The following is a 57671-nucleotide window of genomic DNA, read 5'->3' on the forward strand; positions in this document are numbered from 1 at the left end:
CTCGGCATCCAGCAGAGAATGAAGCCGCTCCTTCTGGTTATTCCAGATCAGAAGATGCAGAAGCAGATAGATGATAAGGAAGGACAATAGCAGAAATACGCTCATCACCGCACTGTACCGCCAGGTAAGGCGCTTTTGGGTGCGTGCGAACAAGTCATTGCCGGAGCGGCTGGCCCCGGAACGAAAAACATTAAATTTCAAAGCTATACCCCACTCCCCGGATGCTGTGAATGTGCTGCTGTTCTCCGTCCAAGAGTGCCAGCTTCTTACGGAGCAGCTTGACCGTGGCATCGATGGTCTTGAGCGTAACCTCAGATTCCATCCCCCAGATCCGGTCCAGGATCACCTCGCGGGCAAGCACCGTGCCCTGGTTCTTCAGGAGCAGATCCAGGAGCTGATACTCTCTGGGCGTAAGCTGAACTTCCTGCATCCCTGCCGCAATCCGGTGGCTGTTCCGGTCCAGCACCAGCTCTCCGATCCGGCATGTGTCATTCTCCAGCGGGAGGAAGGTCCGTCGGCCCAAGGCCCGGAGCCGGGCCAGCAATTCATCAATTTCGAACGGCTTCACCAGATAATCATCCGCACCCGCATCGAGTCCGCGAATCCGGTCTTCCAGCGAATCCCTGGCCGTCAGCATCAGGATAGCCCCGGGATATCCATCCTGACGCAGCTGACGGCACACCTCCCGGCCATCCCGCTCCGGCAGCATCCAGTCCAGCACCAGCACATCATAGCCGGAGACACTGGCGAGGTCATAGGCCTCATCCCCGGAAGTGACCCATTCAACGGTGTATGCCGCTTTCTTCTTAATCATATGTACGATCAGTTCACCCAGCCGGGTATCGTCTTCCGCGAGCAAGATCTTCATGGGGTCCTCCCCCTCCTCTCATCAGGTGCTTGTGTCCTGTACATTTCTCAATATATCAAGATACCACATTCCAGTGAAAATCTGGTGAAAACAATGCAGTTGCCCTTTCTCCGTATTTTCACACTGGGAGTATAGAGTAAGTCGCAAGCCATACATTACCCCTAGCGGGAAAGGATGATTCTACGATGACTTCACCACGTAATCTATTCACTCCAAAAGCAAGCAAGCTGCTTGCAAGCACCTTGACGGCAGCACTCATCCTAAGTACTGGCGGGCTGAGCGCCTTCGCCGCCTCTTCCCCATCGGCTACTAGCGTTTCGAGTCCAGCCCCGCTGCTTCCGGCTCCTGAAGCTGGCCTTCCGCCTGCCGGTACAGAGCCGCTAAGCCCGCCAGCCGGAGCACCCGGCGGCCCCGGCTTAGGCGGTCCGGGTCTCGGCGGCATCGAGACCAGCGACCTGCTGGCCACGCTTGGCCTGTCGGCCAGCGGGCTGCGCACAGCGCTTGAATCGGGAAGCTCGCTTAGCGCAATTGCCAAGCAGCAGAACGTGGACTCTCAGAAGCTGCTCCAGCTCACCGCAAATGCAATAGAGGCCAGACTCAGCCAGGAATATAAGGATGGACGTATCACCGAGAGCGTGTATAAGAGCCGCCTCAGTGAAGTCTCCAAGCGTGCGGCGTCCCTGCTGAACCAGACCCGGCCGAAGCCGCCGGTGCCCGGTTCAGCACCGGCAGATACGGCTGAATTGCTGCCGCTCGGGCCTGGGCTGGAAAGTCTTGACCGCTCGGAACTCGCCGGACTGCTGGGCATCAGCACCAGCCAGCTTGCCTCCGGTCTCGGTAGCGGACAATCCCTTGCCGAACTGGCAGGCACAAGCGGAACCAGTACGCAGAAGCTGATGGATCTGGTCGCCGCTGCCCTGACCCAGGATTTGAAGGAACGCCTGGCCAGAGGAGACCTGTGGGCGGATGAATATTCAGCTGAACTGGCGAATGTACAGACCCGGGCTGCTGATCTGGTACAGCATGTGCATCCCCAGCCCCCGCATCTCCGGCAGAATGACAAATAAGTCCGGAGATTAAGCGGAAAATACAATACCGGAGAGCCTGTGTCTAACGATGCAGGCTCTTCGTGTTGAAAGGATTTTCCAGCAGGTGCTAGAATAAAAAGTCGTTTCCACTCGAATTCTGTCAGGGAATTAGCTTATAATGATCACACTGCGGCTTGACCGAGGATGGAACAAGACCAAGCAATCCAGAATAACCCCAAGGAGGAAGTCCATTGTATAAGGTGCTGATTGTAGATGATGAAGTTTTTGTGCGGAAGGGCTTGATCCGGATTCTGAGTGAATGCTCGCCGCAATTCGAAATTTGCGGTGAAGCCGAGAACGGGGAGCAAGCGCTTACCCTGATTGAACAATTGAACCCGGAGCTGGTGATTGCCGATATCCGTATGCCCGTGCTGGACGGGCTGGGACTGATCAAGAAAGTGAAGACGGAGCTTGTGCAGGAGCCGATTTTTATTATTTTGAGCGGATATGCCGACTTCTCCTATGCCCAGCAAGCCTTCCGGTACAATGTGTCGGATTATATCCTCAAGCCGGTTGACGAACAGGAGCTTACGGTTGCGCTTGGCAAAATCGCCCATATGCTGAACAAAAAGCAGCTCCTCTCCATCACCCGGGAGAAGCCCTTGGTCGAGACGGTCATCGAAAGCCTGCTGCAGACGCAGCCCGATGATCAGGTCATGGGACGGATCGCCTATGCGCTGGAGCTGCCTCTCACCTCTTCCTATACGTACCTCATCGCAGAAATGCAGGATCAGCTTCCTGCCGGAGAAGTCGATTATCTGCCTGCCCTGAAGAACTCTCTGCTGCGTTATTTCCGCCAAGAGGCTCAGACTCTGCTTCTTCATGTACGCACGAACAATCAATACGGGATGATCTTGCCCGGCCAGTGGGTGGATGAACCCCATCCTTCCCCGTGGGGAGGCTACCGTACGATGCTGGATACACTGGAGCGGGAGATTGGAACAAGCATCGCTTTGTTCGTTGGCCGGAAGGTAAGCCATCTCAATCAGATTGTAGCCTCCGGGGCCAGTGCGGAGCAATGCCTCCAGTACCGTTTTGCCGCCGGCTTCGAGGGCATTTATATGGCGGACGAGCTGCTGGAGCTGCCCTTATACTATTTTGATATCGATGAAGGATTGCACAGCAAGCTGACTTACGAGGTCGAAGCCAATGACAACAAGGGTTACAGCTCAACTGTGGATGCTATTTTCACCATGTTCCAGGAGCGCCACTTCGCCCCCGGGGCGGTGACGAACACGATCCGGCGCAGCATGATTGCCATCATCAACATTATCCGCCAGCTAGAAGGTGACGAGAACACGCTGCAATGGATGACTGAGCTGCTCAACTGGCCGCTGAAATACCGCAATCTGAGCCAGCTGAAGCAGGTATTCCAGCAGTTTATCGCCGAAGCCGCAGAGTATATCGCAGAGAAGCGCGGCGGCAAGAGCGAAGGCAATATTGAAAAAATCAAAAAATACATCGACGGGCATTACCGTGAAAATATCTACCTCAAGGGTATTGCCGCCGATTTCGATATGAATCCGGTCTATCTTGGACAGTTATTCCGCAAAACCTACGGTGTGTATTTCAATGAATACCTGCTGACCCTGCGGATTGAGGAGGCCAAGCGCCTGCTGCGGCAGACCAAGAAACGGATGTACGAAATCGCGGAGCTGGTCGGCTTCCAGAATGCGGATTATTTTGCCACCCAGTTTGAAAAGCTTGAGAATATGACGCCGACTGATTATCGCAATATGATGATTGGGCAGTAAATAAGGAGGCTCCCTGCCGTGTTCAACTTCCGTCTGAATCATATGAAGCTTAGAAGCAAGCTGATTGTCATCTACATTGTATGCGTGTTCATTCCGATCATCCTGACCAATGTAATGTTCTATCAGGTGACCACCGCCAATATCAAGAATCAGAAGACCGCAGATGCCGAGCAGGCGATGAATCTGCTGCAGGCTGAGCTGAGGACCGTAATTGAAGATGCAGCAGGCATATCCTACCTCTACTCCATTGACCGGCAGCTGATCCAGCATCTGAATACCACCTATGCTTCAACGGACCGCTATGTGGAGTCGCTGAACGCCATATCGAATCTGTTCAACCGGACTGACAAAGAGAACAAGGTGCTGAGCTCCTCGGTGATTATGACCGACAATCCAACCGTTCTGGCCTCAGCCCATATCATTAAGCTGGAGGACAGTATGCGCCAGCAGGACTGGTATAAAGAGATCAGCCAATTCAGCAACACACACCCCCATCTCTATGTGACGCCCGACAGCATCAGCGTGATCCAGCGGCTCACTGACCGCAGGCTGGAGACGTATGAGCATGTCCTGAAAATTGACCTGAACATGAACTATATCCGGCAGATTCTGGATCTTTCCAGCTTCAGCGGTGATTTCTATATTCTCGACCCGTCGGGCCAGGCCCGCTTCGGCCGTCTCTCCAGCGGTCAGCCCAGCGGGCTGATTACTGCGGCGCACACCCTGACCCCAACTGAGATTCCGAAGCCAAAGCAGGCGATTGTGATCGACAAGACTTACCAGAATAACCGTTACCTAAGCGGCTGGTCGATTTACGGCGTCCTGGATGAGACCCTTATTTTGTCAGATGTCAGACAATCCGGGCAATTTATCCTGTGGTTTGCCGGCATTAACTTCCTGGTTCCCACCATTGTAATTATGATCATGTCCCGCTCTATCCACACGCGTATTAAGAACATTCTGAAGCATATGAAGTCTGTAAAAGACAAAAACTTCGGACTGATCCCCTACCACCTGGAGCGGGATGAGATCGGTGAGCTTACCGTCGAGTTCAACCGGATGAGTAAACGCATCGAGAACCTGATCAATGATGTATATGTTGCAGAAATACAGAAGAAGGAGCTTGAGCTGCGGCAGCGGCAGGCTCAGCTGCATGCGCTGCACAGCCAGATCAACCCTCACTTCCTGTTCAATGCGCTGGAGACGATCCGGATGCGCAGTATGATGAAGGGCGAGACCCAGACGGCCCGGACGATTCAGAACATGGCGAAGATTTTCCGCAAATCAATCATGTGGAAGAGCAGCTTCGTTACGATCCGCGAGGAGCTTGAATTAATCGAGAGCTTCCTGGAGATTCAGAAATACCGCTTCGACAGCAAGCTTGAATATCACATCGAGGTGGACCAGTCGCTGCTGAACATTGAAATTCCGAAGATGGCCTTCCTTCCGTATGTGGAGAACGCCAGTATTCACGGGATTGAGAATATAGCGGGCATCGGGTATATCAACATCCAGATCGCCCAGGAGAACGGGCAGATTGTCTTCGTCATTGCAGATAACGGCGTGGGCATGGACCAGGCGAAAATCAGTGAGCTTATGCATTACCTGGAGGATGAGTCTGCCATGGGTGATTCAATCGGGATGAAGAATGTAATCACCCGGCTGAGGATCACCTACGGGGAATCGTTCACCTTCTCCATCACGAGCGAGCCCGGAGCGGGAACCCGCATTTTGCTGCGTCTGCCTCTGGAGAACAAATAAATATAGGGTATACCTTAATTATTCAAAGACTGATCTAAGGTTTGCCCTGTAACAAAGTTAAACGCTTTCTTTTATAATGAGGTTGTTCAATAGCACAAAGTAAAGAAAGGGGATATGAAATGCGTACAAAGAAATGGTTGCAAACCGGACTGGCTGCTGTTATGGCTTCAGCCCTCCTCATTGCCGGCTGCTCGGGCGGTAACAACGGGAACAAGAACAGTGCCAGCGGCAACGACGGCGAGGTAAGCACTGAGCCGGTAACGTTCACTTACTTCGGCTTCGGGGCCAACAAGGATACCATGGCCAGTGATACTACCATCGGTAAGAAGCTTCAGGAACAGACAGGTGTAGACTGGAAAATGGAATACGTAGTTGGCGATGGAAGCACCAAGTCCGGGGTTATGATTGCCGGAGGGGACTATCCGGATGTCATCTCTCCAGTCGGCGAGCTGGCCAAGCTGCTCGATGCCGGTGCATACATTCCGCTCAATGATCTGATTGAGAAGTATGGCCCTAATATCAAGCGTGTCTACGGCGATTATATGAACAAGATCACCAATGAAGACGGCAACATCTATATCCTTCCCTTCACTGCAAATGTAAACGGATACTTGTCACCCCCGGACCCTAGCAGCACCTTCTGGATGCAGAGACGCGTCCTTAAGGAGTTCGGTTACCCGGAAGTGAAAACGCTTGACCAGTACTTTGACCTGATTGAGAAATACCAGGCCAAGTACCCTAAGGTGGATGGTAAAGACACCATCGGCTTCGCCACCTTCGCCGGTACAGCCGGTGAATTCTTCACCATCACCAACCAGCCAATGCATCTGGCCGGTTATCCGAATGAAGGCGGCGTCCTGGTGGACATGGAGTCTCATGAAGCCAAGCTGTATCAGGGAACCGAAGATGAGAAGCGCTGGCTGGCTAAATTGAACGAAATGAACGGCAAGGGTCTGGTTGACCCTGAGACGTTCACAGCGAACAAAGACCAGTATCTGGCGAAGCTGACCTCCGGCCGTGTACTCGGATATGTCAACTATTCCTGGCAGATTAACGACGCCACGAACAATCTGAGATCCGCCGGTAATGACGATCTGCGTTACGTTGCCCTTCCGATCGTATTTGACGAAGGCATTAAAGATGCTTATGTTGATCCTCCGTCCTTCGTGAACAACCGCGGGCTGGGTATCTCTGTCAGCGCGAAGGATCCGGTCCGCATCATCAAGTATTTTGACAACCTGCTGACCGATGAGAACCAGAAGCTTGTCGAGTGGGGCATTGAAGGCGAAACTTACACGAAGAACGCTGAAGGCCGTATGGTGATGAGCGAAGAACAGCTGACAAACCGCAACGACAATGATTTCAAACGTAAATTCGGCTTCGCATATTTCGATTATGAATGGCCGCGTTATGGCGACAATTCCGTGTATGATGACGGCAACGCCCACGTTCCGTTCAACCAGCCGGAAGTTGCAGCGATCAACTACACAGATGGCGACAAAACACTGCTGGAGAAATACAACCTGAAGACCTTCTCCGACTTCTATGCCGAGCCGGTAGAGCGTCCATGGTATCCTGCCTGGAGTATTGAGAAAGAACCTGGCTCCCCTGAGCAGCTCTTCAGCCAGAGAGCCGGCGATTTGCAGCAGAAGTACTATCCTCGTATGGTGCTTGCTGCCCCTGGCCAATTTGAAAAGGTCTGGAGTGAATACCTGGCCGAATACAACAAGCTCGATGCTAAGGGCTACGAAGAATTCATGACTAACAAGATCAAGGACCGCATCGACGGCAAATGGTAAGCGTCCGCTTCCCAGATGCAGCATGATGAACCGGGAAAAGTGAAGCTTGCCTTCACTTTTCCCTTCTACACTTACACTTGTTAGCAAATAGAGAATATGGAGCTTGGAAAGGGGACGGTACAGGTGGGAAAAACCGCTGTGCAGTTGGCAAAATCGAATAATACCGGCACTTCGCGCTTCAAAACCTTTTTTAAAGAGCTATCTAAACAGAAAATGCTGATGCTGATGTCATTGCCCTTTCTGTTATGGGTGATTATATTCAAATACCTCCCGCTATGGGGATGGACCATTGCCTTCCAGAAATTCAAACCGGCTAAGGATCTGTTCGACCAGAAGTGGGTCGGCTGGGATAATTTTAAGTTCCTGTTCCAAGAACAGCAGTTCTATCGCGTACTTCGTAATACTCTGGTTATGAGCTCTATTAACCTGGTACTGGGTTTTGTAACGGCTATTGTTCTGGCCCTGCTGCTGAATGAGCTGCGCAATGTATTCTTCAAACGCACCGTGCAGACGATCAGTTACCTGCCTTACTTCATTTCCTGGGTCGTAGCGGCCAATATTGTGCAAATGGCACTGGCACCGGAAGGGATCATCAATGTGCTGCTGGTCAAAGCGCAGCTTATTGATCATCCAATTCTGTGGCTGGGCGAAGGCAAGTACTTCTGGGGAATACTCGGGGTTACGGAAGTCTGGAAGAATGTCGGCTGGAATACCATCATCTATCTGGCAGCCATCACCTCCATCGACCCTTCTCAATATGAAGCGGCTGAGATTGACGGGGCATCCCGTCTGCAAAGAATGTTCTATATTACCCTGCCGGGTATCAAGCCGGTTATCGTTCTGATTCTGATCATGAACCTGGGCCATATTCTGGAGTCCGGCTTCGAGGCGCAGTACCTGTTAGGTAACGGGATGAACCTCGACTATTCGGAGAATTTGGATATCTTCGTACTGAAGTACGGGATGCAGATGAACAACTTCGGGCTTGCCACCGCAGCGGGTATGTTCAAGACGCTGGTCAGCTTCATCTTCTTGATCGCAGCCAATAATATCGCCAAGCGTATGGGCGAAAGCAGATTGTACTAGAAAGGAGGACACAAGTAATGGCTAAATCCAAAACCAATTCATACCGGAATTCTTCGTTGGGTGACCGAATCTTCGATATATGCAATACGATCTTCATGATTCTCTTGGTCATTGTTACCCTCTATCCGTTCCTGAATATGTTTGCTCTATCGTTCAATGAAGCGAATGACTCTGTCCGCGGGGATATTTATATCTGGCCTCGTGAATGGACGCTGCGCAACTTCGAGTATGTATTCAGTGAATCCAACATCTTCTTTTCAACGTTTGTCTCTGCAGCACGGACGGTCATCGGCACTGTGGTCTCCGTATTCTGTACAGCGATGCTGGCCTATACGGTAAGCCGTCCGGAATATAAGCTGAAGAAGTTTGTGTCCGTCACGTTTATTTTCACCATGTACTTCAGCGGCGGTCTGATTCCAGGCTACCTGCTGATCAAAGAGCTGAACATGCTGAACAGCTTCTGGGTCTATATCATTCCGGGCATCATCGGAGTATTTAATATGATCGTCATCCGCTCCTTCATTGAGGCCCTGCCTGAGGGACTGATGGAATCGGCCAAAATCGACGGCGCAGGCGACTTCATCACCTTCTCGCGCATTGTGCTTCCGCTGACCGTTCCGGCGCTGGCTACCGTCTCCCTGTTCGTAGCGGTCTATCAGTGGAATTCCTGGTTTGACGTCTTCCTGTACAACTCCTCAACGCCAAGCCTGAGTACGCTGCAATACGAGCTGATGAAGATGCTGTCAACATCCAACACTGCGATGTCCAGTTCCTCGGCAGCCGATGCCTTTGCGAACGCGCAGGGCAACAAAGCGACCGTTACACCGACCTCTATCCGTGCTACGATGACCATTGTGGCCAGTGTGCCAATTATCATCGTGTATCCGTTCCTGCAGAAGTATTTCGTCAAAGGGATGGTTGTCGGCGGGGTTAAAGGCTAATTGTAAAAAGCTGTGCACATAAACAAGCGATCTTCGGAAGGCCATGCGCCTTGTCTGAAGATCGCTTGTTTTTTAATTTCTTTTGCTTGCCATCGAATACGGACCAGCGGGCATTCGGGTCAATGCCATCGCCCCCGGCACAACTATGACAGATATGATTCAACAATGGGTCTCCATCAATCCTGAGATTATCGAGCAAATCAGTGCCAAGACGCCCCTCCGGCGTCCGGCTGAACCCATAGAAGTCGCACAGGCTGCGGCCTGGTTGCTTAGTGATCAAGCATCCTTCGTAACAGGGGTCATCCTGCCGGTAGACGGCGGGCTGAGTGCCTAAAGGCCGCTTACCCTCCCCTTTTCTATCCGGCTAATACTTGTCTCAGGAGCTTATAATCCATACATTGGTAAACCGAAACAGTAATGGACTATAATATACAGGTAAAGTAGCCCGATGACGTTCATATTAGTAGTTGGGAGAACGGGGAGTGAACTGTCTATGAATATAGCCGCTAAATTCGTGCAGCGTTTCAGAGAATACGATAACCGGAATATGCTTAAAGCCTATCGTGACAAAACGGAGCAAATCCGCACACGGAATTTGCAGGCATGGGATGACACCAAGCTTCAGGAGGAGTCCTTCCGGCTCCAGCAAGCTGCCCAATCCGGCATAGCTCTGGACGAGCTGCTTGTCGATGCCTATTCATTAGTCTGTGAGGCTGCCTCAAGAACACTCGGCTTACAGCCTTATGATGTCCAGATCATGGCCGGGATCACCCTGCATGAACGAATGCTGATCGAGCAGCACACCGGTGAGGGCAAAACCCTCTCAGCCGTAATGCCGGCCTATCTGAATGCACTGACCGGCAAAGGCGTTCATGTGCTGACCTTCAATGATTATCTGGCCCGGCGGGATGCGCAGTGGATGGGTCCCATTTACCGCTTCCTGGGACTATCGGTGGATTCGGTTCAAGCGGGCATGAGCCTGACTGAGAAACGGGCTGCCTACAGGAGCGATATCACCTATGTTACGGCAAAAGAAGCAGGGTTCGATTACTTGCGAGATACCATTGCGCTCACGGAAGCCGCTACGGTACACCGCCCTTTCCACTACGTCATCGTGGACGAAGCCGATTCCTTGCTGCTTGATGAAGCGCGGGTACCGCTTGTAATCAGCGGAGAATCTGAGGTCAGTCATAGCGACGGCATGCGATACGCGGATCTGGCCCGGCAGCTGCTGGCTGGAGAGCATTACGATTATGACGAATTCCAGCGGAACGTATACCTGAACGATGCGGGTGCTGCCAAAGTAGAAGAGTTGCTGGGATGCGGTAATCTCTATGATAGCCGGAATAGTCAGCTGCTAACCTCACTGAATTGTGCACTGCATGTGGAGACCTTATTAACGAAGAATATTGATTATATCGTCCGTGGCGGTGCTATCGAGCTGATCGAAGAGTATACAGGACGCGTGGCAGAGAACCGTTATTTGCCGGACGGGCTGCAAGCGGCTTTGACAGCGAAGGAAGGACTGAAATGGACCGCAGGCGGGAAAATACTCGGTACGATCACTATTCAACACTTCATTAGCCTATATCCTGAAATCTGCGGAATGACGGCTACCGCCTGTGCCTCCGCTATGGAATTCAAGGATATCTATGCTCTGCAGGTGGTACAGATTCCGCCGAACCGGCTGAACATCCGGACCGATTACCCGCACCGGATCTACACGCACAAGGAAGCCAAATATCAGGCGCTTGTGCAGGACATCTCCTCTATTCACAGGGAGGGCCGTCCCATTCTGATCGGGACCGCAAGTGTTGAGGAATCGGACATGCTGGCTGCGGAGCTTGCGGCTGCCGGGGTTCCCGCTCAGGTGCTGAATGCGAAGAATGATGCTGAGGAAGCTGATATTATCGCCAGAGCCGGAGAACTGGGCGCCGTAACGGTCTCAACGAATATGGCGGGACGCGGTGTCGATATCCGGCTCGGCGGCGGTGATCCGGTACAGGCAGACGCTGTCGCCCGGCTCGGCGGCTTATATGTCATTGGCACCCATGTGAACGAAAGCGTACGGATTGACAACCAGCTTCGCGGGCGTTCCGGCCGCCAGGGCGACCCGGGGGCTTCTGTCTTCTATGTCAGTCTGGAAGACGATCTGATGCGCCGCTTCAGCTCCCCTACCCCAGCCCATGCGGTCAGACAGCAGGAAGCTATTGAAGAGCCTTTGCTTGGCCGTAAAATCGCAAGTATTCAGCAAATTGTAATGAGTCAGAACTTCGATATCCATAACGAGCTGAACCGTTATTCGGATATGATCGAGGACCAGCGGCGGATTCTCTACGCAGAGCGGCTCAGCATTCTGCTGGGCGAGCAGCCGATGAGCCCTGCGGAGCAGCGGGTACGGCTATTCTATATCGATGAATGCTGGGCTGAACATCTGGCCTTCGTCTCCTATCTCCGCGAAGGCATTCACCTGGAGAGCATCGCCAGCCGCAGCCCGATCGATGAATTTCATACACAGATTACCGGAGCGTTCGATCAGATCCCGGGCAAGATCAACCGTGCGGAAGAGGCGATGCTGGTCAGGCTTGGAGGGTCCAATGATCCGGCTGAATGGGAACGGCTGGGCCTTAGGAGCCCTGCTTCGACCCGGACTTATATCATTAATGATCAATATCTACAGAATAAGCGCAGCTCATGGACGGGAACGACCGTTGTAGCTTTTTGGCTTCATCCCTTTGCACAGAAGGTACTATCCCCCTTCATTAAGCAACCGAAATACTAATATGGCTCTTATTGCAGAAGTGGAAACGGCTAGGCCGTCCTTAGGAGGATGGCCTAGCCGTTTGATTAAGGACTATATAAATTGAAATGGAAAATATGCTCCTCGTTTACTAATGCGGTTCCGCCCTTCCCCTGCTACTTAACTGTAGAACTCCCAGAATACAAGCTGGGCCAGCAGAATTGCCATCATCACCATGGGCACGATGACAGACCAAGGATAACGGGCCGTTGAAGCAGGCGACGGAGTCGGGTGCCTCTTCCTGGTTAGAAACAGCGCAGCGATAAGCAGTGCAGCCAGTCCGGTTAGCGCAATATTCACTATAATCTGCGGATACACCTCCGCATAGGCACGTTCATTGTTGCTAAGCATCCGTAAGGCCAGCACCAGATTGTTCACCACCAGACCGGTACCGGTTAAGGTCAGTCCGGCCGTCAGCTTCCGGTTGGCGGATCGGGGTGCAGGACGGTTACGCTGTGCTCTCCTTTTGCCCAGAAGCATCTGTACCAGCCACACAAACGGAGCAATTACGAAATAGATTATCGCCAGTCCCGCAAGTGCTGCACTTAGAATTAGTAACGGCATGGACCGGCCCGGAGACAGCGGCAGATAATCGGAGGTGTACACCGAGACAGCCTCTACCTTCCCGTCCTTCATTGTGGCATACAGCATCGGCCAGGCATCCAGTCCTGAATCCCCGCCCGTCTTCTCATAGAGGTACGGCTGAACCTGCTGATAGCTTCCGCTCATCCCGGCAAGTGACACCTTAAGCTGATCTGCTCCCTGAGGCTCAAGCTTCATCATCGTCAGATATGGGAACAGCTTCATGAAGCCATGGCCGGGACGGCGCGCCGCGACGAATCGGCCTTCCACCTCTGACACGTCTGGCAGAACCGCTGCCTCCGTCTGCGCTCTCTGCCCCACTACCGCTTTGGTCAGACCATGTACAATGTGAGATTCGCCCGCCTGGTTCGTCATAATCACAACTGCAAACCGGTCTTCAGGCACAAGCATAAGGTTGGTGGCAAAAGCAATTGTGTTCCCGCCATGTCCCAGCGTCCGGTGTGCCCCGGGATACTCCCAGAACCCGTGGGCGATGCCCGGCATGCCTTCTGCAGCAGAATGACTCCGGGTCAGCATCGTATCCAGCGTACCTGACTTCTGAAACAGCGGGGATTGCTCTCCGGCTGCGGGCATGAAGGCCATGGCGAACTTGGCCAGATCCTCCGCAGTCCCGTTATTTCCGCCGTTCGGGTACATGGACATATAATTCCATGAGCCTTGTTTAAAGGAGCCTTGTCCGGCGAAGAAATACCCTTTGGCCTTGAGCTTCAGCAGTTCCGGGCGGTCTTCCACCACGGAATACGCAATGGAATGCTTCATGCCCAGCGGCTCAAAAATATGCTGCTGGACGTATTCATGATAAGGCTGCCCGCTGATTCTCTCCACAATATAGGCAGCCAGTGAGTTGCCGTAGTTCGAATAAGCGACTACCTCTCCCGGTCTGTATATCTGTGACGGCTGAGCCAGCTTCAGCCCTTCTTCCAGTGACCGCACTTCCTCAGGCGACTGGTAAGCCATATCGAACATATACTCTTCAAATCCGGCATTGTGGTTCATCAGCTGTAGCATGGTGATCGGCTCGTCATACTCCAGCTTGGTCAGGAAATGCTCCGGCAAAAGCTTACGGATATCTTCATTCAGATCCAGTTTGCCCTGCTCAGCCAGCTGCATTACGGATGTCCATACGGTGAGCTTGCTGATAGAGCCCCATTCCATGACCGTATCCGGAGAGACGGGGCTCTGTTGTTCCACGTCGGCGTAGCCGTACCCCTTGGACAGCACGACCTGTCCATCCTTCACCATGACAACGGACGCGCCTACGGTCTGCTTTCCTATGTACTCTTTTACATAATCATCTACAAAAGCTTCCAGCCCGGTCAACGGTATGCCGGATGGGGTAGCTCCACCTGCTCCAGTGCTGCCTTGCTCTGCGGCAAATGCTGTAATACCGCCCGATAGCAGCAATAGAACTGAGAGCACCGAGAGCACTAGTGTGAATCCTCTTTTCAAAATAAAACCTCTCCTTTAGTCAAGTAAAATCCTGTTGCCTTCCTAATTCTAACAAAAAACCTGACCGACTACCGGAAAATTTCCTTCAGGCCGATTTCCCTGATAGTATCTTTAGGAGAAGCAACATGATTATCTTCATGGAAGAAGGGCCAGCTTATGAATAAATTTCATACCACATTAGCTTATATTAATGAAACATTGTACGCACCTGCCCGCTTAACTATCGCTTCCATACGTGAAGAAACACAGAACGCCGAATATGGAGCCGGTCTATTTCAACTGGGTGATCTTTCGGTCCGGTTTCGGGTTGCCAAAATCACCCCCACGAAGACCGGTCAATTTGTCGCGATGTGGGAAAAAAATGCCGGGCGTAAAAACCAGGCCTTCACCTATGCCGATGCCCCTGATTTGCTGGTCATTAACACCTTCCATCCTGTCAGCGGGGAGCTTGGACAGTTTGTCTTTCCGAAGGACCTGCTGAAAATGCATGGCGTGCTGGCAACCGATCATACACCGGGAAAAATGGCGATACGGGTATATCCAGCCTGGGATACCGTAACCAATAAGCAGGCTTTAGCAACACAGAAGTGGCAGCTCCCTTATTTTGGTTTAGTTGATCCCATGAACCTTCACAATATGCAGGGGTTAACCCAGTTGTATCTGCCAGCCATACCGTTTAGAATTTAACAGATCACACCTGCATCGGAAAGGAACTACATCTATGATTCTATTCATACACCGCAAGGACCTGCGGACTTCTGATCTGCCGGCCTTCGATGCCATAGCTTCGGCGCAGGAAGACTCGCTGCATGTATTAATACTGGAGCCGTTCCTGCTCCGGAATAAGCGTTATCTGGAGCATAGCGGACAGAATTTCCTTCAGCATGTTGCCCGTCTTCAGCAGGAATATGCGACACAAGGTAAGCTGCTACATCTCCTATATGGAGAGCCGGAGGCGGTCTTACAGTGTCTGGCCGGGGTACATCCTATCCAGGAAGTCAGCATCCATGCGGATTATACCCCTTATGCGCTCACCAGAGACCGGCTTCTGCAGGATACCGCCTATGCGCTGAACCTCCGGTTCCATGCCCGGCATGACAGCATGCTCTGTGATCTGGAAGCATTCATGGACTGGTGCGGCCGGAGTGAGCCGTTCAAGGTGTTTACTCCCTTCTACCGCCGCTGGCGTACTTTTCTCGCGCAGCGGTTCCAGCCGCCGTACGCTGCCGGGCTAAGTAGTCTGCGAACCGTTGCTCTTCACCCGCAGCTCGCAGACGCCTTCCAGCTTCCCGAAGCGATTGCCCGGGAGCTTACAGCGCTGGCTCCCGCCGCAGAGCAGATGAACCCGGATCATGTGTTTGAGAATTTCCTGCATGCGGATCTGAATGATTACAAGATCAACCGGGATCATTATGCGCAGGAACGGACCAGCCGGATCAGCAGGCATTTGAATACGGGAGCGATCTCGGCACGGACACTATATAGCAGACTTACTGAAGAAGAGGATATTGGCGAAGATTGGCTGAGACAGTTAGCCTGGAGGGATTTCTATCTGGGTCAAGCACGGCTGGACCGGGATTTCTTCAATTATGAGAATGTATATGATCTCTCTGCGCTGGGGACACAGCACTTCGAGGCCTGGGCTCAGGGCAGGACCGGCATTCCGGTCATCGATGCAGCTATGCGCCAGTTGAACGCAACCGGCTGGATGCCTAACCGGCTGCGGATGATAACGGCCATGTTCCTGACGAAGAATCTGGGCTGTCCCTTCATCTATGGCGAGCGTTATTTCCGGCTGAAGCTAAGCGATTACGACAACGCCCAGAACCGTGGCGGCTGGCTGTGGAGCTCTTCGCTCGGCTTCGATGCCTCTCCCTATTTCCGGGTGATGAATCCGGTCACCCAATCCCAGACCCATGATCCGGGCGGCAGCTATATTCGTACCTGGCTGCCGGAACGCGCGGACTGGTCTGATAAGGACATTCACCTGCCCGCCGAAGATGCCATTGTGGATCTGAAGCGGTCCCGGGCATACGCCATCGAAGTCTACAAGGAGATCATGCGGAGCCGGCAAAGCTGAGGAAGCCACCGGCTTACAGCAGGATCAGAATTCTTTATTCCGGTGAATCCGCACGGAAATCAGATAGGACACCGCGAACAGGAGAACAGCAAGGAGCAGGGTGGCATACCCGGTCTCAGGACCATTATAGTTCACATCGTCCATATACAGGTTCAGCAGCATCCACACCAGGAAACGAAGGCCCACCGCTAGCCCTGCCGATATCATCACCATCTGCTCGCTTTTTTCCACACCGAATTTAAGAATGACCGGATAATAGATCGCCAGGGTGGAGATAGATAAAGATAAACCGAAGGTATACCCGGTGGACAGGTTCAAATGTGCTATGTCTCCCTTGCTTACATAGGTTAATGCCAGAGTAACCAGACTTACAGCGGTGCCCATGAGCATTAACATCAGGAAGGACAGGTACTTCGCATGGATCACTGTTCTCCTTCTGATCGGCATGGTGAGTTCAAACCGGTTCCATTTAGAAGCCTCATCCATCTGCAGGGAGGCCCCGATGCTCAACACAAAAATCCAAATCTGCGCCGCGATGACTGCATTCAGTACACTGTGATCCACCCCGGCAAAGGAAACCAGCGACAGAAGCAGCGCAATGCCGAGGGAGGATTTGATGTTATTTTGCAGTGAGTAATAATTATTTAACAGCAGCCCTCGCATATTAGTTCTCCCCCTTTACCAGAAGCAGCAGAATTTCATCAATGGATACCTGATCCACCGTAATCCCGCTGTATTGTTGCCCGAAGCCTCTTCTGTCCTTCACCAGCACATCGGTCTGATGCTCCTTCACCCGGTAAGCCAGCCTGTCACCTTCAGCAATACGCCGGAACTGGTCGCTGGTGCAGCGGGCCACGCCGTAGTCATAGATCAGCTCATCTTTCATCGCAGTCAGAATGATCTTCCCTTGATGAATAAAGGTAATATAATCGGCGATCTTCTCCAGATCGCTTGTGATATGGGAAGACATCAGTATGGCGTGATGCTCGTCCTCAACGAACTCCAGGAATACCTCCAGAATCTCCTCTCTGGTTACCGGGTCCAGCCCTGAGGTAGCCTCATCCAGAATCAGCAGCTTGGGATGGTGCGACATGGCGGCGGCTATGGCAAGCTTCATCGTCATGCCCCGGGAGAATTCCTTGATCTTCCTATTCATGGGCAGAGCGAACTTGTCCGTAAGCCTCACATAGAGCTCCTGATCCCATTGCCGGTAGATTCCGCGCATCACCTTAGCAAGCTTGCCGGGGGTCAATATCGTCGAGAAATTAGCTGAATCAAGCACAACCCCGATGTCTTCGCGTAAAGCAGTATCCCTATCCGTCATCTCCTGGCCTAACAGCCGGATCGTCCCGCTGCCCTTATGAACCGTGTTCAGAATAGATTTGATTGTTGTCGTCTTCCCTGCTCCATTCTCACCCACGAACCCCATAATGGTTCCGCTGGGAATTGCTAATGATACATTGTCCAGCATAAAGCCGGAGTCGGCATATGACTTGGTCAGTCCGGTGATTTCCAAACTAAGATTCATGGTTTCCCTCCGTATACAAGATAGTGAGCATATCTACTATCTGTTCTAGTGTGATTCCGCCTGCACGGGCGAGCTCGGCTGCTGCGATGAGATGCTCCTCCACTTGCTTCTGCTGCTCTTCCTGAAACAGGGCCTGGCTCACGGCGGAAACGAAGCTCCCCCGGCCAACCGTAGTCTCAATGAAGCCGTCTCGCTGTAAATCCTCATACGCCTTCTGTACGGTGATGACACTGACTTGAATGGATTTGGCCAAGGCACGCATCGAAGGTATGGGATCTCCTGCCTGAAGCTCTCCGCTCATAATCTTGCCTTTGATCTGCGAGGTGATCTGCTCATAAATGGGCTTGTTCCTGTTACTACTGATGATGATCTCCACACGCTGCCTCCTTGCGTGAACAGTGTACTTATTGTACCAGTACAATATATCAGATCTACAGGTATTTGTAAATCTTTATCAAAAAAAAGAGCTAACCCGTCTCGGGTCAGCCCTGTCAACTTACTGGTCTACGTTAGAAAACTGCACTTGAATGGACACTACCTCCGAGCGCGACCCGATGCGGATCGGCGGACCCCAGAAGCCATAGCCTGAAGACACGATGGTATGAAGCTGCCCCTTCTGCAGATAGCCCCAGTCATTCTCGAACACTCTGGAAGTGATCAGGTTGGCTGGCGCGATCTGCCCGCGGTGGGTATGGCCGGAGACCATCAGATCTACACCCTGCTCCTGCGCAATCCCGAACTCCACCGGCTGATGCTCCAGCATGAACACCGGCTTGGAATGATCTATGTCCTTGGTCAGATCAGCCAGCTTGGCCCGCTCCTTATCGCTGTAGTCCTTCCGTCCAATCAGCGTCAGCCAGCCGCCCACCTCGACGTCTTCATCATAGAGCACCTGCATCCCGCTCTCCTTCAGCAGGCTGATGATCTCCTCCGTCCCGCCCTTGAACCGGTCATGATTCCCCAGGGAAGCATACACTCCGAGCGGAGCTTCAAGCTTCGCCAGCACAGCGCCGAGTCCCTTCTCCTTATACGGCCTGACATCATCATCCACGATATCGCCCGGGAGCAATATTAGATCGGGGTGCAAGGCGTTAATCTCCTGTACCATCCGCTCCGCATGGCGTTTGCCGGATAAATACCCGAAATGCATATCCGAAGCCATCACGATATGAAGCTTACCGCTGGCCGGACCCGGCTTGTCAATCTGTACCTCGTAGGAACGCACAACCGGGCTGTATGCATTATAGCTTCCATACCCGAGCAGGCTCACCAGCGCAACCAGCGTTAGAATACCGGACCACTTCTGAACGGCACGGCGTGGCAGCCTGACCAGCTTCGTGAGCCAGACCATAAGGTGCACTAGCGGCAGCAGCATGAGCAGCAGGCTGAATACGGCCAGCCAGTAACTGCCAATGACGCTTAAGACCGCTGACCCCGCCACCACTCTGGAGAGGATCAGCGAGCTGGCCAGGAAGATCAGCGCAATGATGTAGAACAGCCTGAACCGTCCGGAGACGACCGGCTTGATCCAGCCCCAGCCGCTCCAGCCAATATAGAAGACAATTAACGCGTATAAAGCAATGAATACTAGCCCAATGATGATAAACATGTTAACCACCTTATCTAATTTTCGGATAACATATTATCTCATGGCACCTTGGTCTTTTCCACTATAGGGACAGCCGGGCTTATTTAAGCTTATCAACCACTGCCTCTGCTGACAGCTTCCCGGAGGTCAATGCCCAGGCATTATTGGCGCCAGAGGGGGAGTCATCTCCCATGACACCGCCAACAACCTCGCCTGCTGCATAGAGTCCGGAGATAATCTGGCTGCTCGTGTTCAGGACTTCAAAGTCCGCATTCACAACCAGTCCCCCCATGGTTGTAGCGAAACGCGGTTTCTGCTCTACCAGATAATAAGGGCCTGATCCAATGGTTTCCTTCATGTAATCCGCTGAACGCCCGAAGTCCTCATCCTTGCCAACCTTAACGAAGCCGTTATAGCGGTTGATGGTGTTCTGCAGCGTACCAGCATCCATTCCGGCAGCCGTTGCCAGCGCTTCAGCCGTCTCGGCATGGAAGAAATACGGCTTAGATGAACCATTGTTCTTCAGCCATGTCTCAATATCACCCTGTGAGATTCCTGCTTCGCCCAGACTGGTCTTGAACACATCGAAGGTTGCCTGATCCATCAGCAAGTATAGCATCTGATTCTGTTGCGTAAGTTCCACTTCCAGAATGCTGCGATTACTGGATTTCTCATTCACTACTCTATCTCCGGCACTATTCACCAGAATTCCGCTCTTTTTGAATGCAGCGATATTGCCGACAATGGTAGATTTCGCAATTCCCTCAGATACCTCAACTCCATTGGGGTAACGTTTCCCGTACTCCATCAGGCGGGTTGCGGCATCGATGCCTTCACCCTTGGCCATTACAATTCCATCTCCAGTCGAGGAGGTCGGACCATAGTATAGAGCGGTCTTTAACTGATCGGAGAGCAGGTCTTTATTATTACCATAACCTCCGGTAGCCATAATCACTGCCTTAGCTGTAATATTGTAGGTCTTCCCGGTGCCGTCTTTGGCAACGACACCTGTAACAGCTCCGCTATCATCTGTAACCAGCTTATCTGCTCTGGTCTCCAGGTACAGTTCCACACCCGACTCTTCGACCTTCTGGCGGGCCTGCTTGGCGAATCCGGGTCCGCCTTGATCGTAGGCAAGCTCCCGGTCATGACTGTACTCTGCCAGCTTATGCAGTCCGCCTGCCATATCGTATTTAATCCCCACATATTGATTCAGCCAGTCGGTAGTCTGCCCGACGTTGGCTGCGAACAGCTTCAATAACTCGGCAACGTTCTTATTGCCCCCGTTGGCAAGGAAATCCGTCACGATGCTGTCGGCACTGTCATCGGTAACTCCAGCATCTTGCTGAAGCTTGGAGAGTCCAACCACCTGATTGCCGCCGCTAATCGAGATGGCCCCGCCGATGTAAGTCATTTTCTCCAGCAGGATGGTCTTCAGTCCAAGCTCATCTGCACGCAGGGAAGCGGACATGCCTGCTGCTCCGCCGCCGATGACGACTACATCTGTCGTCAAGTCCTCTACCTCGGTCGATTCCACTTTCTTCACATCATTGTTCAGAACCAGCGGATCTACACCGGCTTGGGTTACGCAATCGGCGACGGCGGCCAGGATCGCATCACTGGTGACGGTTGCCCCGGAGACGGCATCAATCTTCAAGGACTGGTTATCGACAATAGCCTTCGGAATCTTGGTAACGGATGCGTCACTGACCCCTTCGGTCTCCTTGAAATTCACTACCTTCACAGCGTCGATGGCATGCTCCGAGAAGGTAACTTCCACCTGCACCGCACCGTTTTTCCCGTCCGCAGATCCTGTATAGGTTCCGGCCTTATAGGTGATGCCCCCGGCATCTTTAGAACTATCTTCATTTTTTGTACCTGAACATCCTGCCACAGATAAGATCACCAATGACACCAACAGCATAACCGACAGCATCTTCTTTACATTCTTTTTTCTCATTTGTACTCCTTCTTGGAACCATTTTTGTTAATATATAAAGGTCGCGATACGCCACTATACTTCAGAACCCACTATACCTTCAGATAGGATGATCACTCATGACTATTGCACAGCTTCAATATTTTTTGACAATTCGTAAATACCTGAGCTTCTCCAACGCAGCGGATGAGCTGTGCATCACCCAATCCGCGATATCCAAACAGATCAAATCCCTGGAAGGCGAGCTGAACACCCTGCTGTTCGACCGAAGGACACGGACGATCAGCCTGACGCCTGCCGGAGAAGAGTTCGTATTATATGCCGAGAAGATTCTGGCCAATTACAATGAGATGATGTCGAACATGAAGAAGCATGAGCTGCTCGAAACAGGCCATATATCCATTGCAACCATTCCCGTGATGTCACAATATGGCATGACTTCAATCATAGCCGGGTTTACAGGAATGTATCCGCATATCAAATTGCATCTGATTGAAAAAGAAAATGATATCATTGTATCCATGCTCCACAATGGCGAGGTGGATGTAGCATTCATGCGCACTAACTATATTCCGGAGGGCATCGCTGAGGTTCATCCGCTGGTGGATGACTTCTTAGTGCTGGTAGTCTCCAAGGATCATCCCCTGGCAGATCAAGCCTCCGTGGAGCTGGCCCGGGTGCAGACCGACAAATTCATTCTGCTGAACTCGGTTTCGGGTATTTATACTACCTGTGTGGAAGAGTGCCGCAAGGCCGGCTTCACGCCTGAGGTACTCTTCACCAACAGCCGGATTGAGACCATTATGGAGCTCGTCGCCGAGAATCTCGGCGTAACCCTGCTGATGAATCAGGTTGCCCGTTATGTGGATCATCCCAAGCTTAGCATCGTGCCGCTGGCCGATCCGGTTCTTAGCTCGTTTGCCATGGTGAATCCCAAGAATAAACAGAATACAGACAGCGTCACGGCATTTATGGACTATGTAATTCAATCATCATCCTGAACTTGTATTGTAACAAATTTCACATTCTTCTTCGGAAATAAAATGTACCTAAGGCGCCAAGGTATGATTACATTCTAAACGCGCCGTCGCCATACAAACAATTCCAATATAGAAAGCATCTATTCCATTATGGAAAATAACCTGACCTGAAACGGTTCCCTGGAGGATTTCATCATGGCAAAACCTTTCTTTCCGCGGCTGGAGGGAAACAGCCGGGGCTGCTTGACCTTTGAGCCTTTTTTCCTGATTCCCTACAGCATGTTCTCTACCTATGCCACCCTGTACATGTATGAGCTTGGATTGACCGAGCTGAACATCGGCTGGATAACAACCATCGGACTCTTAGTACAGGTATTCTCCTCTTTGCTCAGCGGATACTTAACAGACCGGCTAGGACGCAAAAGAGCTATTCTGTACTTTGACCTGCTTAGCTGGAGCCTCGCCACCTTGTTATGGGCCTTCTCACAGAACCTGTGGTTTTTCGCCGCAGCTGCAGTGATTAACGGCTTCCAGCGTGTGCCGCATATCGCCTTTTACTGCCTGATAGTTGAAGATACCCGACCCTCTGACCGGACCTATGTATTCACATTACTGCAGATCATCGGGGTGATCGGAGGCCTGTTCGCACCGCTGGGCGGTCTGCTTGTCCACCAGTATGGAATGGTCACGGGCATGAGAATCATGTACGTGCTGGGCTTCCTCTTCATGACCTTCCAGTTCGTGGGCCGTCATCTGACTACCCGGGAGACCGAGGCAGGCATCCGCAAAAGGCAGGAGACCCGGGAGCTCGGCCTTAGAGAGAGTATGATTGAATACGGCGGCGCCTTCCGTGATTTGGGGGCTGAGCGCAATCTGCTGCTGATCTTCGGCGTATACATTCTGTTCAACTTCCAGGCTACGCTGAAAAGCACCTACCTGTACCTCTATCTGGCAGATTACATCCAGCTGGACAGCGGCATCCTGTCTATGTTTCCGGCGGTGTCCTCTGTCATCATGCTGCTGACCCTGTGGCTCTTGATGCCCAGAATCCCGGATCAGAGCGAAAGCCGAGCCATGATGGCAGGCTTCGGTTTATCTGCTCTGTCGAATGCCATGCTGGTTCTATACCCATCAGCGAGCTTCATCTGGATCGGGCTGAGCACCATTCTGGCAGCCGTAGGCCTGATGATCAGCTCTCCTTATCTGGAGGCAGCCGTGCAGAACGCCATTGATGATGAGAAGCGGGCCAAGGTGTTCTCCATGCTGTCGGTCCTGATCCTGGTATTCACCGCACCTGCGGGTATTATCGGAGGCTGGGCATACAAGCTCGACCCGAGAATTCCGCTGTGGCTGGTAACCGCAGCGTTCGTTGCCTCGTATGTGCTTCTGCACCTGTACCGCAGACAGACGGCATACAAAGACACTGTTCCGCAGCAAGCTCAGCAGTAAGCAAACAGGGATGCCCCTCGGACCAATTACGGCCGTTGGGCATCCCTGTTTGTGCTTTTATACTAATCTATGATGAGGATGAATCGGTCTTCACCTGTTCCTGCTCCTTTTCCAGCGCCTCCTTGAGATCATCCTGGACGCGGCGGCTCCAGAGCGGAACACCGGAGCGGTAAGCCGCCCGGCCGGTCAGATGAGCGGAGAGCGGAGAAGTCATGAATACGAACACGATTCCGAGCAGCAGCTTCGCACTGATGAAATCGAGGAAGAAGGCGAAATAGAGGAATGCGCCGCTGAGTACACAGAGCACACCGAGCGTAGCACTTTTGGCGGCGGCATGTGATCTTAAGTAGACATCGGGCAAGCGGATCAGACCTACAGAGCTGACTGCGCTAAGCAAGGCTCCGGTCAGAATCAGCAAGACAAACACATACTCAATGACCGTCTTGATCAGGTCCATGTTCAAACACCACCCCCCTTTCGATATATCTGGCCAAGGCCATCGTCCCGATAAAAGAGAGGATTCCAATCAGCAGAATATATTCTATATAGGCTTGCGTCTTGAACAGGACCGAGAGGACGGCGACCATCGCCAGCAGATTGATACCGATGGTATCGAGTGCGGCTACCCGGTCAGGCAGTGACGGCCCCTTGACCAGCCTCCAGGCACAGATAGCAATGGAGATGACCATGATCGACAGCGCCACCATAAGAATCGATTGAATCATGAACGGGTCACCTCCAGAATCGCGCGTTCAAAGGTATTACGGATATTCGCATCGAACTGCTTCACATCCTGTATGTCCATGGCATGAATGTATAAGGTCCGGTTGTCTTTGGACACCTCCAGCACGACGGAACCCGGCGTAAGGCAGAGCATAGTAATCAGCACCGCCACCTCCCAGTCCGATTCCAGCTCCGTATGGTACATCAGGATAGCCGGGCGAATATTGAGATTCGGGCGAAGAACCGCCTTCACCACTACATAACTGGATGCCACCAGCTCCCGCAGCAGCAAGGCCACCAGCTTCAGAATCGCCCATATTTTGCCCAGATATAGCCGTCCGTCGAAGAAGCGCCGCATAACCACCAGCACGGCCACCCCCAGCACATAACCGATGATGAAGCCGGAGGCCGTCCAGTCATTATTCAGGAACATCCACAGGAAGGCGATCATGAGATTCAATAATATTTGAAAGGCCATCTTCATCTACTCCTTATGACAGCATTAATGTACGCTGCCGGATCAGCGAGGACTGCGCCGGCCTGCCCCACATAGCCGTTCACCCACTCGGCGCCGATGCCCATCAGGATGACGAGCACAAACAGCGCCGCAGCCGGTACCATCATAGCTTTGTAGCGCAGAGGACGGATTTCTTCATCGCTCTTCTCGCCTCCCCAGAATACCTGCTGGAAGACTTTGATCAGCGAATACAAGACGACGAAGCTAGAAGCCAGAGCGATAAGCGCAAGCGCGGTATGCTGCTCTCCGAAGCCGCTGCGGACCATCATGACCTTCCCGGCAAAACCGCTCAGCGGAGGGACGCCGACCAGCGCCAGCGTCAGGACGAAGAACATCCAGCCCGTCCACGGATACCGGCGGATCAGACCGCCCATCATCCTCAGCTGCTCCGTCCCCGAAGCTGCGACAATCAGCCCGCCCAGGAAGAACAGCAGTGCCTTGGCAACCATATCGTGCATCAGATAGAATACGACCCCGCTCAGCGAATCCTGGGTAGCCACAGAGATACCGAAAGCGATGAAGCCTACACTGATGACAATATTATAATTAAAGATCCGGCTTAGATCATTATAGGCGAGTGCCCCTATGGCTCCAAGAATCATAGTGGCCCCTGCCATCCAGCCGATCAGCGAATGGGTCAGGCCCATATCATGGACAAAAATCAGTGAGAACGTTCTGGTGATGGCATACAGCCCCACCTTGGTAAGCAGTGCGCCGAACAATGCCCTTACCGCCTGCGGAGGAGCACTGTACGAATCCGGCAGCCAGAAGAATAGCAGCAGGCCTGCTTTGAGCGAGAACACCAGCAGCAGGAGTACGGCAATCACATTCATGACTCCGCCCTGCCCGGCCTCTCCCACACGGATGGCCAGATGAGCCATATTAAGCGTGCCTGTCGCCGCGTACAGATAAGCAATCGCCGCTACGAACAAGGTGGAGGAAATTACGTTGACAAGGATATACTTGAGCGTCTCCCGCAGCTGTATCCGGGTTCCACCCAGAACAATCATGGCGTAGGAGGCAACCAGCAGCACCTCGAAGCAGACAAACAGGTTGAACAGGTCACCCGTCAGGAACGAGCCGAACACACCGGTGAGCAGGAAATGGAAGAATGTATAGTAGTAGAACCGCTCCCGCTCCTCACCGATGCTTGCGAAAGAGAAGAACAGGCAAGCTGCCCCTACCACCGCAGCCGTCAAGACGAGCAGCGCTGCGAACATATCAGCTACGAAGACAATGCCGTAAGGCGGAATCCAGCCTCCCATATACAGCGTCTGAATCCCATCCGTATGGACCTGGTATATAATGATAAGCGCTACTGCGATGTTCACCAGTACACTGATGGCACTGAGGATACGCTGCAGCTTAATTCGTTCCTTGAGAAAAATCAGGATAACCGCCGTAAAGGCCGGGATCAGCAAAGGAAGTACGAGCAGGTTGTTCATGGTCTCTCCCCCTTGCTTCCTTCCACATCATCCGTACCCGCCGAGCGGTAAGCCCGGTAGGCCAGAACGATGAAGAACGCGGATACCCCAAAGCTGATTACAATGGAAGTCAGGATAAGCGCCTGCGGCAGCGGATCGACATAACTGTCCGCCTTCTCGCCAAGCAGAGGTGAAGCGCCCGTCTTCAGGCCCGCCATCGTCAGCAGCAGCAGATGAACGCCGTGAGTCAGCAGCGTCGTCCCGAGCAGGATGCGGAGCAGACTTTTGGACAGGACCAGATAGACACCTACGGTAAACAAGACACCGATCGCCAGGGCAATAAGGATCTCCATTAGTTATCCCTCCCGATCGTAAAGATAATATTCATCGTGACACCAATCACCGAGAGGTAGACTCCGAGATCGAACAGCATCGCCGTGGTTAGCTCCGTCTTGCCCATGACCGGCAGTTCAAAGTAACCGAAGGCCTGGGTCAGGAACGGAGCATCGAAGACAAAGGAACCGATTCCGGTGAGAAAAGCGATCATAATCCCGACTGCGATTAACTTGCGGTAATCGACCGGCAGCACCTTCTCCACAAACTCCGTACCGAAGGCAATCGCGATCAGCACCAGCGCCGCAGCAGCCATCAAGGCTCCGATAAAGCCGCCGCCCGGCTGATTATGACCCGCGAAGAACAAATACAGGGAGAACGTGATGATGATCACGAAGGCTACCTTTGCCACAGATTGCAGCAATACATCATTGCTGCGGGTATAGCGGCGCGTGCTCTCCTCCGGTTTGTTTCTGGTCAGAACAGGCGTATGATCCTGCTCCAGCTGCAGCTTGATCATCGAGTAGATGGCCAGCGACGCCAGACCCAGCACCGTAATTTCGAACATGGTATCGAAGCCGCGGAAGTCCACCAGCAGCACATTGACAATGTTCTTGCCGCCGCCAAGCTTGTAACTATTCTCCACATAGTAGGTTGAGATAGACTCGAACGGACTGCTGCCTAGCGCGGCCAGCGCCACCAGCGTCATCGTGATCCCGAAGCCTAAGGCGATGATCAGCCTCGGCACCTTGACCCGCAGCTTGACCTTCTCCCGCTTCAGCTTCGGCAGATGCCGGAAGCAGAGCAGGAACAGCGTGACCGAGACCACCTCAACAATCATCTGGGTGAGGGCCAGATCGGGTGCGCGGAACAGGATGAACAATAGCGTCACCATGTAACCGACCATTCCGGTAAGCAGAATCGCCGAGACTCTGGACTTCGCGAATGGTATGGCGAGCGCACCGGTCAGCAGGACCAGTACGGCAACAACTTCAAAGAAGGTGACTGGAGCGTAGCTCCCCTGGCCAAACGTAATGCCCTCCGAATACAGCATAGTACCGCCTACTACGGCGATAATCAGGGTGAAAATATACATCAGATAATGACGCATCGAACCGGTCATGTATAGCCCTGTCACCGCACGGGACAGTCCCTCCACGAGCCGGATACTCCCGTCATATACCTGTGTCAGCGTGAGGCCGCTGCGCCATTCCTTATCCACAAGGCTGAACCGGCCATATACGCGGTATACGATAATCCCGAGGAGGATCACGCCCAGCGTCATCCAGACCTCGGCGGTGAATCCGTGCCAGAAATAGATGTTGACGTAAAAAGGCGAGCTGGCTGCAAGCTCCGGATGAATGGCATTCATCCCCGGCACGATCAGTGTCTTGGACAGGATGTTGGGGAAGAAGCCGGTGATCACGGCCAGCAGTGCCAGAATTACTGGCGGAAGCAGAAGGCCGAAGGGCGCTTCATGCGGTTTTTTGTCCAGCTTCTCCGGCTGATATTTCCCGAAGAAGGTATGGAAGACCATAATCATGCTGTATGCAAAGGTAAATATGCTTGCAATCCACGCCAGCACCGGGAATATGGTAAAGAAGGCCCCGGGGCTGAAGATATCCAGCTGTCTGATATTCAGCACAGCCGTGAAGAACATTTCCTTGCTCAGGAATCCGGCAAACGGCGGAAGACCCGCCATTGAGAAGCTGCCGATCAGCGCTAATGTGAAGGTTACCGGCATCAGAGACACCAGCCCCCCCAGCTTGCGCAGATCACGGGTATTCGTCTCATGGTCGACAATTCCGACCACCATGAAGAGCGAACCTTTGAATATGGCATGATTAATTAAATGAAAGAGTGCTGCCGTTGTTGCGGCGGTATAGAATACAGCCTGTTCCCCTGTATAAAAGGAAGCTGCCGATCCCATGCCGAGTAATCCCATAATCAGACCGAGCTGGCTGATTGTAGAATAAGCTAACAGAGCCTTCAGGTCCGTCTGCTTCATCGCCTGGATCGATCCATAGATCAAGGTGATCAGGCCGACGCCCGACACTATCCAAAACCACTCATGTTGCCCCGCAAACACCGGGCTGAACCGTGCTACCAGATATAAACCGGCTTTGACCATGGTTGCTGAATGCAGATACGCACTGACCGGAGTCGGCGCTTCCATTGCATCAGGCAGCCAGATGTGGAACGGAAACTGGGCCGATTTGGTGAAGGCACCCAGCAGAATAAGCAGCATTGCGGGGATGAAAAGCGTTTGTCCGCTGATGTCGCCCACCTGGCTCCAGATCTCGCGGATGCTGAAGGTACCTGTCATCACATACAGCATCAGGAAGCCTGCGAACATCGCCAGACCGCCGAAGACAGTGATCAGCATCGACTTTTGCGCGCCGTAGCGTGATTTCTGTCTCCGGTGCCAGTAGGCAATCAGAAGGAAGGATGAGACACTCGTAAGCTCCCAGAATCCGTATAACACCATCAGGTTATCGGATAGGACGACTCCCAGCATAGCTCCCATGAACAGCAGCAGATACACATAGAATGGAGTCAGCTCTTCCTTGCGTTTGTCCAGATAAAAGATGGAATAGATAAAGACCAGGGTGCCCATTCCCGTGATTAACAAGGCGAACAGCAGGCTTAATCCATCCAGATGGAAGACCAGATCAATCCCAAGGGAAGGAATCCATGACAATGTCTCATATCCGAGATCCCCTCCCTTGATGACCGGAATACGGGTAAAGAAGTAGATAAATAACATCAGCGGTGCGGCCAGTACAAGCCATCCTCTATGGAGCTTGCGTACCCTCGCGCGTAGAAGCGCTATCATCAGGGCCATAAGAAACGGAACAAGAACGGTTATATGCAGCAAAGGCAAGCCTCCTTTTCCCTTCAGTGGTATAGGTTGTGAACACTGGTACTTACTTCCTGACAACAAGACCGGTTATAGCGGATCGGCCAAGTTCCCTTCACAGATATGCAAATATCTTGCTTTACCATCTTGCTCAATTTTGAACAAGCCATTCTCAAACTCGGTGTGCAATTCGTGGAAGTATTTCCCTTTAATGAAGTCTGTACCTTCCGGCTCATCGCTGAGCTGATACATTCCCTCGTTCTTCACCAAATAAGCGGTTACCCCTTCTTCATGGGTCTCTTCAAGACCGGCGCGCATACGCTGAACTGCAACTACATGCAGATCCATCATCTTCATCTTGCTGATCAGTTCATTGACGAAGTTGCGTTTAGTCAGCTCCTGCCATAAGGTCTGGGCCGATTGCCCGATGATAACCTGAGTGACTTCATGTTCTTCTGCCGCTTCAACGATCACATCCGTTGTCTTGCGGCCGCGGCGCTTGCGCACCATGAATTCAGCACCGGCTTCTTCAGCCAGACGCTTCCAGACCGCCATATACATTTCTTTGCTTTGATTATATTCATCACTGTCTGAACTATCCACATTGAGCACATACAGCGGTGCCCCGATCAACTCGGATAACTGCACTCCACGCCGGATCAAACGCTCGCCATGCGGGCCGTAATGAACACATACCATAATCTTTTCCTTGTGAATGACTTTCGCCCTCCTGTTAACATGGGCCGGAAATACAAAAGGAGCCTAATGGCGTTAGGCCCCTTTCTGTTGTTTCAAACCCTGAAAGTTATACCTAAATTATATCTATTCCGATGCTGTTTGTAAAGTTTACGGACAAGACTTGGACAAAACAGAAGCATTTGTTCCCTGCGGCTGCTCGTTCCGTCTGCTCTCTTACTCTTCTTCATTCCGTGCCCACGATTCTCGCTGAATGCCAGGCCTCCAGAATAGAGAACGGCGCTTTGCTGCTGGCAGAACCGCTGCCTTCTTTCGTCCACAGCGGCGGGTAATAGCCCATCACTTGGCCCGGTTCAAGCTGCTGGATCTCCTCTTCCCAGCCCTCCCAGCGGAATGTTTCGTAGAACAGATCCAGGTCCCCTTCTGCCAGCCAGCCGATGAAGCCCGAATAGGTTAGCTCCGTTGTCTCCCACTTCAGGACATCCGGGGCATAATAATAGATATGACCCGTCTGCCCGAACCGCCCCGTATCCAGGCCGAAGAAGCCGCCGGCCGCATCATAGGCCGCAATTAGAATTCCCGGCAGGGGAGGAATATTGTCCGCTGTAGACAGGCCATTCCATGAGGTCAGGCTTCCGAAGATGCCTTCGGCTCCCGCGCCAAGCAGCGTAATCCAGCCATGCTCGAACACGATTCCTCCTGTCTCGTAGGCTATCGCTCCCAGATAGGATTTCGTGCTGACCTGCAAGCGGACCAGCGTCTGTACTGCGTGTTCCGCTTCTGCCGCCTCCAGCCGGTAGGTGCGCGATCCCTGACTCAGCAGCTCCCTGATCTCTTCCCAGGCGTGGTTCTCCACATCTACCAATTCTGCTACAGATAATAAGTGCATATGCTTCCGCCTCTCTCAATGCTTTATGCTGTTTCCAATATTTATATATACCCTATTCAGTGGGAACTGCAATCCTGAATTGACCAGAGGTTTATTAACATTCTGCCGCATATAGCTGGCATATTATGTGAGGTTCATAGAATTTCTTAATGACTATGCCAAAAATAATTGATTGGCAAATTGATGTCAGGTTTTATAGAATTCTTTTAAATTCTAATTAATACGGGATAGCCCGAATTACAATCAGACAGGGAGTGCTTGCCAAAGTGTCCATCGTTCCTACACTAACGTCAGAAGTATCAAATGAGGCTGTGCAATACGTGCAGCGGATCTATGCAGAGGTCCAGAAGCGCGACCCGCATGAGCCAGAATTTCACCAGGCTGTCCAGGAATTCCTGGAGAGTATCACCCCCGTTCTGACCCGCCACCCGCAGTATATGAAGCACGGGATTCTCGAGCGGCTGGTTGAGCCTGAGCGCAGCATCTCCTTCCGTGTCCCTTGGGTGGACGATGCCGGTAATACCCAGGTTAACCGCGGCTTCCGCATTCAATTCAACAGTTCCATCGGTCCCTACAAAGGCGGCCTGCGCTTCCACCCTTCCGTCTATCTCGGAATTATCAAGTTTCTGGGCTTCGAGCAGATTTTCAAAAACTCGCTGACCGGCCTGCCCATGGGCGGCGGCAAGGGCGGCAGCGACTTCGATCCCAAGGATAAATCGGATCAAGAGGTTATGCGCTTCACCCAGAGCTTCATGACGGAATTGTACCGCCACATTGGACACGATACAGATGTTCCTGCAGGGGATATCGGTGTAGGCGCGCGCGAGATCGGCTATATGTTCGGCCAATACAAACGGATTCACGGCGGGCATGCTGCTGGGGTTCTTACCGGAAAAGGCCTGCTCTATGGCGGCAGTCTGGCACGCAAGGAAGCTACCGGTTATGGCTGTGTATACTTCGTGCAAGAGATGCTGTCATCGAACGGAGCAAGCTTCAAGGACAGCAAGGTGGTCATCTCCGGTTCCGGGAATGTCTCCATCTATGCTATTGAGAAGGCTCAGCAGCTGGGAGCCCACGTGATTGCCTGCAGTGATTCGAACGGTTACATTCATGATCCTCAGGGCATCAATCTGGCTACCGTCAAAAGACTGAAGGAAACAGAGCGCCTGCGCATCAGCGAATATGTGAAGGAGCACCCGCATGCCGAGTATGTTGAGGGCTGTAGCGGAATCTGGAGCCTGCCTTGCGACATCGCTCTGCCGTGTGCCACGCAGAACGAGCTGGATTTGGAATCCGCCCGGACGCTGATTCTGAACGGAGTTAAGGCCATCGGTGAAGGTGCCAATATGCCGACCACTCTCCAAGCGGTGGAGCTGTTCCTGGAGAACCAGGTGCTGTTTGCTCCAGCCAAGGCCGCCAATGCCGGCGGCGTAGCGGTCTCGGGCCTGGAGATGAGCCAGAACAGCATGCGTCTGTCCTGGACCTTCGAAGAGGTGGACGAGAAGCTGCAAGTCATTATGAAAAATATCTACAGCAGCACCGTTCAGGCAGCAGAGGATTACGGCGTCGCCGGTAACCTGGTTGCCGGCGCCAACATCGCCGGGTTCCTGAAGGTTGCCGATACCATGCTGGCGCAGGGTATCGTGTAACCTGTTATAGACTAATTGATACAAGAAGAGGTGTCCCTGAGCCATTCGGCTGGGGACACCTCTTCTTTAGGTTTAGAAAATGAATGGTTGGTGATCCTGTGTGCTCGCTAATAATTAGGCTGAACGCACTCGGTTGGTCTTACGCGTACGAATGGCGAATTCAGATCCACTTGTGCTCCTCATTACTCTCCCTCAGCCGTACTCGGCCTCACCAACGGGATTTATCCCGCTCATTGTAACCTACAGCAGCTCGCGCCGCAGTTCTTCTGCCGATCTTGGGGACAGGTGGCCGAGCGGAATGTCGAATACCGTCTTAGCTCCTGTCTGGCCTTCCTGCTTCAGACGCACAGCAGCACGGGCATAGGCAGCCAGGACGCTGGCGGTGAATTCCGGGTTGCTGTCCAGCTTCAGCCCGAATTCGGCGATCTGCTTGCTTCCTCCTCCGGTCACTCCGCTGCGGATGACGAAGCCGCCATGCGGCATCCCTGAATGCTCAGCAGCAAGCTCCTCGTCCGTAATGAATTGAACCGTTGTGTCGTAATCGGCGAAATAGTTCGGCATCTCCACAATCGTCCGGGTAATGGCATCGCGGTCAGCTCCTGCTTCAGCCACTACGTAGCATTCCCGGCGGTGCTTCTCGCGGGTGGACAGCTGCGGGGTCTCGCCTCCGCGAATGCTGTCAATAACCTCCTGGACCGGCACGGTATATTGCACGCCTGCCTTGACACCGGGAACCCGGCGGATCGCATCTGAATGCCCCTGGCTGACTCCTGTACCCCAGAACGTATAATCTTCGCCTACCGGCAGGATGGACTGCATCAGCAGCCGGTTCATAGAGAACATGCCCGGGTCCCAGCCGGTGGAGATCACACTTACGCTGCCGCCTTCGCGGGCAGACTTGTCCACCGCAGCGAAGAAATCAGGGATTTTGGCATGAGTGTCAAAGCTGTCCACCGTATTGAATAACCGGGCCAGCTGCGGAGTCTGCTCCGGCAGATCTGTTGCGGAACCGCCGCACAGAATCATTACATCAATCTTGCCTATGTACTGCTCGGCGGCTGAGATGTGCTCGGTGCGCGTTCCTGTGATGTCTGTCAGCTGCTGCGGATCTCTGCGGGTGAATATGGCTACCAGCTCCATATCGGAGTTCTGCTCAATGGCCTGCTGTACCCCTTTACCCAAATTTCCGTATCCGACGATGCCTACTCTAATGGTTGATCTCATGTCTGTAATATCCTCCCTTGCCGGTTAACCCGGAGATATGAATCCTTCAAAAGTTAAGTATATATACATTACACGAAATGTAAATATTAAGTTGTACAGCCGCACCGCCAGATTATTGTCCCGTTCCCAGAAAGCTCTCCACAATGAATTTCAACTATGCCCACGCCATAGACTAACGCCCTGCATACATTAACCTAGTCAAAGCCATTTCCATGTATGCCAATATTAGCTCAAAAGGAGCTGGAAACCAGTGAACTCAGCAACGAAGCTTACCGGACGCGTCATCTACAAAGGTGATCCGGGTTATGAGGCCGCGCGCAAAAATTGGGACCCGCATACCGACCGATTCCCCAAAGTATTCGTGTTCGCCCAGAAGACTCAGGATGTAGCCAATGCTATCAAATGGGCCAACGAGCACCGGATTCCCATCCGGCCCAGAGGCGGCAGACATGCGCTGGAGGTCAATCTGTCCCAGGTGAACGGCGGAATCGTCATTGATGTCAGTGAAATGAACAGCATCAAGCTAAACAAAAAAACGGGGACAGCCGTCGTCGGAGCCGGAAATACAGTGGGGAGAATCGCCCATACGCTTGCCCGGAAGGGGTATATGGCGCCTTTCGGGGACAGTCCTACCGTGGGAATCGGCGGCATTACACTGGGCGGCGGCATCGGCCCGCTTCAGCGTACCCTTGGGCTCGTCAGCGATAATCTGGTGGAGCTTGAAATGGTCGATGCCAAGGGCAGAATTATTATTGCGAATAAGAAAAGTAATGCCGATCTGCTCTGGGCTTCCCGTGGCGGCGGCGGAGGCAATTTCGGCGTGTGCACCCGTTACAAATTCAAAGTACGCCCGGCTCCTGCCACAGCAACGGTATTCCGCATCACCTGGCCCTGGGGCCAGTTCGAGAAGGTCCTTAAGACCTGGCAGCGCTGGGCTCCCTCTGTGAATACCAGACTGGGCAGCGAATTATCCATCGGTCCCAAAAAAGGCGGAAATGTCAGCATGCTGGGACTATTCCTCGGATCTAAGGCTGAGGCTGTCCGCCTCTTGAAGCCCATTACAAATGTAGGAACCCCTACGATCCAAACGATCCGTTCCCTGCCTTATCCGCAAGTGGTCAGCTTCTTGTTAGCTCCCGATCCGGTACAGACTCAGCGCTTCAGCAACCAGTTCTCCAGCGCCTTCGCAAGGAAACCGTTCCCGGATCAGGCATTCAAGCCGATGCGTGAGTTCCTGGAGAAGGTGGAGGGGAAAGACGCCGGGTTCTTTTTCCTCAACTGGGGTGGGGCTGTAAGCCGTAAATCTCCTAAATCTACTGCCTTCTACTGGCGAAAGGCCAAATTCTACGTGGAGTGGAACAGCTCATGGATCAAGAAATCGGATGCCGCCAAAAATATATTCTACGTCCGCAACACCCGCCGCAAGCTGCAGCCGTTCATCGTGGGAAGCTACATCAACGTGCCTGACCAGGGCATCAAGCATTCCGGCCCGGTCTATTATGGAACGAACTATGCCAGATTGCGCAGAGTCAAGGCGAAATATGATCCCGGGAATGTGTTCAACAATCCGCAGAGTATCCCGCCAGCCCGCATCAAGAGCTGAGTTCGAATAAAAACGAGCAGGAGGCGTTTGCCGACCCTGCTCATTTTTTTGAAGCTATGCTATGCTTGGCTTACTGGCCTGAGTTCGCCAGGAATTCATCAATCTGACGCTGAACCTCTGCGATGATGGTGTCGATACCGGCTGCCTTAACCTGCTGCTGGAGCTTGGCCAGACCCGCGTCTACATCCTTCACCGTTCCGTATTCCAGCGGAATGCCGTATTGCAGCATGACATTGCCGACATTGGCCACTTCGGTCTTCACCTTGCTGTTGTCGAAGACGAAGGTCTCCAGCGGATAGTGATACACTTCACCTTCCCATTTGTCAGTCAGGGCGTTCGCTTCATCAGGGAAGGAAGCATTATCCCGGTTCAGCGGGGAGTTGAAGCCCCAGTTGGAGAAGCCGGTGTAGTTGGCATTCTTCTCGGCGTTCGTGAATTTATCTTCGCCGACCGGATTATAGTGTACAGCACTAATGCCGTTCATGATCAGATCATGCAGTTCCTTATCGTTCTGGAGCAGATCAATCATCATCAGCGCACGTTCCGGCTGCTTGGAGGTGGAGTGAATCGCTACACCGTTCTGGGTAGAGACGGCAACGGATTTTTTCTTATCCGGGTTAATATCGGCCAGAGCCAGCTCATACGGGGAGTTCTTCTCCCGCATATCGGTCATCAAGGCGCCAAGCGTACCCAGATTGTGGGTGATGGAAGCTGCCTTGCCGGCCTTGAATTCCTGCTGATGATCCAGCTTGCTGTTCAGTGCGCTCTTCGACCAGGCGTTGTTCTCGGCCAGATCTTTATAATAGTAGACAAGCTCCTTGAATTCAGGAGTCTCATATAAGTTGAATACCTTGCCGGCCGGATCATCCAGCTTGAAGCCCATCGGCAGATCGAGGTCGAACAGATTCCATTCGTTCTGCTGCTTGAGCAGGATCCGGTCCAGATTATGCAGCTTCCAGTCTCCGGTCTCCGGTACGAATGGGGTAACCCCCTTCTCTTTACCGGATATTGTCTTGAGATAGTTGGCGTACGCCTCCGGGCTGTTGATCTCCGGCAGATTATATTTTTTGCGCAGGTCTTCGCGGTACAGAATCAGCTTCTCCACGGTTTCGCCACGGTTCTGAGGCACCATATACAGCTTGCCGTTCACCTTCGCCTGACCCCAGGCTACCTCAGGCATCGCCTTCCAGGTCATCGGAGCATATTTCTCCAGCAGCTCGTTCGTCAGCTCCAGGAACCCGCCTTTGAGTGCCTGGTCGTTATAGCCTGCCCAGTTGGCGGCGTAGATCAGATCGAAGTCCTCGTTAGCCGCCAGCTTAAGCGGATATTTCTGCTCCCAGTCGGACCAGTCCAGGAATTCGGCTTCCAGTGTGGCGTTGATTTTCTCCTTGAGGTTCTTATTGATCTCTCCGAATACCTGATCGTAATCAACCGGCTTCGGACCTACGAAGATCATCTTCAAGGTAACAGGCTGGGATGTATCCACAGTGCCGGAATCTGCGGCGGGCTGATTGGTTCCGGCAGCTTCCGTTGCTGCAGCTGAGGCCTTCGGCTCCGCTGCGTTCCCTCCGGCATTGCCGTTGCCGCCTCCGCACGCGCTAAGCAGAGAGATCATCAGGATACTGGACATCAGTGTCATTGCTTTTTTCTTATTCACTAGAATCCCCCCCCAGCTATATGTGTGTAATCGCTTACAAGAACAGTATAATAAAAAATCCTCGCCCCGCTAATATAGGCATTCAACGATAACACATACTTTTGCAACGACTTTTAGGGCGGGATAACATAATATTCCTGCATGGGCCTATAATAAAAAAGATCCCGGGCAACATCCGCCCGGGTCTGTATTCACATCAGCTTCTTAATCTCATCCAGCGGCAAATCAACGGCTTTGGATACCGCCTCGGGAGTGAATCCGTTGAGCAGCAGCTTACGGATAATCTCCGCCTGGCCTTTCTCCATACCTTCCGCTATGCCCTCTTCATAACCCCAACGCTTCCAAGCTGGCATTAGTTCCATAATGGCTTCCCCCTCCTCCGAGTAGTGAAAGCTGAATCAGACAGTGCCGCCCCTAAGGCAACACAGATGATAGTGATCTGCTGCTTATTTCTCCAGGAATCCGGTAGACGGATTAGTGATGAAGAAGCCTTCCTGCGGCACATAGAAATACTGAATCCAGACGCCGTCGAGCAGCGGTTCGCGGGTATCCAGCAGAATCTCGATATCTTTATCTGTAGCAATCACTTCATCGTGCTCAGTAGGTGTATCCAGCGCTACATCATAGTGTCCGTGATCTCCGTGATTCTGAGTAATGACCACACGGATTTTCTTGCCTTCCGCTTCCGGGCTGTTCAGCATATCTTTTAGTACTTTAGCTGCATTGCGGTTAATTTTTACTTTCATCCTTTGGCGACCTCTATTCTACTTAGTATGAAATCAGAAATTCATTATAACATATTATAAGGTGCTATAGATAATTAAGTGGTTACTCCAGTGAGCAGACTACAGATCACCACTTCAGCCAAGTGGAAACGGCTTTGCCGTCCTTTTATAGTACGGCAGCGTTTCAGCGGGAAATAAAAAGCTGCCCCAATCAGCCATATTTCACGGCTTGCGGGACAGCTTCTCATATGTGTACTTCTATTATGAAGCGTTCTGGTTCGACAGGGCGGCTAACACTTCATTCGTGACATCCTTGCCGCCCTTGAAGTTGGTGATGAACGCGCCGATGGAATAGATCGGTCCCCAAGGAATCCCCCACCAGCCCACAAAGAAGGTCAGCAGGGTGTACTTCAATCCTTTTTTGACGGAGCCCTCGCCCGCCTTGATGAAATAGATGCCCGAGCTACGTCTGAATGTCATCAGGACAACAGAGAAGCAATACGTGTAGATCACGAATTTGCCTCCTTGCTGAATCTGGCTCATTATATTGCCGCCGTCCATGTTCTCGATCCCTTTTATGATCATAGGAAATCCCCTTTAATGTTTATTAATAATCATATACCGTAGGGATGACGGACTGAAACAGCAGACAGATATTTGTAAAAGTGAGCTGACAGCAGACGCGGATTACTCCAGCTCTGCTCCGTTACTGGCGATTACCCTTTGATACCAGAAAAAGCTGTCTTTGCGGGAGCGGTCCAGAGTACCCTTGCCTTCGTTATCCTTATCCACATAGATGAAGCCGTAGCGCTTCTTCATCTCTCCGGTGCCTGCACTGACCAGATCGATGCAGCCCCAGGAGGTGTATCCGATCAAATCCACGCCGTCAGCCAGCGCCTCACCCATCGCCCGGACATGCTCCCGCAGATAGTCGATCCGGTAATTATCCTTGATTGAACCGTCTGCTTCTACGGTATCTACTGCGCCAAGCCCGTTCTCCACCACCATCATCGGCAGTTCGTAACGGTTGTAGATATTATTCAGGGACCACCGCAGGCCTTGCGGATCAATCTGCCATTCCCACGCGCTTGCCTGTAGATACGGGTTCTTTAGACCCAGCGACATATTGCCGCCAATCGACTCCTGATCCGGAGCTGCGCTTACGCAGGTGGATGAATAGTAACTGAAGGTGTAGAAGTCCACACAGCCCTCCTTAAGAATCTGCCCGTCACCTGCCTCCATCTGCAGCTCAATCTGCTTCTCCTGGAAGTATCGCAGCGCGAAGCCCGGATAAGTGCCTCTCACCTGAACATCGGAGCAGAGGAAATTACTCAGATTATCCTTCTGCTGGGCCAGCAGTACATCCTCGGGATTACAGGTCAGCGGGTAAGAGCACATGTAGGCAATCATACAGCCGATCTGAAAATCCTTATGAATCTCATGTCCCAGCTTCACGGCTCTGGCACTGGCGATGAACTGGTGATGGAGCGCCTGGTATCTTAGCTGCTCATTGTCGGTTTGCGCAGACGCAGTCAACTCGGCATTACCCTCCGGCTTCATCGCCCCGGCCATGAATGTCCCGAACGGCATCGTGAGGATGTTGATCTCATTGAAGGTCAGCCAATACTTCACGCTGTGCTTGTAGCGGTTAAAGATCACCTCGCAGTAACGGATGTAGAAATCGATCATTCTGCGGCCCGCCCATCCGTTATAAGCTTCAGCCAGATGGTAAGGTGCTTCATAATGCGAGATCGTCACCAGCGGTTCGATCCCGTGCTTGGCCAGCTCGGCAAACACCCGGTCATAGAACTGCAGCCCTTCTTCACTTGGCATGGCATCATCCCCGTTCGGGAAGATTCGCGACCAGGCGATGGACATGCGGAACACCTTGAAGCCCATCTCGGCGAACAGCGCGATATCCTCTTCGTACCGGTGATAGAAATCAACCGCTTCATGACTCGGATAATTAGCCCCGGCTTCCAGCACCGGAGTAATTCTCCGGGAGACCGTATGCGTTCCTGCGGTCATGACATCTGCTGTGCTTAACCCCTTGCCCCCCGCATCGAACCCGCCTTCGAGCTGATTCGCAGCCGTTGCCCCGCCCCACAGGAAATTTGCCGGAAAACTTCTGTTGTTCACACTTACATTCACGTTCTTATTCATATTCGTTCCTCCTGAGATTGAATTAGGATACCGTTTAGATCATGACAGTCAGCAGATTCTCCCGGTAATCGATGCTCTTCTGGTCCGTCTCAATAACATCGAGATACTCACCGGAATTGGAGATGATCACAGGCGTGGTCAGCGTATAGCCCGCCTCTCTGATCGCGGCAACGTCGAACTCCATGAGCAACTGGCCTTTGGTGACGGTATCGCCTTGCTTAGCCCGGGGGGTGAAGTGTTTGCCTTTCAATTTGACCGTGTCCTTCCCGACATGAATCAGAATATCGACCCCGTTATCACTGGTAATGCCAATCGCATGGCCGGAGGCGAATAAGGTGGTCAGTACCCCGTCAACGGGAGAGTACACCTTGCCTTCCAGCGGTTCAATCGCTATACCTTTGCCCATTGCGCCTGTAGAGAAGGCTTCGTCCGTAAGCTCCGACAAGGCTCTGATCTGGCCCTTCAGCGGACTTCCCACCGTCTCCTGCTTCACCAGATTGCTCCGGGCAGTCCCGCCGCTCTTGCTGTCCACTGCTTCCTCATCCTTGAACCCGGAGAAGAAGACAAGAATGAACCCGAGAATGAAGCTGATTACAATGGCGGCAATCGCGCCGTAGAAGCCTTTATCCATCCCGTCAGGGCTAATGTAGCTTGGGATACCGAAGATCCCCAGACCGCCGAGAATATAGCCTTTGGTGCCCATCAGACCGACGATACCGCCGCCGACCGCCGCCGCGACACAGCTTAAGATGAACGGCTTCTTGCGCGGCAGCGTAATCCCGTAAATGGCAGGCTCCGTAACTCCGAAGATCCCTGAGATAATAGCCGGAATCGACAATGACTTCAGCTTGGCGTTCTTGGTGCGCAGCATAATCGCCAGCACAGCACCGGTCTGGGCAAACGAAGCGCCGAAGGAAGCCGCCAGAATCGGATCGGATTTCAGTACAGCCATGTTATTGAGGGCAATCGGCACCAGACCCCAGTGCAGCCCGAAGATCACAAAGACCTGCCAGAACGCGCCTACCAGCAGCCCCTCAATAACCGGACTGAGGTTGTAGAGGAACAAGGTTCCCTGCCCCAGCAGCTGTCCGGCCCAGGTGGAGATCGGTCCGATTGCAATCAGCGCCAGCGGAACGGTGACCAGCAGGGTGAAGAACGGGACGAGGAAGGTACGCACCACGCTCGGCGTTACTTTTCGGAAGAAGGCTTCCAGCTTGGAGCCAATATAAGTCGAAATGATGATCGGAATAACGCTGGAGGTATAGGACATCAGGATGACCGGAATCCCCAGGAAGGTAATGTACACAGGCGATTCAAAGATCGTTCCGCTAAAAAGCGTGTACAGCGGTTCGCCCGCCGCCGTGATCGTGCCAAAGGACGGGTACACCAGCGTAGCGCCTATCGCCATCCCGATAAAGATATTGGCCCCGAATTTCTTAGCCGAGGTATACCCCAGGAAGATCGGGAAGAAATAGAACAGGCAATCCCCGAGCGCATTCAGAATCTGGTAGGTCCCCGACTCCTTGGTGAGGAGTCCCACAGTTAGAAACAGGGCGGTGAAGCCCTTAATCATCCCGGTCGCAGCCAGTACACCCAGGGTCGGCGAGAATACGCCGGAGATCATGTCGATGAAGCTGTTGAACAGACCCATTTTCTCACCGGAGGCTGTCTCTGATCCGCCTTCCTGCAATCCTCCCGCTGTCATCACCTGGGCATAGACCTCAGACACATGATTGCCGATCACGACCTGATACTGGCCGCCGCTCTGAATTACCGTTACAATTCCGTCCATGTTCTTCAGCACATCTGTATTGGCGACCGCCTCATTCTTCAGCTTGAAGCGCAGACGGGTCACGCAATGGCTGAGTCCGTTGATATTCTCCTTGCCGCCGACATGCTTGATAATATCCTTGGCTAGTGCCTCATATTTCATAGTAAGTCCTCCCGTTTCCTGATGAATGATAAGCAAAAGGCGAAACCATCCCGGCAGCTTCCTGCCTGATTTGGTTTCGCCTGCATGACCAGTAACAATCCAAGTGGTTTTATTCAGTTTGTCTTTGCGTTACCCGCTGAATGTGAATCGTCAGATACAGGATTTCTTCATCCAGGAGCTTCAGATCCAGATACTTCTCGATTTTGAGCACACAGTGATGCGCCTTCCTGTATTTCACCCTCACCTGCTTGAGCAGAAAATCATCCACCGACTCCACCGGCTCCTGCTTGCGTGAACGCTGGAAGAAATAACGCAAATGGGTGATGAACCGTTCGTAGCTGACGGTATTCTCATCAATTTCGTTGTTATATGAATATTTTACAATATTGAGGATGTCATCAATCTGCTGGGTCTGCCTGGTAAGATCTGCAATCTTGTTGCCCGTGCTGTTCATTTGCGCGTTGATCAGGTGGAGTGCAATGTTCCCAGCTTCATCCTCCGGCAGACGGATACGCGTATCCTGCTCAATCATCCCCATAGCATGATGTCCGATGGCATACTCCCTCGGATAACAGCGCTGTATCTCCCAGAGAAGCGGATTGTCATTATGGATGCCCTGCTCATGAAGCCTCAGCGCATGAGTCAAATGATCCGTCAGGGTCACATAGATGTAATCGCTCAGGCGGGCCTTCAGCGTCTGCTTCGCATACTCGATAATGTCATAGCTTAAGGCTACATATTCGGCGGGGGCATCCGCCATTAAGGCCTTGAATTTCTCGGACGCGTCATTTCGCTTCAGTACAAATGTCTTCTCGATCAGAGAGACATCCACCGGATCGCCCGGGCTCTTCTTGAAGCCGATGCCGCGTCCCATAACAACCAATTCATCCTTACCTGAATCCTTGGCAATAATGGCATTGTTATTGAAAATCTTCTCGATAATCAACCAAGCTGCCCTCCTTTACCCCGAATTTCATTTGGCACTGCTTACAGGATGTTAGGCGGGTCAAGGTTCCTTGCAGCGTCCCGCAGGGTCCTTAACATAAAGAAAGGCAAAACCCAAAACACGTGACCATGTTTTGGGTTTTGCCTTTGCAGTAACAATCCCAAATTCAGAATAGCACTGAATTTCACTTTTGGCAACAAAAATGTTTACGCTTACAAAAATCCGATCCAAAAAAAAAGAGTGTCCCCTATTCACAGGGAACACTCCTCTTCTTCTATCCTCCAGAGCTCAGACCGATGACGAACTCACGCTCTGAGCATTTCCACACCGCAGCTTATACAGCTCCGGCAATACCACACCCAGCAGCACCAGCACCACTCCGGTCCATTGCAGAAGACTTACATGCTCTTGCAATACGAATGAGGACATTAAGACAGCCACAGGCAGTTCGACGGCGCCCAGAATACCGGCCATCCCTCCGCCGATATGCGGAACCCCGATGGCGAACAGCAGCGGCGGGATAAAGGCGCCGAACAAGCCCAGCAGGAAGCCGAACAGCAGCAGCGGTCCCCATAGCATACCGTTAAACAGGAAGGTCGGCGGGAACAGGATACACAGCAACACCAGGCCGCCAGTGACCATCCAGGCGCTCCGGTAGGCCGGATGGGCCGAAGGAACGGCTTTGCCGCTGAAGATAATGAACATCGAATAGCTGACTGCCGATAATAATCCCAGCAGCAGCCCCAGCAGGTTAAACTCGGCAGCTCCCTGATTCAGAATACCTGCGGCCAGCAGGGTTCCGCCGAACAGCAGGATCAGCGTCAGTACCGTGATTTTGTCTGGGCGCTGACGTTTGCTTACCGCCTGAATCAGCACACTGATCCAGGTGAACTGGAACAGCAGGATAATCGCCAGCGAAGCCGGAATATACCGGAGCGACTGGTAGTACAGCAGACCCGTAACCACGGTTGGCGCACCGGCCATCATCAAGAGCAGTCTATGCTTCCAGGTCAGCCGGGTGGGAGCCGCTTTGGCGGGTGCCGTAACGTTCGCTGTGCTGCGCTGTTTGCGGTTCGCTCTAAGCTTGGTATATAACGCGAGCAGCCAGGCGAGAATACAGCCGGTTAAGAGCTGAGTGCCGACCACCTCTCCCAGCTTGTAACCTTGCCCGTAAGCCAATACAACAATCGTTGATAAAATGCCGTAGCTCATAGCGCCTACAAGTACGGAGATTAAATATTTCATATCTTTCATGTCTGTTATGCCTCCTGAATCTTCTGATCTGAATGTTGCTGCGTCAAGGTCAAGGACCGCAGAGACGCAAAAAATCCTAACTCCGGACAGGGACCGCTGGTTCATGGTCCTTATCATCGTAGTTAGGAAGAGTAGGCTTCCTGTAGAAACCCTCGCCCTGTGACATCTGAATGGCTGCGAGGTTATACGAGAACAATATAGAGTTATGAAGTATTGCCTGGTTGACGACTGTTCATATGTTACACGCCAAGTGAGCTGACGTCAAGCCTTAATTCTTTTAAATTTGAAATTCAGCGACATAGATCTCTTTTTAATCAATTCTCCAGCTGTACTACGCCCGTACTTTTATTCCACTGTAAGCCAATTCCGAGAAGATCACATATTGTCTCCAGCGGGAATTGAGCCGAATTCGGCAGATTGTTCATTATAAATTCGCGGTCTGATTTCTTCCCATTAATATATAATTCGAGCGGATCTTTGAACTTTACTTGAACGGTATTATTACCGTATACGAAAGACCAAACCGTGAATTGATAATAATATAATTTCGGATCAGGGTTGGATGTGTCCATGCTTACCTTCACGCCAAGCGCCTTGAACACACTGTTCTGAGGTACATACAGCTTGCCATCCTTGATGGAGGCCGTTCCGTAGAATGAGAACGGTTCACCGTTGATGAAGAACATCAGCGGCGGCTGAACCGGTGCCAGGATATATCCATCTTCATCCTTGACTGCTGCCCCCTTCCCGGTCGCAAGTCCCGCATCGAAGCCGTCGCCCCATCCCAGAAGAGTTCCATCTTTGTGCTGCGCAAAACCAAAGGTTCCACTGCTGCCCCAAATATTGCTGATTTGATTTCCTTTTTTAATCTGATACGGCTTAGCCAGCGCTCCAGAATTATAGTTCCATTGCCAGAGCGTTCCGTTTCGCTTCAATGCAAACAGCCGGTAGAAGCCGGTATCCAGCTTATAGACATTAGTAAGACCGGCAACGGCAGAAAGCACTTTAGAATCCTTGTTCCAGCGCAGCACCTGGCCGTCACTTCGCAGCAGGAACAGCTCACCTTGTGTAGCTGCCATACCGGTTATTGACGATGAAGCGAGCGTAGCTACACTGACAGGATCACTCTCCAAACGCATACGGTTATAGACGTTGTTAACGATACTCATCTGCTTCACACTGCCCTCTTCAGTAAGAAACAACGCATCGTTACCGTTAATTAGGGCGGATCTAATCCCCGTAACTGCCTTGAGCTCCAAATAGTGAATCTGTACCGGAAGCACACCGGGCTGATCGTAGGAAGGGTACCACAGGGTGGCCGTCCCGTCTTTTTTTACAGCGATGCCGAGGCTGCCATTCGCAGTGATGGAGGATACTTCCCGAAGACCCTCCAGCTTGACCGGACCTCCCCGTTTTTGATACCTCAACAGAGGATCATTCTCAATATAGCTGCTGTAGTCCAAGCCCCAGCCCCATACCTCTCCATCCTTACTGAGCGCAAATGATACGCTTCTTGCTGCCGCCACCTGGACGATTCCGCTTAGACCTGCCACCTGTCTCGGAATGTACTGATTAATACTTGTACCGTCCCCGACTTGACCGTACTTATTGTCTCCCCAGCCAGTTACCGTCCCGTCACTCCAAGCCGCAATTCCATGCGCAGAGCCGCCCGATACACTTACAGCTCTGGGCACCGCAGCAGCGGCCTCGCTGCCGGCAGAAAAGCATAAGGATAATATCAGAAGTGACGCGATGAGAAGCTTTGATTTACGAAAAAACAACGGCTTTTCCCCCTTGTAATTTACTTTATTCTCATAGATTCTGTTAACCTTCCTATTATACTTCCATTTATTTGTAATGAACAGCAATCCAAGGGCAGCCCTCTATCAATAAATAAAGTAAAAATTTGAAACATAGACAAGTTACGATACGTATCAGTGTATAACCGTCCTTTATTCCAATCATTTCTATGTGAGATGGGTAATATTGTGAAGGGAACCACGGTGATCACCCGGAGGTATGAATGATCCCATGGTTTACCGAAATATACATAACTGGAGGAGGTGTAGATCCTGAACAGATCCGGGCCCGTTAAGCTCCTCGGCATGATTGCCGGAGTTGTAATTTTAAATGTCATCGTTCTATCTCCCGGCCTGCTCGGTATCGAGATCGGCGGAAGCCCGCTGGAAACGGCTTCGGCAGTAACCCTGCTAATCATCAGTCTGCTGGTCGTCCTATACGGCAGTTACACCTTGCTCTTCAAACCCCCGGCTGCCAAGCCCGTCAGCGTGCAATTAGAGACGCGGGAGGATTACATTGCCGGCCTCGGCCGTCACCGGAATGTGAAGGTGCTGAAGGATGATATCTCCCTCGCCTTGGACCAGATCGAGCGGATTGAGAAGAAGAAGACCGCACTGCTCCAGGTGCTGGGCCGCAGGTTCGATCCGGCTGAGCTCAGCTTCCGCAAGTTTCATTCCGTCATTATGGAGGTTGAGAAGCTCTTCTACCTGAATATCCGGGGGCTTCTGAACAAGCTTAGTGTATTCGATGCCGCGGAGTTCGCCAAATTCAGCGCCGATAACGCGTCAAGCCGGTTCTCCAGTTCCCTGATTCAGAAGAAAACTGCGCTATACAATGAATATCTCTCTTATGTCAAAGGCTGCCTCGGGGCCAATGAGGAAATTCTGTTGAAGCTGGATCAGCTGCTGCTGGAGATTACCGAGCTGGGCAGCGCAGATTATAGCAATGTGGAAGAAATGCCATGCATGCAGGAATTAACCGCCCTGATCGGGCAGACGAAACTCTATCAGTAAGGAAAGGGAGATGAACCTATGAGGAAAGGCAAAACACTGTTCATACTCGGCATTATCGCCGCATCCGTCTTCGCACTTGTCTATTTCGGAATTACCTTAACGTCCAATCTGGGCAAATCCAAGACAGAAATCTCTGCCGAAGACGCCGACAAAAGACTCAACCGCATCTATAAGGATATCAACGTGACCAGTGCTGAGCCTGTAAAAGGGCAGATCGATCTTGATCCGGCGTCCATCGGCGATTCGTTGCCCGATATCTCCAAGTTCCCCATCTCCGTAGAGAGCACCACGGACAGCTACGTCGAGATTTTCTCCTCCACGGAGAAATCAGGAACAGGCAATGACGGCTGGCTGAATGAGGTCGCCGCAGACTTCAACGCTGCCGGTATTACAATAGACGGCAAACCCGCCTCAGTCAAAATCCGCAACATCGCTTCCGGCACAGCCGCTGATTATATCCGGTCCGGCAAATATGTGCCTGACGCCTTCACTCCCTCTAATGAGCTATGGGGCGAGATGGTCAAGGCCGGCGGCGTGCAGGCCGAGCTGGTTACGAAGCGTCTGACCGGTAACGTTGCCGGAGTGGTAATGAGCAAGCAGAAATACGATCAGCTGGTCGACAAATACGGCTCGATCAACGTCAAGACGATTACTGATGCCATTGCGGCTAATGAGCTGGCGATGGGGTACACCGATCCTTTTGCCAGCTCAACGGGTCTGAACTTCCTGGTCACCGCACTAAGTACCTTCGACAGTTCGGATCTGCTGGGAGACAAGGCGGTTCAAGGCTTCGAGAAGTTCCAGGCCAACGTGCCCTTCATCGCCTCCACCACCCTGCAAATGCGGGAAGCGGCCAAATCCGGCATGCTGGATGCCTTCGTCCTTGAGTATCAGACCTTCGTCAATGCGAAGGATTTGACCAGCGGTTATGTGTTCACCCCGTTCGGGGTAAGACATGACAGCCCGCTGTATGCACTCGGGCAGCTGCCGCCGGAGAAGCTGGCGATCATCAAGAAGTTCGGCGAATTCGTCCAGCAGGATAAGTACCAGAAGACGGCTGCGGACAAGGGCTTCAACGGCCTGACGGACTATGTCTCCGAGCTGGCACCGGTTGACGGCTCCATTCTCACCTCGGCCCAGAAGCTCTGGAAGGAGAAAAAGAACGGCAGCAAGCCGATTGCGGCAGTATTCGTAGCCGATGTCTCGGGGAGCATGGCCGGTGAGCCGCTGAACCGTCTGAAGGAGTCCCTGCTGAAGGGCCAGAAATTCCTCGGCAAGGACAACAGCATTGGCTTTGTCTCCTATTCCAGTGATGTGACCATCAATCTGCCCATCGGCAAATATGACACCAATCAGCAGTCCATGTTCGTAGGCGCGATTAACAGCCTTCAGCCTGTGGGCGGCACGGCTACCTTCGACGGGTTGGTGGTTGCGATGAAGATGCTGAAGGATGAGCTGGCGGTGAACCCGGATATGAAGCCCCTGATCTTCGTGCTTAGCGACGGGGAGACCAACGAAGGCCATTCCCTGGATGATATCCGGGGCCTGATCGAGACTTACAAGATTCCGGTATACACCATCGGGTATAACGCCAATATCAAGGCACTGGAGAGCATCTCCAGCATCAACGAGGCGGCCAATATCAACGCTGACACAGAGGATGTAGTATACAAAATTGGAAACCTGCTCAACGTGCAAATGTAGACTTTATATTCTGAAGGAGGGTTCATATGTCATTCACCATGGAAATTCCCAGCCCCGAGAAGCTGAAATCGGTCATCGAGGAGCAGGTCCAGCCGGAGCCGGAGGAAGTCACCCAGCTTAAGGAGCAGGCGATCAATAATGTCTCCAGCATTCTGGAGCTGGACTTCGAGTCTCTGGAGAAACGCAAGGCCGTGCTGCAGTCGATTGACAGCTTCGGGATGGGCACCATGCGCTCCTCGTCGGAGAAGAACTCCCTGCTTCAGGTATCGGTGGGCAATCTGTCCAAGACCGGGGATGAAGGCGGCCAGGTCGCCAAGGGATTAACCGAGCTGCACCAGCAGCTCAAGGATCTGGACCCTAGCGCGGTCGATTTTGCCAAAAGCGGGTTCCTCGGCAAGTTTTTCCACCCCCTGCGTAATTATTTCGCCAAATATCAAAAGGCCGATGCCGTCATCTCAGATATTATCCTATCTCTGGATAAAGGCAAAGCCGTGCTGAAGAATGACAATACGACACTGGAGATTGAACAGCAGACCCTGCGGGAGCTGACCAAGCGCCTTAAGAAGGAGATTCAGCTCGGCATCCTGATGGACGAGGAGATCGAGAAGCAGATTGAAGCTGCCAAGCAGCGCGGTGAAGATGAGGATAAGGTGCGGTTCATCACGGAGGAAGTGCTGTTCCCGCTGCGCCAGCGGGTCATGGATCTGCAGCAGATGCTCGTGGTTAATCAACAGGGAATTATGGCCATTGAGGTTGTTATCCGCAACAACAAGGAACTGATCCGTGGAGTCGACAGAGCACGGAATGTCACGGTATCTGCGCTCAAAATTTCGGTTACAGTAGCCAGCGCTTTGTACAACCAGAAGATCGTGCTCCAAAAAATCGAACTGCTGAACCAGACCACCGACAATCTGATCAGCGGCACCTCCAGAATGCTTAAGGAGCAGGGTGCTGCCATTCATAAGCAATCGCTTGAAACCAGTATTTCGGTCGATACGCTGAAGCAGGCCTTCACAGACGTTCTCTCTGCCCTGGATTCGATCAGCACCTACAAGCAGGAGGCGCTCCCCAAGATGCGGGAGACCATTACCCAGTTCCGGGAGCTGGCAGATAACGGGGAACAGCAGATTCAGCGGCTAGAAAAAGGCAATACTCTCGGGCTGTAGTAGTATCACTACCCATATTTAACGCAAAACAGAGCATGGCGGCGGTTACGCCGGTGCTCTGTTTTTTTGCCTACCCTTTTTCTGTCTACCTTCTTCTATTCAGTAAGCCTGTCACCATTCTGCTCAACGTCCCCTGATCCATGAAAGGAGCAAGGCTTGCCAGCAGATCCGGGTTGAGCTGATCCGCTTCGACTTCACCTAATAATTTCCCGATTCTATCCCTGTCCAGAAAAGGGGCCAGGCTCATAATCCGGTTCGCATCGACAGGGCCATCTGCAACCTGGTCAACCAAACGGTCTAACGTTTCCCTGCTAATAAAGGGGGCCAGCCCTTGAATAGAATGCCAGTTAATAGATTGCCAGCCCAAGGTGTCCTCTTCTACCTGACGAATCAGTTCATCCAATGTATCTCTTCCAAGGAACGGGGCCAGCCGCATAATTACATCTAGGGTAAGGGCGCTGCTGACTATGCCCTCAGTAACCTTGTGCAGGGCACTTGCTTTTACAAAAGGCGCTACCTCTACAAGCTCTTCCATCTCCAGCTTACCGGCATTGACCAGCTCTGCAACCTGGCCCGGCCTGTTCTCTGCAATCTCCTCTACGATCCGACCCAGATGCAGGTGCTCCCGATGTTCTGCGTGATCTCCTGCATTCAAAATGTCGTCTACGGTTAGGCCGAATAACCCCGCAACCTGCGGAAGTGTTCCAATATCCGGCAGCGAGTCGCCACGCTCCCATTTCGAGACCGCCTGATGACTTACATTCAGTTGATCGGCAAGCTCCAGCTGGGTCCAGTCCTGGTCTTTGCGAAGCCGCGAAATATAAGCCCCAATTCTACGTAAGTCGAGCATGATATCCCTCCGAGATTATAAAATGTACAGTGCACACTGTCGAAAACAGCATAGCATTTCAGCATGCACAATCCTATCAATCGCTGGTTGAACGGCTGCATCCCCTTTATTCAACTGCCGGTAGAATGCACTTTTTAACATTAAATGGGTTGTATACTATTCCTGATTATTGTATATTTATTCAACCGGCAATTATTGCTGATTTCTCATCTACCGGGGGATACATCTATGCATTTTTTGAATATCAACCAGCTTACTTCAGAGCAGATTCTGGATATCTTTGAATTAACCGACCGGCTTCGTCACCGAAAATCAGAACCGCTGCTCGAAGGTAAAACGATGATTCTCTTCTTCCCGGAGACCAGTCTGCGGACACGGGTCAGCTTCGAGAAAGGCATCAGCGATCTGGGCGGGGCCTGCATTACCTTTCCGCCGGAGACGCTCAACAAGAAAGAAGCGCCGGGTGATATCGTCCGCTACCTGGAGAACTGGGGGGATGGCATCATTGCCAGAATCCCGGATCTCTGCAAACTGGAGGAGCTGTCTGCACACGCCTCTGTTCCCGTTATTAATGCAATGACCGCACATAATCATCCCTGCGAGATTATGGCTGACCTGTATGCTCTGCGCACCCTCCGGGACAACTACCGGGAGCTGACCTACACCTTCGTGGGACCGCCCGGCAATATATCAAGAACCTGGCTGGAGGCGGCGCAAGCCCTGAATCTATCCTTCCATCATGTATGCACGCTAGGTCATGAGATGGCCAGCGGCAATCATCCAAGCTATACCTTTCATACGAGCCTGGACAGCGTGCTGCCGGAGAGCGATGTGATTCTTACCGATTCATTGCCCAAGGATTTCCTGACCCCGGAGTATATCGGCGCCTATCAGATTACACTGGACCGGATGAAGCAGACAAGACCCGGGGCACTGCTGAACCCCTGTCCTCCCTTCTTCCGCAATGAGGAGGTCAGTGAAGAGGTGATTGCTTCGCCTTATTTTGCCGGATTCGGGTTCAAGAAAAGCCTGATCTACCTTCAGCAGGCCATCCTGATCTATTGCTTATCGCATTGATTCTACCGGACCATGAGTCCCAGCCTACCGGTTCATTTTCTCTTTCATGCAAGCCTTTTAGGGCTTAAGCTGTATATTTGAAACTGCCCGTTTCTCCGATATCTTATTAGAACAGGATTTGTTCGTATGTTTACCACATTGGCTGAAGGAGAGAATGACTATGAAGGCTTTACACTTACTATCCAGAAAAACAGGTGTCCTTCTGCTTGTACTGCTACTGGCGTCACTCGGTACAGTTGGGGGAGGCAGACAGTCACACACGGCAGCAGCGGCTGCTTCTACGAAATCATATGTGTACTATGTCTCTAACGATGTTCTATACCGTGTGACCACAGATGGAAGTGAGACACAGAAGATCGCTGAGAATTATGACGGCAACGGATTAGATTCAACCGGCAAATATCTGTATTTTTACTATAATGACGGTATGGGAATTCAGCGGCTGTCCCTAAGTGATCCCGATGCTTTAATTACGAGCTTCCTCGGGGACCGGAATATCCTCTTTTACCTGTTCGAGGGTCCCTATCTGTACTTCCTGGATGATACAGGACACATCTACCGCACCTTGGCCGACGCTGACGATGATTCACAGCTTACTCTTATCGCAGACAATGCCGATGTGAATTTCCGGACCTTCGACGTATCAGGCGGGCGGATCTACTATAATGCGCTGAAGAACAACACTACCTGGGTTGCTTCGAGGTCCCGCGACGGGAGTGGAGCCATTCAGTGGATTGCCAGCGGAGCGATTCAGAAGAGCAAATTTTATCATCCTTATGCTACAAGTATTAACCTTATGATTGACAACAAACCTGCCGAAACCGAGTATTCTCTGAACTCAATGGTACTCTACACCCTCCCTCTAAGCGGAGGAACTCCCAAAGCAGCCAATGCCAAAAACCCGCTTGAATCCAATGCCGCCACTGCCGGTAGCTGGTCCGACCATTATTTTCTGTTCAACAAAGGCATTAAAGTGGATGCCACCGGCGATGAGCTGGACTATAACACCGGCAAAGGCTTCCTGATGGATAAGAACGGAAAGATCCTGCAGCTCAGCCAGAACAGCGTGATCAGCATCAGCGAGATTGCTGCGAATAAGCTGGTATATGCAGATTCCAAAGGCAAAGCCTACATCAGCACGCTGGCCAACGGCAAAATCATCGCCTACAAGGCGCTGCCGCTGACGAATGTTCAAGATATTAGAACGGTTAAGAACGGAGCGGCGCTCACCACCGTATTGTTCACAACAGCCGATGCTTACGTCCTGAATGCCGATTCATCCTTGACCAAAATGACGGGCGTTGAGTCCGATTACTCTGTAATTACAGACAACATTCCCGGCTTGTATTATATCAACGGTCTGGATAACGACTGCCTCTACCGGTACAGCAATGACGGCAAAACCAAAATCAAGCTGTCCACTGGTCCGGTTAGCTACTTAGCACTGGTCTCCGCGAAGTAATATAGAGAGAGAATAAGCCGGAATTTCCGATATCGGAAGTTTCGGCTTTTTTAAAAATATAAGAATTTATATGTTGCACACGATAAATTATCCTTCTATTTCTCGCTGAAACGGTACCTTCCTTATAAAAGGACGGTAATGCCGTTTCCACTTGGATGCGAATAGATAAAGTTCAGTTTATAACAGAGACTTGCCTATGAAAAGACTTCATTTCCGGTATACATTGGGAGTAGGCGTTATAGATAATTACAGAAAGCAGGCTGGCAATGAATATATCTATCAAGCTAACCGGACCGGATGAAGCCTATATCATCAAAAATATGTACCCGCTCTATCTGCATGATCTGTCGGGACATTACGGACTTGTGGAGGGGCATCTTCCTAACCAGCATGGGATCTTTGAGGATACGGACGAATACCGCACGCTGGCAGACCAGTATGAGGTCCAGAATATTTGGTGGGACAAGCCGGGCACTCTGTACTCTTTCCTAATTCAAGCTAATACGATGCCGGCAGGCTTCGCCCGCATCGCCACCCCTCCCTACTGTGCACAGGGCGTTGATTATTTCGTGAGCGACTATTTTCTGCTGCAGCCCTTCAGAGGGACAGGAATCGCGGAACAGGCGGCGGTGCTGGTGTTTGAACAATTCCGGGGTGAATGGGAGCTATTCACGAATCCGGCGGCGAAGAATATAACCGGACAGAAATTTTGGCGCAAGACCGTCTCCCGCTACACGCAGGGGAAATATACCGAAAGAACCGGAGATACCTTCGATGGGAATAAGCTTGCCTTCAGGTTTGATAACCGGGGATTACAACCACTCTAACCCAACCGCCAAAAAGGCTGATCCGCCGGACATACCGGCGGTCAGCCTTTTCCACATGCAAGGATTCACGGCAGGATTGGCAAGTTAATCTCCTTGGTATTCTTGCCTTCTCCGGTCTTCATAATCATGTTCATCGATTCCGGCTTATCGAGCAGATTGCTGCCGAAATAATGTTCAAAGCCCTCATCGGTTCCAGTACCTGTCGGTGACCATATCTCGGTGGTTCCGTACTTGGCTGTCGACTGAATTTCATTCCTGTGTACAGCGCCAGATATCTTTTGCCTGTTCTCCCATGTAATCTCAGACTCGTTTTTAATTTTGACTACAGTGCGGATCATCAAGGGAGAGAGCTCAACCTGCTCGAGCGTCACTTGAATCCCCTCCAGCATGAAATCCTCCCCCGGCCGGACAATAACTGTCTGTTGCTTTTTGAATTTCGGGTCAAGCTTGAAGCTGATCTTGAGTCTCGGAGAATAATGCACATCGGCTACATTGACACCCTTCGCCAGATCTTTCATTTTCCCTTTATCCATTGAGGCAATCTGGAAATCCGCTTCCAGCTCCTCCGGGAACGGCTTGCTCCGGTCCAGAAGGATGGCGCCGCGCCCGTAAAAAATACGCTTATCATCGTGTCCATTGTTTTTAGCATGGGCGCCGATCCCGCCCCCGTTCTCAAGATCATAGCCGGTTGCCGGATTCTTGATTCTCGCACTGTTAACACTATAGATCTCCTGTCCTTCCGCGACAATGGCTGTATACAAAAAGATGATTTTATTCTCATCCGCCGTTACTGCATTCAGGGTAATCCGGTAATCCCCGCTGGCTACGCTTTGATTAATTTCCTGAATATAGCCGTGCCGGATGGCCGTATCCAGTGTAGGTGCCTCTGAATCAGAAGAATAGAGCCGCTTGAACATTTCCAGCCCGCCCCAGTTCACTTCTCCGGCAGGTCCGGCAGCACGAGGTGCCGCATCATGAATGACCGGAATGAGGAACAGAATGATTGCGGCAACCGCGGCTGCGGCTAATCCGAGGAAGGAGCCTTTGGTGAGTCTGCCCTGCCAGCTTTTTCGGCGTCCGCGCTCGATTCCCGCCTGAACAGCCTGCCTAATCTCATTGCCTCCGGCGTCCGCTCCGGCTTCCTTGTGTATACGTGCCGCATCCGTCAGCATCGCCTGCTCTTCTCTACTACTGTCCATCCCACTCACCCCGGTTCTTCATAATGGTCCTAAGCTGCTTCAGCCCTTTGTGCTGCCAGGTTTTGACGGTCCCCTCCGGCTTCTTAAGCAGCACCGCGATCTCGGCCAAGGTCATGTCGTTATAATATTTGAGCAGCAGCACATGGCGGTATTTCACCTTCACCTGCGAGAGCGCCCACTGCATTTCCATAGATTCGGTACTGTTATGAATGACGGCCTCCTGCATATGTTCTGCCGCTGTGGGAACCGCCTTCTTCCTTCTGCGTTGTTCGTCAATGCAGACATAGATTAGAATCCTGATCAGCCAGGATTTGAACGCGCCTGAGTCCTTAAGGGTCCTTCGCTTCATCCACGCCCGGCAAGTCGTCTCCTGCAACGCTTCCAGCGCGTCATTGCGGTTGCCCAGATAACTGTAGGCAATAGAATATAACTGGTCGCTGTGCTCCATCACCGCTTTGACGAAATCTGTCTCTTCAAGGGGCACAGCGGCAGTGACCCGCTTCATCTCTGCGCCTGACATCGTCATCTCTCCCTCTCCTCTCCATCTTTTTTTACATGAATTAGACGGAGAGGTTATGCAAACAGTTTTAGTCTGCGGCAATTATTTTATAATCCTCATGAACAACAGAAAAGCCGCAATCCCCGTTGCCGGGAATATTGCGGCCTTTCTTGTTATATAGGAAACTATAGTTTCCTGCTGCTGTGGAGAAGGTGTGTTGGACCAAATGTATGTGAAAAACAGCATACGTTGTGCTCCCAAGCAGGCACTCGGCCTGAATGTATGTGGAAAACAGTATACATTGTACTGCGCGCAGGCATATGGCCCGAATGTATGCGGAAAACAGTATACATTGTACTGCGCGCGGGCGTATGGCCAGAATGTATGCGGAAAACAGTATACATTGCACTGGTGCGAAGGTAATCCTATTCATCCGTTAGGATGACTTAGTTCTGTAGATTACTTCACTTCTCGATAGGACACACCTAGAGCACCCAATTCCCCTTGCGGAACACCGGCTCGATCGTACCGTCGGCCAGTTCCCCGTCAATATCAAGCGCATCGGAGCCGACCATGAAATCGACATGCGTGAGGCTGACATTGGCACCTCTGGACAGCAGCTCCTCACTGGTCATGGAAGTGCCACCTTCAATATTGACCGGATAGGCACTGCCCAGCGCGAAATGACAGGAGGCATTTTCGTCAATTCCGGTGTTATAGAATACTCTGTTCAGCCGGGAGATCGGCGAGTCATGCGGCACCAGCGCCACTTCTCCGAGGTATGAGGCTCCTTCATCCGTATCCAGCAAGGAAGTCAGGTGCTCACGGCCGGATTCAGCGTCATACGCTGTAACCTTGCCGTTTGTGAAGGTAACAGTAATTCCGTCGACGAGCCGCCCGTTCAGGTTCAGCGGAAGCGTACTCTTGACCGTACCATTTACGCCGGTGCGATGAGGCATCGTATAGATCTCTTCTGTAGGCATATTCGCTACAAAATAGACGCCGCGCGCATTCTCCCCGCCGCCGCCCCGCCATAAATGGCCTTCCGGCAGCTCGACACGCAGATCCGTGCCCGGAGCGCGGTAATGCAAGCTTTTGTAACGCTTGGCGTTCATCCGGTCCTGGCTCTGCTTCAGCTCGCCGATATGACTGCGCCAGGCGGCTACCGGGTCTCCGCTGTTCACACGGTTCATCTGGAACACCGCTTCCCACATCGCATCGATCCGCTCTTCCTCCGGCAGATCGGCGAACACCTTGTCCGCCCAGGCACGTGTCGGCGCCTTGATCAGCGACCAGCTGATTCTACTGTTGCGGGTGTAGGCCTGGTACTTCTTGCGCGCAACCGCAGCCGCCTTAACGGCAGTGGAGACCTTGGCCGAATCGATCCCGCGGAATAATTCCGGGTCCGGCACCTTTATATGTAATATAGCCCCGCCTTCTTCAGCGAATCCCTCCAGCATATCGGCATGCCACTGCGGATAATACCCGAACGATTCCTCGGGAGCCTTCTCGTAACGGATGCGTGTGACCGCTTCATCGTCCCAGTCTACAAGCACGTGTTTCGCTCCGGCGTCATAGGCCTTGCCTACAATCAGCCGGGTAAGCTCCGCTGTCTCCAGCGGGGCGTGAACCATCAGCACTTGTCCCGGCTGCACATTCACACCGACCTTGACTACCAGCTCTGCGTATTTCTCCAGCATCTGCTCAAAATCCTTCATTTCTTCTCTTCCTCCATATCTTCACTGTCTCTGTATAATTATAGCGG

50 protein-coding genes (1 of these 50 only partly in view) are annotated in these 57671 nt (G+C 52.2%); 20 read left to right on the top strand and 30 right to left on the bottom strand.

Annotation, left to right across the window (positions count from 1 at the left end):
- Both MKY64_RS12530 and MKY64_RS12535 read right to left on the bottom strand, forming a co-directional pair.
- Positions 1-201, bottom strand: partial view of a sensor histidine kinase gene (locus MKY64_RS12530; RefSeq protein WP_340953301.1) — the start only. The gene continues 1185 nt to the left of window position 1, outside the view; only the first 201 of its 1386 coding nucleotides appear in the window; its start codon is at positions 199-201; its stop codon lies beyond the left edge, outside the window.
- Positions 191-868 carry a response regulator transcription factor gene (locus tag MKY64_RS12535; protein WP_036728999.1) on the bottom strand — a complete coding sequence of 226 codons (678 nt, stop codon included), beginning with the start codon at positions 866-868 and terminating at the stop codon, positions 191-193. The genes MKY64_RS12530 and MKY64_RS12535 overlap by 11 nt, the downstream gene beginning before the upstream one ends.
- Positions 869-1053: 185 nt before the next feature.
- On the opposite strand from MKY64_RS12535, the gene MKY64_RS12540 reads away from it, so the two are divergent.
- The 8 genes from MKY64_RS12540 (at position 1054) to MKY64_RS12575 (ending at position 12079) form a co-directional block, all read left to right on the top strand.
- Entirely contained in the window at positions 1054-1935 is an 882-nt protein-coding gene (locus tag MKY64_RS12540) for a hypothetical protein (RefSeq protein ID WP_340953302.1), read from the top strand.
- 221 nt (positions 1936-2156) lie between these two features.
- Complete coding sequence (locus MKY64_RS12545; RefSeq protein ID WP_340958069.1) at positions 2157-3710, top strand: response regulator; 1554 nt, start codon at positions 2157-2159, stop codon at positions 3708-3710.
- Between the two features lie 18 nt (positions 3711-3728).
- Positions 3729-5471 (top strand): sensor histidine kinase, encoded by a 1743-nt coding sequence (locus MKY64_RS12550; RefSeq protein WP_340953304.1) that lies wholly within the window; start codon positions 3729-3731, stop codon positions 5469-5471.
- Between the two features lie 119 nt (positions 5472-5590).
- Positions 5591-7270, top strand: coding sequence for an ABC transporter substrate-binding protein (locus tag MKY64_RS12555; RefSeq protein ID WP_340953306.1), 1680 nt, complete (start codon positions 5591-5593; stop codon positions 7268-7270).
- 123 nt (positions 7271-7393) lie between these two features.
- Positions 7394-8356, top strand: a complete 963-nt coding sequence (locus tag MKY64_RS12560) for an ABC transporter permease (protein WP_051493410.1) — start codon at positions 7394-7396, stop codon at positions 8354-8356.
- Between the two features lie 17 nt (positions 8357-8373).
- The gene (locus tag MKY64_RS12565; RefSeq protein WP_036729010.1) at positions 8374-9297 is read left to right on the top strand and encodes a carbohydrate ABC transporter permease; all 924 of its coding nucleotides are present in this window, start codon (positions 8374-8376) and stop codon (positions 9295-9297) included.
- A gap of 82 nt (positions 9298-9379) precedes the next feature.
- Entirely contained in the window at positions 9380-9631 is a 252-nt protein-coding gene (locus MKY64_RS12570) for an SDR family NAD(P)-dependent oxidoreductase (RefSeq protein WP_339256292.1), read from the top strand.
- A 159-nt stretch (positions 9632-9790) separates the two neighbouring features.
- The gene (locus MKY64_RS12575) at positions 9791-12079 is read left to right on the top strand and encodes a preprotein translocase subunit SecA (RefSeq protein ID WP_340953307.1); all 2289 of its coding nucleotides are present in this window, start codon (positions 9791-9793) and stop codon (positions 12077-12079) included.
- 138 nt (positions 12080-12217) lie between these two features.
- On the opposite strand, the gene MKY64_RS12580 is transcribed toward MKY64_RS12575, so the two are convergent.
- Positions 12218-14149 carry a serine hydrolase domain-containing protein gene (locus MKY64_RS12580; protein WP_340953308.1) on the bottom strand — a complete coding sequence of 644 codons (1932 nt, stop codon included), beginning with the start codon at positions 14147-14149 and terminating at the stop codon, positions 12218-12220.
- 156 nt (positions 14150-14305) lie between these two features.
- Here MKY64_RS12580 and MKY64_RS12585 point away from each other — a divergent pair, with 156 nt between their 5' ends.
- Positions 14306-14836 carry a MepB family protein gene (locus MKY64_RS12585; protein WP_340953310.1) on the top strand — a complete coding sequence of 177 codons (531 nt, stop codon included), beginning with the start codon at positions 14306-14308 and terminating at the stop codon, positions 14834-14836.
- A gap of 34 nt (positions 14837-14870) precedes the next feature.
- Positions 14871-16229 (top strand): cryptochrome/photolyase family protein, encoded by a 1359-nt coding sequence (locus MKY64_RS12590; RefSeq protein ID WP_340953311.1) that lies wholly within the window; start codon positions 14871-14873, stop codon positions 16227-16229.
- 24 nt (positions 16230-16253) lie between these two features.
- On the opposite strand, the gene MKY64_RS12595 is transcribed toward MKY64_RS12590, so the two are convergent.
- The 5 genes from MKY64_RS12595 to MKY64_RS12615 form a co-directional block, all read right to left on the bottom strand.
- On the bottom strand, positions 16254-16892 hold the full coding sequence (locus MKY64_RS12595; RefSeq protein WP_340953312.1) for an ABC-2 transporter permease: 639 nt from the start codon (positions 16890-16892) through the stop codon (positions 16254-16256).
- 1 nt (position 16893) lies between these two features.
- Positions 16894-17757, bottom strand: coding sequence for an ABC transporter ATP-binding protein (locus tag MKY64_RS12600; protein ID WP_340953313.1), 864 nt, complete (start codon positions 17755-17757; stop codon positions 16894-16896).
- Positions 17747-18133 carry a GntR family transcriptional regulator gene (locus MKY64_RS12605; RefSeq protein WP_339314006.1) on the bottom strand — a complete coding sequence of 129 codons (387 nt, stop codon included), beginning with the start codon at positions 18131-18133 and terminating at the stop codon, positions 17747-17749. The genes MKY64_RS12600 and MKY64_RS12605 overlap by 11 nt, the downstream gene beginning before the upstream one ends.
- Positions 18134-18253: 120 nt before the next feature.
- Positions 18254-19366 carry a metallophosphoesterase gene (locus tag MKY64_RS12610; RefSeq protein ID WP_340953314.1) on the bottom strand — a complete coding sequence of 371 codons (1113 nt, stop codon included), beginning with the start codon at positions 19364-19366 and terminating at the stop codon, positions 18254-18256.
- Positions 19367-19445: 79 nt separating this feature from the next.
- Complete coding sequence (locus MKY64_RS12615) at positions 19446-21305, bottom strand: FAD-dependent oxidoreductase (RefSeq protein ID WP_340953315.1); 1860 nt, start codon at positions 21303-21305, stop codon at positions 19446-19448.
- A gap of 98 nt (positions 21306-21403) precedes the next feature.
- Here MKY64_RS12615 and MKY64_RS12620 point away from each other — a divergent pair, with 98 nt between their 5' ends.
- Both MKY64_RS12620 and MKY64_RS12625 read left to right on the top strand, forming a co-directional pair.
- Positions 21404-22285, top strand: coding sequence for a LysR family transcriptional regulator (locus tag MKY64_RS12620; protein WP_340953316.1), 882 nt, complete (start codon positions 21404-21406; stop codon positions 22283-22285).
- A 174-nt stretch (positions 22286-22459) separates the two neighbouring features.
- Positions 22460-23713 carry an MFS transporter gene (locus tag MKY64_RS12625; protein WP_340953318.1) on the top strand — a complete coding sequence of 418 codons (1254 nt, stop codon included), beginning with the start codon at positions 22460-22462 and terminating at the stop codon, positions 23711-23713.
- Positions 23714-23780: 67 nt separating this feature from the next.
- On the opposite strand, the gene mnhG is transcribed toward MKY64_RS12625, so the two are convergent.
- From mnhG to MKY64_RS12665, 8 genes are all read right to left on the bottom strand, one after another.
- On the bottom strand, positions 23781-24170 hold the full coding sequence (gene mnhG, locus MKY64_RS12630; protein WP_076077665.1) for a monovalent cation/H(+) antiporter subunit G: 390 nt from the start codon (positions 24168-24170) through the stop codon (positions 23781-23783).
- Positions 24145-24438, bottom strand: coding sequence for a Na(+)/H(+) antiporter subunit F1 (locus MKY64_RS12635; RefSeq protein ID WP_209873390.1), 294 nt, complete (start codon positions 24436-24438; stop codon positions 24145-24147). Before MKY64_RS12635 ends, mnhG begins: the two co-directional genes overlap by 26 nt.
- Complete coding sequence (locus MKY64_RS12640) at positions 24435-24914, bottom strand: Na+/H+ antiporter subunit E (RefSeq protein ID WP_209873388.1); 480 nt, start codon at positions 24912-24914, stop codon at positions 24435-24437. The genes MKY64_RS12635 and MKY64_RS12640 overlap by 4 nt, the downstream gene beginning before the upstream one ends.
- A 2-nt stretch (positions 24915-24916) precedes the next feature.
- A complete protein-coding gene (locus MKY64_RS12645) occupies positions 24917-26398 on the bottom strand; it encodes a Na+/H+ antiporter subunit D (RefSeq protein WP_340953320.1) in 1482 nt (493 codons plus the stop codon).
- Complete coding sequence (locus MKY64_RS12650; RefSeq protein ID WP_036729053.1) at positions 26395-26730, bottom strand: Na(+)/H(+) antiporter subunit C; 336 nt, start codon at positions 26728-26730, stop codon at positions 26395-26397. Before MKY64_RS12650 ends, MKY64_RS12645 begins: the two co-directional genes overlap by 4 nt.
- Complete coding sequence (locus tag MKY64_RS12655; protein WP_340953321.1) at positions 26730-29594, bottom strand: Na+/H+ antiporter subunit A; 2865 nt, start codon at positions 29592-29594, stop codon at positions 26730-26732. The genes MKY64_RS12650 and MKY64_RS12655 overlap by 1 nt, the downstream gene beginning before the upstream one ends.
- Before the next feature lie 66 nt (positions 29595-29660).
- Positions 29661-30269, bottom strand: coding sequence for a hypothetical protein (locus MKY64_RS12660; protein ID WP_076077653.1), 609 nt, complete (start codon positions 30267-30269; stop codon positions 29661-29663).
- A gap of 223 nt (positions 30270-30492) precedes the next feature.
- The gene (locus tag MKY64_RS12665; RefSeq protein ID WP_340953323.1) at positions 30493-31155 is read right to left on the bottom strand and encodes a DUF2625 family protein; all 663 of its coding nucleotides are present in this window, start codon (positions 31153-31155) and stop codon (positions 30493-30495) included.
- Between the two features lie 272 nt (positions 31156-31427).
- Here MKY64_RS12665 and gdhA point away from each other — a divergent pair, with 272 nt between their 5' ends.
- Positions 31428-32804, top strand: a complete 1377-nt coding sequence (gene gdhA / locus MKY64_RS12670) for an NADP-specific glutamate dehydrogenase (protein WP_340958070.1) — start codon at positions 31428-31430, stop codon at positions 32802-32804.
- Positions 32805-33044: 240 nt separating this feature from the next.
- Here gdhA and MKY64_RS12675 read toward each other — a convergent pair whose 3' ends face one another.
- Entirely contained in the window at positions 33045-34028 is a 984-nt protein-coding gene (locus tag MKY64_RS12675; RefSeq protein ID WP_340953324.1) for a diaminopimelate dehydrogenase, read from the bottom strand.
- A gap of 250 nt (positions 34029-34278) precedes the next feature.
- Between MKY64_RS12675 and MKY64_RS12680 the strand changes: the two genes are divergently transcribed.
- Entirely contained in the window at positions 34279-35631 is a 1353-nt protein-coding gene (locus MKY64_RS12680) for an FAD-binding oxidoreductase (RefSeq protein ID WP_340953325.1), read from the top strand.
- Positions 35632-35701: 70 nt separating this feature from the next.
- On the opposite strand, the gene MKY64_RS12685 is transcribed toward MKY64_RS12680, so the two are convergent.
- From MKY64_RS12685 to MKY64_RS12725, 9 genes are all read right to left on the bottom strand, one after another.
- Positions 35702-37288, bottom strand: a complete 1587-nt coding sequence (locus tag MKY64_RS12685; RefSeq protein ID WP_340953326.1) for an ABC transporter substrate-binding protein — start codon at positions 37286-37288, stop codon at positions 35702-35704.
- 191 nt (positions 37289-37479) lie between these two features.
- Positions 37480-37650: a hypothetical protein gene (locus tag MKY64_RS12690; RefSeq protein ID WP_340953327.1), complete on the bottom strand. Its 171-nt coding sequence runs from the start codon at positions 37648-37650 to the stop codon at positions 37480-37482.
- Between the two features lie 84 nt (positions 37651-37734).
- Positions 37735-38034 carry an iron-sulfur cluster assembly accessory protein gene (locus tag MKY64_RS12695; RefSeq protein ID WP_340953329.1) on the bottom strand — a complete coding sequence of 100 codons (300 nt, stop codon included), beginning with the start codon at positions 38032-38034 and terminating at the stop codon, positions 37735-37737.
- A 240-nt stretch (positions 38035-38274) separates the two neighbouring features.
- Complete coding sequence (locus MKY64_RS12700; RefSeq protein ID WP_076077639.1) at positions 38275-38598, bottom strand: hypothetical protein; 324 nt, start codon at positions 38596-38598, stop codon at positions 38275-38277.
- Between the two features lie 102 nt (positions 38599-38700).
- Positions 38701-40176: a 6-phospho-beta-glucosidase gene (locus tag MKY64_RS12705; RefSeq protein WP_340953330.1), complete on the bottom strand. Its 1476-nt coding sequence runs from the start codon at positions 40174-40176 to the stop codon at positions 38701-38703.
- A gap of 34 nt (positions 40177-40210) precedes the next feature.
- Positions 40211-42109: a beta-glucoside-specific PTS transporter subunit IIABC gene (locus MKY64_RS12710; protein WP_340953332.1), complete on the bottom strand. Its 1899-nt coding sequence runs from the start codon at positions 42107-42109 to the stop codon at positions 40211-40213.
- Between the two features lie 109 nt (positions 42110-42218).
- Positions 42219-43055 (bottom strand): BglG family transcription antiterminator LicT, encoded by an 837-nt coding sequence (licT, locus tag MKY64_RS12715; protein WP_340953334.1) that lies wholly within the window; start codon positions 43053-43055, stop codon positions 42219-42221.
- A 288-nt stretch (positions 43056-43343) separates the two neighbouring features.
- A complete protein-coding gene (locus MKY64_RS12720; RefSeq protein ID WP_340958072.1) occupies positions 43344-44300 on the bottom strand; it encodes a DMT family transporter in 957 nt (318 codons plus the stop codon).
- A gap of 323 nt (positions 44301-44623) precedes the next feature.
- Positions 44624-46090, bottom strand: coding sequence for a stalk domain-containing protein (locus MKY64_RS12725; protein WP_340953335.1), 1467 nt, complete (start codon positions 46088-46090; stop codon positions 44624-44626).
- A 324-nt stretch (positions 46091-46414) separates the two neighbouring features.
- Between MKY64_RS12725 and MKY64_RS12730 the strand changes: the two genes are divergently transcribed.
- The 3 genes from MKY64_RS12730 to MKY64_RS12740 are packed head-to-tail and all read left to right on the top strand — an operon-like array spanning position 46415 to position 49992.
- Complete coding sequence (locus MKY64_RS12730; RefSeq protein ID WP_340953337.1) at positions 46415-47122, top strand: hypothetical protein; 708 nt, start codon at positions 46415-46417, stop codon at positions 47120-47122.
- Between the two features lie 18 nt (positions 47123-47140).
- Complete coding sequence (locus tag MKY64_RS12735; protein WP_340953338.1) at positions 47141-48826, top strand: vWA domain-containing protein; 1686 nt, start codon at positions 47141-47143, stop codon at positions 48824-48826.
- 26 nt (positions 48827-48852) lie between these two features.
- Positions 48853-49992 carry a toxic anion resistance protein gene (locus MKY64_RS12740; protein WP_339256241.1) on the top strand — a complete coding sequence of 380 codons (1140 nt, stop codon included), beginning with the start codon at positions 48853-48855 and terminating at the stop codon, positions 49990-49992.
- 85 nt (positions 49993-50077) lie between these two features.
- Here the strand turns inward: MKY64_RS12740 and MKY64_RS12745 are convergent, their stop codons facing one another.
- Positions 50078-50842, bottom strand: a complete 765-nt coding sequence (locus MKY64_RS12745; protein ID WP_340953339.1) for a helix-turn-helix domain-containing protein — start codon at positions 50840-50842, stop codon at positions 50078-50080.
- 228 nt (positions 50843-51070) lie between these two features.
- Here MKY64_RS12745 and MKY64_RS12750 point away from each other — a divergent pair, with 228 nt between their 5' ends.
- The 3 genes from MKY64_RS12750 to MKY64_RS12760 all read left to right on the top strand — a co-directional run bounded on the left by MKY64_RS12750 (position 51071) and on the right by MKY64_RS12760 (position 54208).
- Positions 51071-51919 carry an ornithine carbamoyltransferase gene (locus MKY64_RS12750; protein ID WP_340953341.1) on the top strand — a complete coding sequence of 283 codons (849 nt, stop codon included), beginning with the start codon at positions 51071-51073 and terminating at the stop codon, positions 51917-51919.
- 160 nt (positions 51920-52079) lie between these two features.
- Positions 52080-53381, top strand: coding sequence for a DUF5050 domain-containing protein (locus tag MKY64_RS12755; protein ID WP_340953343.1), 1302 nt, complete (start codon positions 52080-52082; stop codon positions 53379-53381).
- A 266-nt stretch (positions 53382-53647) separates the two neighbouring features.
- Positions 53648-54208 carry a hypothetical protein gene (locus tag MKY64_RS12760; protein WP_340953344.1) on the top strand — a complete coding sequence of 187 codons (561 nt, stop codon included), beginning with the start codon at positions 53648-53650 and terminating at the stop codon, positions 54206-54208.
- A 65-nt stretch (positions 54209-54273) separates the two neighbouring features.
- Here MKY64_RS12760 and MKY64_RS12765 read toward each other — a convergent pair whose 3' ends face one another.
- The 3 genes from MKY64_RS12765 to MKY64_RS12775 all read right to left on the bottom strand — a co-directional run bounded on the left by MKY64_RS12765 (position 54274) and on the right by MKY64_RS12775 (position 57624).
- Positions 54274-55407, bottom strand: coding sequence for a DUF4179 domain-containing protein (locus MKY64_RS12765; protein ID WP_340953346.1), 1134 nt, complete (start codon positions 55405-55407; stop codon positions 54274-54276).
- On the bottom strand, positions 55397-55933 hold the full coding sequence (locus MKY64_RS12770; protein ID WP_051478319.1) for a sigma-70 family RNA polymerase sigma factor: 537 nt from the start codon (positions 55931-55933) through the stop codon (positions 55397-55399). The genes MKY64_RS12765 and MKY64_RS12770 overlap by 11 nt, the downstream gene beginning before the upstream one ends.
- Before the next feature lie 458 nt (positions 55934-56391).
- Positions 56392-57624 (bottom strand): aminopeptidase, encoded by a 1233-nt coding sequence (locus tag MKY64_RS12775; RefSeq protein ID WP_340953350.1) that lies wholly within the window; start codon positions 57622-57624, stop codon positions 56392-56394.
- Positions 57625-57671: the final 47 nt, after the last annotated feature.

Origin of the sequence: Paenibacillus sp. FSL R7-0210, from assembly GCF_038009085.1 — a bacterium.
GTDB classification, from domain to species: Bacteria; Bacillota; Bacilli; order Paenibacillales; family Paenibacillaceae; genus Paenibacillus_AQ; species Paenibacillus_AQ silagei.

Excerpts from the sequence above, each read along its gene's own strand:
- MKY64_RS12690 (WP_340953327.1), bottom strand. The coding sequence starts at position 37,650 with ATGGAACTAATGCCAGCTTGGAAGCGTTGGGGTTATGAAGAGGGCATA.
- MKY64_RS12645 (WP_340953320.1), bottom strand. The coding sequence starts at position 26,398 with ATGAACAACCTGCTCGTACTTCCTTTGCTGATCCCGGCCTTTACGGCG.
- MKY64_RS12660 (WP_076077653.1), bottom strand. The coding sequence starts at position 30,269 with ATGGTATGTGTTCATTACGGCCCGCATGGCGAGCGTTTGATCCGGCGT.
- MKY64_RS12705 (WP_340953330.1), bottom strand. The coding sequence starts at position 40,176 with ATGAATAAGAACGTGAATGTAAGTGTGAACAACAGAAGTTTTCCGGCA.
- MKY64_RS12600 (WP_340953313.1), bottom strand. The coding sequence starts at position 17,757 with ATGAATCTTAGTTTGGAAATCACCGGACTGACCAAGTCATATGCCGAC.
- MKY64_RS12625 (WP_340953318.1), top strand. The coding sequence starts at position 22,460 with ATGGCAAAACCTTTCTTTCCGCGGCTGGAGGGAAACAGCCGGGGCTGC.
- MKY64_RS12750 (WP_340953341.1), top strand. The coding sequence starts at position 51,071 with ATGCATTTTTTGAATATCAACCAGCTTACTTCAGAGCAGATTCTGGAT.
- MKY64_RS12745 (WP_340953339.1), bottom strand. The coding sequence starts at position 50,842 with ATGCTCGACTTACGTAGAATTGGGGCTTATATTTCGCGGCTTCGCAAA.
- MKY64_RS12675 (WP_340953324.1), bottom strand. The coding sequence starts at position 34,028 with ATGAGATCAACCATTAGAGTAGGCATCGTCGGATACGGAAATTTGGGT.
- MKY64_RS12555 (WP_340953306.1), top strand. The coding sequence starts at position 5,591 with ATGCGTACAAAGAAATGGTTGCAAACCGGACTGGCTGCTGTTATGGCT.
- MKY64_RS12770 (WP_051478319.1), bottom strand. The coding sequence starts at position 55,933 with ATGACGATGTCAGGCGCAGAGATGAAGCGGGTCACTGCCGCTGTGCCC.
- MKY64_RS12710 (WP_340953332.1), bottom strand. The coding sequence starts at position 42,109 with ATGAAATATGAGGCACTAGCCAAGGATATTATCAAGCATGTCGGCGGC.
- MKY64_RS12590 (WP_340953311.1), top strand. The coding sequence starts at position 14,871 with ATGATTCTATTCATACACCGCAAGGACCTGCGGACTTCTGATCTGCCG.
- mnhG (WP_076077665.1), bottom strand. The coding sequence starts at position 24,170 with ATGGACCTGATCAAGACGGTCATTGAGTATGTGTTTGTCTTGCTGATT.
- MKY64_RS12610 (WP_340953314.1), bottom strand. The coding sequence starts at position 19,366 with ATGTTTATCATCATTGGGCTAGTATTCATTGCTTTATACGCGTTAATT.
- MKY64_RS12720 (WP_340958072.1), bottom strand. The coding sequence starts at position 44,300 with ATGAAATATTTAATCTCCGTACTTGTAGGCGCTATGAGCTACGGCATT.
- MKY64_RS12695 (WP_340953329.1), bottom strand. The coding sequence starts at position 38,034 with ATGAAAGTAAAAATTAACCGCAATGCAGCTAAAGTACTAAAAGATATG.
- MKY64_RS12760 (WP_340953344.1), top strand. The coding sequence starts at position 53,648 with ATGAATATATCTATCAAGCTAACCGGACCGGATGAAGCCTATATCATC.
- MKY64_RS12650 (WP_036729053.1), bottom strand. The coding sequence starts at position 26,730 with ATGGAGATCCTTATTGCCCTGGCGATCGGTGTCTTGTTTACCGTAGGT.
- MKY64_RS12620 (WP_340953316.1), top strand. The coding sequence starts at position 21,404 with ATGACTATTGCACAGCTTCAATATTTTTTGACAATTCGTAAATACCTG.
- MKY64_RS12735 (WP_340953338.1), top strand. The coding sequence starts at position 47,141 with ATGAGGAAAGGCAAAACACTGTTCATACTCGGCATTATCGCCGCATCC.
- MKY64_RS12575 (WP_340953307.1), top strand. The coding sequence starts at position 9,791 with ATGAATATAGCCGCTAAATTCGTGCAGCGTTTCAGAGAATACGATAAC.
- MKY64_RS12565 (WP_036729010.1), top strand. The coding sequence starts at position 8,374 with ATGGCTAAATCCAAAACCAATTCATACCGGAATTCTTCGTTGGGTGAC.
- MKY64_RS12585 (WP_340953310.1), top strand. The coding sequence starts at position 14,306 with ATGAATAAATTTCATACCACATTAGCTTATATTAATGAAACATTGTAC.
- MKY64_RS12535 (WP_036728999.1), bottom strand. The coding sequence starts at position 868 with ATGAAGATCTTGCTCGCGGAAGACGATACCCGGCTGGGTGAACTGATC.
- MKY64_RS12635 (WP_209873390.1), bottom strand. The coding sequence starts at position 24,438 with ATGATTCAATCGATTCTTATGGTGGCGCTGTCGATCATGGTCATCTCC.
- MKY64_RS12700 (WP_076077639.1), bottom strand. The coding sequence starts at position 38,598 with ATGATCATAAAAGGGATCGAGAACATGGACGGCGGCAATATAATGAGC.
- MKY64_RS12740 (WP_339256241.1), top strand. The coding sequence starts at position 48,853 with ATGTCATTCACCATGGAAATTCCCAGCCCCGAGAAGCTGAAATCGGTC.
- MKY64_RS12775 (WP_340953350.1), bottom strand. The coding sequence starts at position 57,624 with ATGAAGGATTTTGAGCAGATGCTGGAGAAATACGCAGAGCTGGTAGTC.
- MKY64_RS12755 (WP_340953343.1), top strand. The coding sequence starts at position 52,080 with ATGAAGGCTTTACACTTACTATCCAGAAAAACAGGTGTCCTTCTGCTT.
- MKY64_RS12665 (WP_340953323.1), bottom strand. The coding sequence starts at position 31,155 with ATGCACTTATTATCTGTAGCAGAATTGGTAGATGTGGAGAACCACGCC.
- MKY64_RS12615 (WP_340953315.1), bottom strand. The coding sequence starts at position 21,305 with ATGAGAAAAAAGAATGTAAAGAAGATGCTGTCGGTTATGCTGTTGGTG.
- MKY64_RS12540 (WP_340953302.1), top strand. The coding sequence starts at position 1,054 with ATGACTTCACCACGTAATCTATTCACTCCAAAAGCAAGCAAGCTGCTT.
- MKY64_RS12730 (WP_340953337.1), top strand. The coding sequence starts at position 46,415 with ATGATTGCCGGAGTTGTAATTTTAAATGTCATCGTTCTATCTCCCGGC.
- MKY64_RS12640 (WP_209873388.1), bottom strand. The coding sequence starts at position 24,914 with ATGGCCTTTCAAATATTATTGAATCTCATGATCGCCTTCCTGTGGATG.
- MKY64_RS12595 (WP_340953312.1), bottom strand. The coding sequence starts at position 16,892 with ATGCGAGGGCTGCTGTTAAATAATTATTACTCACTGCAAAATAACATC.
- MKY64_RS12765 (WP_340953346.1), bottom strand. The coding sequence starts at position 55,407 with ATGGACAGTAGTAGAGAAGAGCAGGCGATGCTGACGGATGCGGCACGT.